Origin of the sequence: Lysobacter sp. Root667 (assembly GCF_001427715.1) — a bacterium.
In the GTDB taxonomy this organism is placed as follows: Bacteria; Pseudomonadota; Gammaproteobacteria; order Xanthomonadales; family Xanthomonadaceae; genus Lysobacter.
Window position 1 is genome coordinate 220,238 of record NZ_LMHF01000014.1, and the last position, 55,067, is coordinate 275,304.

General features: G+C 69.6%; 53 protein-coding genes (2 of these 53 running past the window's edge). 25 read left to right on the plus strand and 28 right to left on the minus strand.

What is annotated here, in order from left to right:
• A protein-coding gene (locus tag ASD78_RS16445; protein WP_055900946.1) for an SPFH domain-containing protein crosses the window boundary here: on the minus strand, window positions 1-470 show its 5' portion. It extends 397 nt beyond the left edge of the window; only the first 470 of its 867 coding nucleotides appear in the window; the start codon lies at window positions 468-470; its stop codon lies off the left edge, out of view.
• 283 nt (window positions 471-753) lie between these two features.
• Entirely contained in the window at window positions 754-1,671 is a 918-nt protein-coding gene (locus ASD78_RS16450) for a hypothetical protein (protein ID WP_056103388.1), read from the minus strand.
• Between the two features lie 106 nt (window positions 1,672-1,777).
• Here ASD78_RS16450 and purT point away from each other — a divergent pair, with 106 nt between their 5' ends.
• Window positions 1,778-2,977, plus strand: coding sequence for a formate-dependent phosphoribosylglycinamide formyltransferase (purT, locus tag ASD78_RS16455; RefSeq protein ID WP_055900940.1), 1,200 nt, complete (start codon window positions 1,778-1,780; stop codon window positions 2,975-2,977).
• A gap of 48 nt (window positions 2,978-3,025) precedes the next feature.
• On the plus strand, window positions 3,026-3,508 hold the full coding sequence (locus ASD78_RS16460) for a hypothetical protein (protein ID WP_056103391.1): 483 nt from the start codon (window positions 3,026-3,028) through the stop codon (window positions 3,506-3,508).
• Window positions 3,509-4,357: 849 nt separating this feature from the next.
• Here ASD78_RS16460 and ASD78_RS16465 read toward each other — a convergent pair.
• The 4 genes from ASD78_RS16465 to ASD78_RS16480 form a co-directional block, all read right to left on the minus strand.
• Window positions 4,358-5,578: an endonuclease/exonuclease/phosphatase family protein gene (locus tag ASD78_RS16465; RefSeq protein WP_082575697.1), complete on the minus strand. Its 1,221-nt coding sequence runs from the start codon at window positions 5,576-5,578 to the stop codon at window positions 4,358-4,360.
• Between the two features lie 192 nt (window positions 5,579-5,770).
• The gene (locus ASD78_RS20220) at window positions 5,771-6,208 is read right to left on the minus strand and encodes a hypothetical protein (RefSeq protein WP_082559562.1); all 438 of its coding nucleotides are present in this window, start codon (window positions 6,206-6,208) and stop codon (window positions 5,771-5,773) included.
• Between the two features lie 254 nt (window positions 6,209-6,462).
• Complete coding sequence (locus tag ASD78_RS16475; RefSeq protein ID WP_056306801.1) at window positions 6,463-6,792, minus strand: hypothetical protein; 330 nt, start codon at window positions 6,790-6,792, stop codon at window positions 6,463-6,465.
• A gap of 113 nt (window positions 6,793-6,905) precedes the next feature.
• A complete protein-coding gene (locus tag ASD78_RS16480; protein ID WP_055900930.1) occupies window positions 6,906-7,649 on the minus strand; it encodes an arginyltransferase in 744 nt (247 codons plus the stop codon).
• Between the two features lie 141 nt (window positions 7,650-7,790).
• Here ASD78_RS16480 and ASD78_RS16485 point away from each other — a divergent pair, with 141 nt between their 5' ends.
• Window positions 7,791-8,426, plus strand: coding sequence for an EF-hand domain-containing protein (locus ASD78_RS16485; RefSeq protein ID WP_056103394.1), 636 nt, complete (start codon window positions 7,791-7,793; stop codon window positions 8,424-8,426).
• Between the two features lie 149 nt (window positions 8,427-8,575).
• Here ASD78_RS16485 and ASD78_RS16490 read toward each other — a convergent pair whose 3' ends face one another.
• The 5 genes from ASD78_RS16490 to ASD78_RS16510 form a co-directional block, all read right to left on the minus strand.
• Window positions 8,576-9,733, minus strand: coding sequence for a sigma-70 family RNA polymerase sigma factor (locus ASD78_RS16490; RefSeq protein WP_056103397.1), 1,158 nt, complete (start codon window positions 9,731-9,733; stop codon window positions 8,576-8,578).
• Window positions 9,730-9,909: a hypothetical protein gene (locus ASD78_RS16495; protein ID WP_056103402.1), complete on the minus strand. Its 180-nt coding sequence runs from the start codon at window positions 9,907-9,909 to the stop codon at window positions 9,730-9,732. The genes ASD78_RS16490 and ASD78_RS16495 overlap by 4 nt, the downstream gene beginning before the upstream one ends.
• A 941-nt stretch (window positions 9,910-10,850) precedes the next feature.
• Window positions 10,851-11,687, minus strand: a complete 837-nt coding sequence (locus ASD78_RS16500; RefSeq protein WP_056103406.1) for a hypothetical protein — start codon at window positions 11,685-11,687, stop codon at window positions 10,851-10,853.
• 1 nt (window position 11,688) lies between these two features.
• Window positions 11,689-12,588, minus strand: coding sequence for an acyl-CoA thioesterase II (gene tesB / locus ASD78_RS16505; protein ID WP_056103412.1), 900 nt, complete (start codon window positions 12,586-12,588; stop codon window positions 11,689-11,691).
• A gap of 131 nt (window positions 12,589-12,719) precedes the next feature.
• Complete coding sequence (locus ASD78_RS16510; protein WP_056103416.1) at window positions 12,720-13,313, minus strand: N-acetylmuramoyl-L-alanine amidase; 594 nt, start codon at window positions 13,311-13,313, stop codon at window positions 12,720-12,722.
• A 41-nt stretch (window positions 13,314-13,354) separates the two neighbouring features.
• Here ASD78_RS16510 and ASD78_RS16515 point away from each other — a divergent pair, with 41 nt between their 5' ends.
• The 4 genes from ASD78_RS16515 (at window position 13,355) to ASD78_RS16530 (ending at window position 17,399) form a co-directional block, all read left to right on the plus strand.
• Window positions 13,355-13,855 carry an MOSC domain-containing protein gene (locus ASD78_RS16515; protein ID WP_055909430.1) on the plus strand — a complete coding sequence of 167 codons (501 nt, stop codon included), beginning with the start codon at window positions 13,355-13,357 and terminating at the stop codon, window positions 13,853-13,855.
• A 94-nt stretch (window positions 13,856-13,949) separates the two neighbouring features.
• The gene (locus ASD78_RS16520) at window positions 13,950-14,480 is read left to right on the plus strand and encodes an alpha/beta family hydrolase (protein WP_055909433.1); all 531 of its coding nucleotides are present in this window, start codon (window positions 13,950-13,952) and stop codon (window positions 14,478-14,480) included.
• A gap of 97 nt (window positions 14,481-14,577) precedes the next feature.
• Window positions 14,578-16,782 (plus strand): bifunctional 23S rRNA (guanine(2069)-N(7))-methyltransferase RlmK/23S rRNA (guanine(2445)-N(2))-methyltransferase RlmL, encoded by a 2,205-nt coding sequence (rlmKL, locus tag ASD78_RS16525; protein WP_056103418.1) that lies wholly within the window; start codon window positions 14,578-14,580, stop codon window positions 16,780-16,782.
• Window positions 16,783-16,790: 8 nt separating this feature from the next.
• On the plus strand, window positions 16,791-17,399 hold the full coding sequence (locus ASD78_RS16530) for a hypothetical protein (RefSeq protein ID WP_156087833.1): 609 nt from the start codon (window positions 16,791-16,793) through the stop codon (window positions 17,397-17,399).
• Here ASD78_RS16530 and ASD78_RS16535 read toward each other — a convergent pair.
• Complete coding sequence (locus ASD78_RS16535) at window positions 17,396-18,226, minus strand: AraC family transcriptional regulator (RefSeq protein WP_056103423.1); 831 nt, start codon at window positions 18,224-18,226, stop codon at window positions 17,396-17,398. The two genes, ASD78_RS16530 and ASD78_RS16535, sit on opposite strands and share 4 nt — an antisense overlap.
• A 114-nt stretch (window positions 18,227-18,340) precedes the next feature.
• Here ASD78_RS16535 and ASD78_RS16540 point away from each other — a divergent pair, with 114 nt between their 5' ends.
• The 3 genes from ASD78_RS16540 to ASD78_RS16550 all read left to right on the plus strand — a co-directional run bounded on the left by ASD78_RS16540 (window position 18,341) and on the right by ASD78_RS16550 (window position 20,909).
• Window positions 18,341-19,309, plus strand: a complete 969-nt coding sequence (locus ASD78_RS16540; RefSeq protein ID WP_056103426.1) for an alpha/beta hydrolase — start codon at window positions 18,341-18,343, stop codon at window positions 19,307-19,309.
• A gap of 222 nt (window positions 19,310-19,531) precedes the next feature.
• A complete protein-coding gene (locus tag ASD78_RS16545; protein ID WP_056103429.1) occupies window positions 19,532-20,401 on the plus strand; it encodes a pirin family protein in 870 nt (289 codons plus the stop codon).
• A 250-nt stretch (window positions 20,402-20,651) separates the two neighbouring features.
• Entirely contained in the window at window positions 20,652-20,909 is a 258-nt protein-coding gene (locus tag ASD78_RS16550; RefSeq protein WP_055909450.1) for a hypothetical protein, read from the plus strand.
• Between the two features lie 89 nt (window positions 20,910-20,998).
• Here ASD78_RS16550 and aqpZ read toward each other — a convergent pair whose 3' ends face one another.
• The 8 genes from aqpZ to mfd all read right to left on the minus strand — a co-directional run bounded on the left by aqpZ (window position 20,999) and on the right by mfd (window position 29,280).
• Complete coding sequence (gene aqpZ / locus ASD78_RS16555) at window positions 20,999-21,709, minus strand: aquaporin Z (protein ID WP_056103431.1); 711 nt, start codon at window positions 21,707-21,709, stop codon at window positions 20,999-21,001.
• Window positions 21,710-21,894: 185 nt separating this feature from the next.
• Window positions 21,895-22,332, minus strand: a complete 438-nt coding sequence (locus ASD78_RS16560) for a hypothetical protein (RefSeq protein WP_156087834.1) — start codon at window positions 22,330-22,332, stop codon at window positions 21,895-21,897.
• A 181-nt stretch (window positions 22,333-22,513) separates the two neighbouring features.
• Window positions 22,514-23,374, minus strand: a complete 861-nt coding sequence (locus ASD78_RS16565; protein WP_056103433.1) for a pirin family protein — start codon at window positions 23,372-23,374, stop codon at window positions 22,514-22,516.
• 130 nt (window positions 23,375-23,504) lie between these two features.
• On the minus strand, window positions 23,505-23,882 hold the full coding sequence (locus ASD78_RS16570; protein WP_056103436.1) for a hypothetical protein: 378 nt from the start codon (window positions 23,880-23,882) through the stop codon (window positions 23,505-23,507).
• Between the two features lie 133 nt (window positions 23,883-24,015).
• The gene (gene nfi / locus ASD78_RS16575) at window positions 24,016-24,690 is read right to left on the minus strand and encodes a deoxyribonuclease V (RefSeq protein ID WP_055909465.1); all 675 of its coding nucleotides are present in this window, start codon (window positions 24,688-24,690) and stop codon (window positions 24,016-24,018) included.
• Window positions 24,690-25,202 (minus strand): phosphoglycerate mutase family protein, encoded by a 513-nt coding sequence (locus ASD78_RS16580; RefSeq protein ID WP_055909468.1) that lies wholly within the window; start codon window positions 25,200-25,202, stop codon window positions 24,690-24,692. The genes nfi and ASD78_RS16580 overlap by 1 nt, the downstream gene beginning before the upstream one ends.
• A gap of 9 nt (window positions 25,203-25,211) precedes the next feature.
• A complete protein-coding gene (locus tag ASD78_RS16585; protein WP_056103440.1) occupies window positions 25,212-25,631 on the minus strand; it encodes a heme-binding protein in 420 nt (139 codons plus the stop codon).
• 184 nt (window positions 25,632-25,815) lie between these two features.
• Window positions 25,816-29,280: a transcription-repair coupling factor gene (gene mfd / locus ASD78_RS16590; RefSeq protein WP_056103859.1), complete on the minus strand. Its 3,465-nt coding sequence runs from the start codon at window positions 29,278-29,280 to the stop codon at window positions 25,816-25,818.
• A 510-nt stretch (window positions 29,281-29,790) separates the two neighbouring features.
• On the opposite strand from mfd, the gene ASD78_RS16595 reads away from it, so the two are divergent.
• Both ASD78_RS16595 and ASD78_RS16600 read left to right on the plus strand, forming a co-directional pair.
• Window positions 29,791-30,276: a MarR family transcriptional regulator gene (locus ASD78_RS16595; protein WP_056103442.1), complete on the plus strand. Its 486-nt coding sequence runs from the start codon at window positions 29,791-29,793 to the stop codon at window positions 30,274-30,276.
• Window positions 30,277-30,404: 128 nt separating this feature from the next.
• Window positions 30,405-30,830 carry an organic hydroperoxide resistance protein gene (locus ASD78_RS16600; RefSeq protein ID WP_056103445.1) on the plus strand — a complete coding sequence of 142 codons (426 nt, stop codon included), beginning with the start codon at window positions 30,405-30,407 and terminating at the stop codon, window positions 30,828-30,830.
• 78 nt (window positions 30,831-30,908) lie between these two features.
• Here ASD78_RS16600 and ASD78_RS16605 read toward each other — a convergent pair whose 3' ends face one another.
• The gene (locus ASD78_RS16605; RefSeq protein WP_056103449.1) at window positions 30,909-31,958 is read right to left on the minus strand and encodes a class I SAM-dependent methyltransferase; all 1,050 of its coding nucleotides are present in this window, start codon (window positions 31,956-31,958) and stop codon (window positions 30,909-30,911) included.
• Window positions 31,959-32,120: 162 nt separating this feature from the next.
• The gene (locus ASD78_RS16610) at window positions 32,121-32,675 is read right to left on the minus strand and encodes a GNAT family N-acetyltransferase (protein WP_055909481.1); all 555 of its coding nucleotides are present in this window, start codon (window positions 32,673-32,675) and stop codon (window positions 32,121-32,123) included.
• A gap of 50 nt (window positions 32,676-32,725) precedes the next feature.
• Here ASD78_RS16610 and ASD78_RS16615 point away from each other — a divergent pair, with 50 nt between their 5' ends.
• Both ASD78_RS16615 and ASD78_RS16620 read left to right on the plus strand, forming a co-directional pair.
• Window positions 32,726-33,076 (plus strand): MmcQ/YjbR family DNA-binding protein, encoded by a 351-nt coding sequence (locus ASD78_RS16615; RefSeq protein ID WP_055909484.1) that lies wholly within the window; start codon window positions 32,726-32,728, stop codon window positions 33,074-33,076.
• Between the two features lie 90 nt (window positions 33,077-33,166).
• Window positions 33,167-34,081 carry a cation diffusion facilitator family transporter gene (locus tag ASD78_RS16620; protein ID WP_055909487.1) on the plus strand — a complete coding sequence of 305 codons (915 nt, stop codon included), beginning with the start codon at window positions 33,167-33,169 and terminating at the stop codon, window positions 34,079-34,081.
• Between the two features lie 73 nt (window positions 34,082-34,154).
• Here the strand turns inward: ASD78_RS16620 and rlmJ are convergent, their stop codons facing one another.
• Window positions 34,155-35,018, minus strand: coding sequence for a 23S rRNA (adenine(2030)-N(6))-methyltransferase RlmJ (gene rlmJ / locus ASD78_RS16625; RefSeq protein WP_056103861.1), 864 nt, complete (start codon window positions 35,016-35,018; stop codon window positions 34,155-34,157).
• Between the two features lie 71 nt (window positions 35,019-35,089).
• Between rlmJ and creB the strand changes: the two genes are divergently transcribed.
• The 5 genes from creB (at window position 35,090) to ASD78_RS16650 (ending at window position 40,505) form a co-directional block, all read left to right on the plus strand.
• The gene (gene creB / locus ASD78_RS16630; protein ID WP_056103452.1) at window positions 35,090-35,767 is read left to right on the plus strand and encodes a two-component system response regulator CreB; all 678 of its coding nucleotides are present in this window, start codon (window positions 35,090-35,092) and stop codon (window positions 35,765-35,767) included.
• Window positions 35,768-35,804: 37 nt separating this feature from the next.
• Window positions 35,805-37,253, plus strand: coding sequence for a two-component system sensor histidine kinase CreC (creC, locus tag ASD78_RS16635; protein ID WP_056103455.1), 1,449 nt, complete (start codon window positions 35,805-35,807; stop codon window positions 37,251-37,253).
• Between the two features lie 241 nt (window positions 37,254-37,494).
• Entirely contained in the window at window positions 37,495-38,862 is a 1,368-nt protein-coding gene (gene creD, locus ASD78_RS16640; protein ID WP_056103459.1) for a cell envelope integrity protein CreD, read from the plus strand.
• 153 nt (window positions 38,863-39,015) lie between these two features.
• A complete protein-coding gene (locus ASD78_RS16645) occupies window positions 39,016-39,624 on the plus strand; it encodes a GNAT family N-acetyltransferase (RefSeq protein WP_056103462.1) in 609 nt (202 codons plus the stop codon).
• Window positions 39,621-40,505: a carbon-nitrogen hydrolase family protein gene (locus tag ASD78_RS16650; protein WP_055909505.1), complete on the plus strand. Its 885-nt coding sequence runs from the start codon at window positions 39,621-39,623 to the stop codon at window positions 40,503-40,505. The genes ASD78_RS16645 and ASD78_RS16650 overlap by 4 nt, the downstream gene beginning before the upstream one ends.
• 117 nt (window positions 40,506-40,622) lie before the next feature.
• Here ASD78_RS16650 and ASD78_RS16655 read toward each other — a convergent pair whose 3' ends face one another.
• Window positions 40,623-41,165, minus strand: coding sequence for a phosphatase PAP2 family protein (locus tag ASD78_RS16655; RefSeq protein WP_156087856.1), 543 nt, complete (start codon window positions 41,163-41,165; stop codon window positions 40,623-40,625).
• Window positions 41,166-41,170: 5 nt separating this feature from the next.
• Window positions 41,171-42,352, minus strand: coding sequence for a glycosyltransferase family 1 protein (locus tag ASD78_RS16660; RefSeq protein WP_056103467.1), 1,182 nt, complete (start codon window positions 42,350-42,352; stop codon window positions 41,171-41,173).
• A 194-nt stretch (window positions 42,353-42,546) separates the two neighbouring features.
• Between ASD78_RS16660 and ASD78_RS16665 the strand changes: the two genes are divergently transcribed.
• The 6 genes from ASD78_RS16665 (at window position 42,547) to mdoH (ending at window position 51,640) form a co-directional block, all read left to right on the plus strand.
• On the plus strand, window positions 42,547-42,957 hold the full coding sequence (locus ASD78_RS16665) for a GntR family transcriptional regulator (protein WP_055909513.1): 411 nt from the start codon (window positions 42,547-42,549) through the stop codon (window positions 42,955-42,957).
• A gap of 34 nt (window positions 42,958-42,991) precedes the next feature.
• Window positions 42,992-43,921 (plus strand): ABC transporter ATP-binding protein, encoded by a 930-nt coding sequence (locus tag ASD78_RS16670; RefSeq protein WP_055909517.1) that lies wholly within the window; start codon window positions 42,992-42,994, stop codon window positions 43,919-43,921.
• 28 nt (window positions 43,922-43,949) lie between these two features.
• Window positions 43,950-45,767 (plus strand): hypothetical protein, encoded by a 1,818-nt coding sequence (locus tag ASD78_RS16675; protein WP_056103470.1) that lies wholly within the window; start codon window positions 43,950-43,952, stop codon window positions 45,765-45,767.
• Window positions 45,768-45,835: 68 nt separating this feature from the next.
• Window positions 45,836-47,995 carry a prolyl oligopeptidase family serine peptidase gene (locus ASD78_RS16680; RefSeq protein WP_056103473.1) on the plus strand — a complete coding sequence of 720 codons (2,160 nt, stop codon included), beginning with the start codon at window positions 45,836-45,838 and terminating at the stop codon, window positions 47,993-47,995.
• Between the two features lie 217 nt (window positions 47,996-48,212).
• A complete protein-coding gene (locus tag ASD78_RS16685; RefSeq protein ID WP_082575675.1) occupies window positions 48,213-49,736 on the plus strand; it encodes a glucan biosynthesis protein in 1,524 nt (507 codons plus the stop codon).
• An 11-nt stretch (window positions 49,737-49,747) separates the two neighbouring features.
• Complete coding sequence (gene mdoH, locus ASD78_RS16690; RefSeq protein ID WP_235566523.1) at window positions 49,748-51,640, plus strand: glucans biosynthesis glucosyltransferase MdoH; 1,893 nt, start codon at window positions 49,748-49,750, stop codon at window positions 51,638-51,640.
• A 27-nt stretch (window positions 51,641-51,667) separates the two neighbouring features.
• Here the strand turns inward: mdoH and ASD78_RS16695 are convergent, their stop codons facing one another.
• From ASD78_RS16695 to ppk1, 3 genes are all read right to left on the minus strand, one after another.
• Window positions 51,668-52,039, minus strand: a complete 372-nt coding sequence (locus ASD78_RS16695; protein ID WP_056103479.1) for a biopolymer transporter ExbD — start codon at window positions 52,037-52,039, stop codon at window positions 51,668-51,670.
• 132 nt (window positions 52,040-52,171) lie between these two features.
• Complete coding sequence (gene ppx / locus ASD78_RS16700) at window positions 52,172-53,701, minus strand: exopolyphosphatase (protein WP_056103482.1); 1,530 nt, start codon at window positions 53,699-53,701, stop codon at window positions 52,172-52,174.
• Window positions 53,698-55,067, minus strand: partial view of a polyphosphate kinase 1 gene (gene ppk1 / locus ASD78_RS16705; RefSeq protein ID WP_056103484.1) — the 3' portion only. It continues 724 nt past the right edge of the window; the window shows 1,370 of its 2,094 coding nt (coding positions 725-2,094); the start codon falls outside the window, past its right edge — the gene reads right to left on this strand; the stop codon is at window positions 53,698-53,700. Before ppk1 ends, ppx begins: the two co-directional genes overlap by 4 nt.

The window sequence follows — 55,067 nt, forward strand, 5'->3', positions numbered from 1 at the left end:
GCCATCGCGCGCAGCGCCGACTCGGACTGGATGTGGACGAAGCTCTCGTAGTCGTCGACGTTGTAGACCGCCTCGGCCGAATCGACCACCTGCCAGACGATCACCGCGGCGATCTCGATCGGACTGCCGTCGAGCTCGTTGACCTTGAGCTTGCCGCTCTCGAAGTTGCGCACGCGCTGGCTGATCTTCTTCTGGGCGAAGAAGGGGTTGTTCCAGCGCAGGCCGTTGTCCTTGACCGTGCCGATGTACTTGCCGAACAGGCTCAGCACCGCGGCCTGGTTGGGCTCGACCTTGTACAGACCGGTCAGGCTGAAGAAGGCCAGGATGCCGATCAGGATCGCGGCGCCGATCTGCAGGTCGGACTTGGCCGCCAGGCCGCCGACGAACAGCCAGAACACGAAGGCGCCGACCAGCAGCAGGAGCAGCAGGATCGGAATACCGGGCAGGGAACGGGTCGGGTTCTCTTTCATGGCGCGTTCTCGGGTCCTGGTTGAGTTCGAAGTATTGATATCAAAGTGATATCAGTTATCGCAAGATATTTCGGACGGACGGTAGATCGTTCGCGGCGCGGCCTCTGGGGCTGGGACGCCGCGGACCTGCAGCGGCGGCGTATTTAGCGCGCCCCGGCGCTCTGCGCAGGCCAGGCAGCGGATTGGGGATCGCGGGTAGGTCAGATCGGGCCGAGCGTGCCGGCGCCTGAGTGCCGCGGTCGCGGCCTACGCCGCTCCTGGCCCAAGGCCGAACCGGCAGGGCTCAGGGCGTGATCCGGTACAGCGGTGCCGGGACGAACTCGCCGGTCGCGTACAGGCTGCGGCCGTCGGTGGCCCAGCCCAGGGCTTCGGCCTGCGGCAGCCAGGGCAGGGCGGTGATCTTGGGCGGCTCGGCGACCGCCGCGCCCCAGCTTTGGCCGCTGCGGCGCGGGTACAGCAGCAGGTAGCGGTAGGTCATCACCGCCAGGGTGCGGCCATCGGGCGAGACGTCGGCGGCGGTGACCTGGCTCTGCAGGCGCGCGGTGCGCGGCTTGCGCTTGAGCGCGTCCTCGCTGGGCTGCGGCACCCCGGCCAGGGCGCCGCTGCGGTGCGCGGTGAGCAGGCCGGTGTCGGCCGGGCGCAGCGGCAGGGTGAACAGTTCCGGCGGCTGGCGCTTCTTCGAGATCAGCAGGATGCGGCCGTTGGCGGCGTCGACCGCGACGGCCTCGCAGTCGCGTGCGCCGTCGGGCCAGCGGAACGCGATCGACCAGGCCGGGCGCAGTCGCGCGTTTTCGAGCGTGGCCGGTTCCTCGACCACATGCAGCTGCAGGCTGCGGCGCAGGCCGCCGTTGTCGCCGGTATCGGCGATCAGCAGATAGTTGCGGCCGTCCAGGCGGAACGCGGCGATGTCTTCCCAGTCGGTCTTGGTCACGCCCTCGATCCGGAACGTGGCCAGCCGCTCGCCGTCGTCGGAGACCGCGAACAGGCGCTCGGGGTTGCCGCCGTCGTCGATCATCCACAGCACGCCGGGGTGCCGGCGCGAGGCGGCCAGGCCGCTGATCTCGTCGAGCTGGCTGTCGATCAGCATGCCGCTGAGCTCGCTGCCGGGTTCGCCGGCTTCATGGCGCGCGCAAGCGCCCACCGCGGCTAGCGCGGCGGCAAGAACGACGGCGCGCAGCGGTAGCGGCACGGAACGCGGCATGCCCACAGCATCGCATGCAGCGCGCATGCCGACATAGGTCCGGACCCGCTGGGACGTGCGGAAAGTTAGACTAGCGTCAGCCTACGGCCTCACTCCAGGAACGCGCATGATCACGCTCGGTACGCCTTTGTCCCCGCACGCCTTCCGCGTGCTGCTGCTCGGTTCGGGCGAACTCGGCAAAGAGGTGGCGATCGAACTGCAGCGCTTCGGGGTGGAAGTGATCGCCGCCGATCGCTACGCCGACGCGCCGGCGATGCAGGTCGCGCATCGCAGCCACGTGCTCGACATGCTCGACGGCCAGGCCGTGCGCGCCCTGATCGCGGCCGAGCGGCCGCACCTGATCGTGCCGGAGATCGAGGCTATCCACACCCAGACCCTGGTCGAGCTGGAGCAGGAGTTCGCCGAGCGCGGCACCCACACCCGGGTGATACCGACCGCGCGCGCCGCGCGCCTGACCATGGATCGCGAGGGCATCCGCCGCCTGGCCGCGGAAACCCTGGGCCTGCCGACCTCGCCCTATCGTTTCGTCGACACGCTCGACGACTACCGCAGCGCCGTCGCCGCGATCGGCCTGCCGTGCGTGGTCAAGCCGGTGATGTCGTCCTCGGGCAAGGGCCAGAGCCTGGTGCGCAGCGCCGACGATGTCGACAAGGCCTGGGACTACGCCCAGACCGGCGGCCGCGCCGGCGCCGGCCGGGTCATCGTCGAGGGCTTCATCGACTTCGATTACGAGATCACCCTGCTGACGGTGCGTCACGTCGGCGGCACCACCTTCTGCGCACCGATCGGCCATCTGCAGCGCGACGGCGACTACCGCGAAAGCTGGCAGCCGCAGGCGATGTCGACCCGCGCCCTGGCGCGAGCGCAGGGCATCGCGCGCGGCATCACCGACGATCTCGGCGGCTGGGGCGTGTTCGGCGTCGAGCTGTTCGTGAAGGGCGACGAGGTCTGGTTCAGCGAAGTCTCGCCGCGCCCGCACGACACCGGCCTGGTGACCCTGGTCTCGCAGGACCTGAGCGAGTTCGCGCTGCACGCGCGCGCGATCCTCGGCCTGCCGATTCCGACGATACGCGAACACGGTCCGTCCGCGTCCTGCGCGGTGCTGGCGCAGGGCCACGGCGTGCCGGTGTTCAACGGCGTCGACGCCGCGCTGAGCCAGGCCGACACCCAGTTGCGCCTGTTCGGCAAACCGCGCGTGGAAGGCCAGCGCCGGGTCGCGGTGACCCTGGCCCTGGGCGAGGACATCGACGGCGCCCGCGAACAAGCGCGGCGCGCGGCGTCGGCACTGGACATCGAACTGCGCTGAGCGCATCCATCCTCAATCGAAACAAAGATCCTGACAGGGGGATCGGCAATGGAAGAATCCCGAGGCTACGCTGTATTCCTATTCCCGCAGGCGCTGGAAGCCCTGGGTGAGGCGATCCGACCCTATCTGCTGGACGGTCCGGCCGGGCCGCACGTGCTGTGCCGCGAAATCGACACGGCGGGAGCGCTGATCGAAATGACCCTGGAGATGCAGACCAGCGAAGGTCGGCCGGTGTCGCTGGAACTGATGGTGCCGACCAGCATGGTGCGCATGATCGTGTCGGCGCGCAGCGACGAGGCGTTCGGCTTCGGGCCGCGGACGGAGCATGCGCCGTATGCGGCGGCGGCGGCGGTGGTGCCGGTGGCGACGCCTGCACCCGCTGCGCCCGCGCCTGCACCCGCTACGCCCGCGCCGGTCGCTCCTGCAGAGGTGCCCACGCCGGCGCCGGCGCCTGCTGCTCCTGCGCCGATGGCGGCGCCAGTGCCTGCGGAGGCGGATGCTGGGGCGGCGAAGCCGAAGCCGGCGGGGTGATGCCGGCGCGGTGGGAGTTGCGAGGGTTGCGCTAGCGGATCAATCTGCGGCCCGCGCCGGCTTTGGGGTAGGAGCGGCGTAAGCCGCGACCGCGAACTCCGTCAGCTGACGGAGGTTCCGCTTCAGGTCGACCTCGATTTCGACCTCGGCTTCTGCCTCTGCCTTCTGTGGGAGCGGCGTAAGCCGCGATCGCGAACTCCGTTTGCTGCGTTGGTTTCGTTCTTAAGCAACAGCTTCCGCCCGCTGCGCGTGCGCGCCACTTTCTCTTGCTACTCGCCTTGGGGTAGGAGCGGCGTAAGCCGCGACCGCGACCTTCGGCTACCGCGCTGGCTTCGATTCGGATTGGCTTCGCTTTCTGTGGGAGCGGCGTAAGCCGCGATTGCGAATTCCGTTTGCTGCGTTGGTTTCGTGCTTAAGCAACAGCTTCCGCCCGCTGCGCGAGCGGGTCACTTTCTCTTGCTGGCCCAAGAGAAAGTAACCAAAGAGAAGGGCCTGCCTAGACAACCCTCCCGTGCGGGTTCGGAGCTGGCGCGGTGATTTTTCGAAGGAACATCCTGTTCCTCGAAAAACGGCGCGCGTCCTGCGCGCCGCCCTTCGGGTCTGAGTAGGGTTGGGCGAGTGCGGAGCATTGGATTTCAATGCCGCGGCAACGGCAACGGCAACGGCAACGGCCACTGCAACGGCCACTGCCACTGCCATAAGGCGCAACCACGACCGCGGCCGCGGCGACTCGCATGGTCTTAGTCGTCATCTGCTTGCAGGTGAGGATCCCGTTGCTTCAGCGAGATCCGCCGACCGAGCCGCTATTCCCGGCGCAAACGCTCACGCGCGTCGCAGTGCGCGCAAAAATCAACGCACGCCCAGATCGACCCAAACCAGATGATGATCGCTGCCGTCTGCGATCGCCGCATCGGCGCTTTCGCGCGCCGGCCAGAACACGCCGGAATCGTGTAGGCCCAGTCCGCGCGACGGCAGCACGTAATCCAATCGCAATGTCCCGGCCTTGGGTCCGAAGTCGCCGGTATGGGTGGCGGTATCGCCCTTGCGCGGTAGGCCGTAGTCGGTCGCGCGCTGCGGTGCGCCGTCGCTGCGCGGCACGTGGCTGGCATCGACGCGCGGGTGCTCCAGCAACTGTGCGATCGCGCCGCGCGCGCCATCGCCGTCGATGGGGTCGGCGTTCATGTCGCCCAGGATCACGAACGCGGCGTCGCTGGGCAGGCCGCCGCAGCGGCCGCGGTCGTCGCACAGCCAGGGCTTGTCGCCGGGCGACAGGTATTCGGCCCAGAGCCTGATCTCGTCATGGTTGCGCGCGCCGTTGCGGTCCTCGGGGCCGTCGAACACCGGTGGGGTCGGATGCGAGGCCAGTACATGGATCAGGCCCAGCGGCGTGCGCACCGGCACGTCCCAATGCGATTTCGACGACAGCCGCAGCTGCGACCAGATCGGCGCCGGGTACCAGGGCGAGCCGCTGGCGGGATCGCGCGGCTCGCGCGCGCCGGGCAACGCGCTCCACTTCAGCAATTGGAAGCTGCGCACCTGGGCACTGTCGATCGGATAGCGCGACAGCACCAGCATGCCGTACTGGCCCGGGTGCAGGCCGTAGCCCCACGCGTCGTTGCCGCGGGCGCGGCCGTCGTCGCCGATGCGGCCGTCGTGGTCCAGGTCCAGGCCGCTGGGCACGCCGGTGTTGACCGGCGCGAGGTAGCGGTAGGGGTAGCGCAAGGGTTCGCCGCCGTGCTGGGCGACTTCGAGATAGCGCTGCTGGAACAGGTCGGCGGCGCGGCCGTCGGCGTCGTAGTCGAATTCATTGAGCAGGACCAGGTCCGGGCGTGCGCGCTGCAGCACGGCGGCGATCTTGCGCGCGCCGGCGTCGTCGGCCTCGAGGCGGCGCACCAGGCCGCCGTCGGCGTCGTCGTAGAGCGAGGTGTTGTAGGTCGCGACGCGCAGCGCGGCGGTTGGGCTCATGGGTTCGGCCGCCTGGGGATCGCCGTGGACCTGGACGCGCACGCAGCCGGCGGCGAACGCGGCGAGCAGGACGAGGGAGATCAGAGCAGGGTGTCGGTTGCGCATGGCGCGCATGATGGCATGCGCGCGTGCGCGGGCGGTGACAGGCCGTTTGCTGCGCCTGGCCGATGGCCGGAGTCGGCCGCGCACGCGGCGGACGGCGACAAAGAATCGGCCGCAAAGAATCGGCCGCAAAGAATCGGCCGAAAAAAAACGCCCCGGCGAACCGGGGCGTCGGGTCGAGCGATGCAACTGGTCTTACAGGGTGCAGCCGAACGCGCTGAACTGGGTCTTGGACTGGGCCAGCGCGGTCGAGCAGGCCTGGGCCAGCGAAGCCTTGGAAGCCGGATTCGCGGCCGCCTGCTTCCACGCGGTGCGGCTGGAATCCAGGCCGGTCTGGAACATCGCACGCTGCTCGGCCGGCACCTTGTCGGCCAGGCAGGCGGAGACCTTGGTCAGGTAGTCGTCGCACTCGGGGATGCCGACGCTGTCGGCGGCGGCGACCGGAGCGGCGGCATCGGCAGCGGCCGGGGCGGCGGCAGTGTCAGCGGCGGGTGCTGCGGCCGGATCGGCGGCGGCCGGGGTTTCGGTGGTGGCCGCGGGTGCGGCGGTATCGGCCGGCTTGTCGGCCGGCTTGGTGCAGGCGGCCAGCGCCAGGGTGATGGCGGCGGCAAGAATCAGAGCGGTGTGCTTCATTAAAATATCCCCATAAGAGTGGTAGGCGGCGGCTCCATGCCAAACACAGTGCCGATTCGGTCGTGCGAAGACGACGGGCCACTAGGTACACGAGTCGGCAGGACTCTGTGTTAGCGACTCGTAAAGCCGCCATGCGCGACCGCCCGATGTCGAGGGGACAATCGGCATGTCGACCGCGAGCGCATACGGCTGTCGTGCGGACATCGGCGACCGACATTGATGCGTGATCGTGCTGCTCGCGCCGGCCGTCGCGATCACATCGCGCAGCCGTAGCGCGCGTATTCGTCCTTGGCCTGTTCCTGTGCGATCGCGCAGGCCTGCGGCAGCGCGGCGCGATGGGTCGGGTTGGCGGTCGCTTCCTTCCATGTCGCGTATTCGGCGGACACGTCGGTGCGCAGTTGCAGGCGCCGGGCTTCGGGGACTTTTTCGTTGATGCAGGTCGCGACTTTGGCCAGGTATTCGTCGCACTGCACGACGCCGATCGCGTCGTCGATTTTGCCGCCGCTGCCGCTGGCGGACGAGCAGGCGGCGATCAGCACAGTAGCGGCCGCGGTGGCGGCCAGGTTCCAGGGTCGGGCATTCATGGCGATGGCTCGCAGCAAGTCGAGGGGCGCGGGATCCGTCGCCGCGTCGCATCCGGCCGACGCCGCTGAGCGCGCGCCTATGCCGAATTCCATGCCTATGTAAAGGAACGCGGTTACAGCCTGATGAAGTCGTGCGCGTCCAGGTCGCGCCACTCGTGGCCGTCGAAGCCTTCCAGCGGGCGATAGCGGCGCTTGTAGTCCATCTTCGGGTGGCCGGCGATCCAGTAACCCAGGTACAGGTGTTCGCGGCGTTCGCGCTTGGCCCATTCGAGCTGGCGCAGGACCGCCAGCGTGCCCAGGCCGCGATCGGCCTCGTCGGGTTCGTAGAAGGTATAGACCGCCGACAGCGCGGTCTCGACCACGTCGGTGACCGCGACCGCGAGCAGGCGGCGATGCTCGCGCAGTTCCAGGAAGCGGCCTTCGCTCCAGCTGCCAATCAGGAATTGGTCGAACTCCGCCGCGCCGTGGCCGTCCATGCCGCCGCCGGCATGGCGCGCGGCCAGATAACGGCGGTACAGCGCCAGGTGTTCTTCGCTGCGTTCGGCGGGGCGCACGCGCATTTCGACGTCGGTGTTGCGTGCCAGGCAGCGGCGTTGGCTGCGGTCGGGCTGGAAACGGTCGACCGGGATGCGCACCGCCACGCAGGCGCGGCAACCGGCGCAGTGCGGGCGGTAGACGATGTCGCCGGAGCGGCGGAAACCCCAGCCCAGGGCGTGCGGGTACCAGTTGCGCAGGCGCGGATCGCGCGGGTCCAGCACCAGGTCGCGGGCGACGCGCTCCGGCCAATAGCCGCAGGCGTGCTCGCCGGTGTGGAACAGGCGCAGGTCCTCGCTTTCAGGCTGCGGTTGGGTGCCCATGGCGTGAGCATAGCGCCGTCGCGGGGCCGCCGCGCGTGGTCTTTTCGTTCATGTTCCGGTGCAGGTCGTGTCAACCGAGCGCGGGCCGGGGCGTTGACCACTGCATCGGCGCCGCCCGGCGCTCAAGCAGGAGCCACCGCAATGAAACGTTCTACCTTGCTGGTCGCCGCGCTGGCGGCCGCTGTCGCCGGCGCCGCGCTGGCTGCGCCGCAGGACCCGGGTACCGGCCGTCCGGCGCGCCCGTCGCTGGACAGCAACAAGGACGGCGCGATCGATCGCAGCGAAGCCGCCGCGATGCCGCGTCTGGCCGAGAAATTCGACGCCCTCGACAAGAACGGCGACGGCCGCCTCAGCGCCGACGAGCGCCCGTCCCGGCACGGCCATGGCGGTAAAGGCGGCGAGCGCGGCCACCGCGGCGGCATGGGCGGGCTGATCTCCGCCGATGTCGACGGCGACGGCCGCATCAGCAAGGCCGAGGCCGCCAAGCTGCCGATGATCGGCGACAAGTTCGCCCAGATCGACAGCAACCGCGACGGCTATGTGGTGCGCAGCGAACTGCGGGCCTTCCACGAGCGCGAGCGTCCGCAGCGCGAAGCCGAGCGCGCCAAGCGCTTCGACCAGCGCTTCGCCGAGGCCGACCTCAACCACGACGGCAAGCTGAGCAAGGTCGAGGTCGGCGAGAAGATGCCGTACCTGGCCAAGGCCTTCGCTTTCATGGACGAGGACCGCGACGGCTACCTGACCCGCGACGACCTGCGCCACGGCCCGCATCGCTGAAGCCTGGCCGTTCGCACCACCGTTTTGCGTTGCACCCGCGGTACCCAGCAGTAATGGAAGGTTTGCCCCTCCAGATTCCCGTGCCGCGTCCAGCGGCACGGGTTTTTTTTGTGCGGCGCCTCCATGCCGGCGACCGTGGTGGCGTGGCCTCAGAGCCGGCCGGATTCGATCAGGCCGAAGATCAATCCGCCCAGGCCGCAGCCTATGCCGACCACCACGCCGATCCAGGACTGGATGCGCTCGCATCGCCGCCGCCGCATCGCCGCGGCCGGATCGCGCTGCGCTTCCTGCGCGTGCCGACGGCGCAGGATGCGCGGCTGCACGACCGCGGTCTGCCATAGGACCACGGTCATGAAGACCAGGGTCGCCACGGTCGGCCCGAGCCAGCCGCGGGTGTAGTGGCTCGCCAGCAGCAGCGCCACGACGAAGCCGATCGAGACCAGCGCGCAGATCACCGCGCTGCGGATCAGGGCGGTGCGCTCGGCGTCGTCGATCGCGCCCTTGAGCTGCTTGCGCAGGCTCAGGTAGATGCCGGCGAACGCGGCCACCATCGCGAAGGCGATGCTGCCGGCCGCGCCCAACACGACCTGGCCCAGGGTCTTGGCGCCAGCGGCCGCGCCGGCGCCGAGCAGGCCGGCCGCGGCGGCCGGCGGGCTGGCGATCGCCAGCGCGGTCGCGACCATGCTGGTGAACGCGACCGAGGGCGCGCTGTCGAGGGCGAAGCGGCCGAACCGCGCCAGCAGCTCCGCGCGTACCGTGGCGCGCGCGCGCGACAGGCGCTTGCGCACCGCCGCGTCGCTGAGCCCGAGCAGGGTCGCGACCTGTTGCGAGCTCTGGCCTTCGCGGTAGTACAGCAACAGCACTTCGCGGCTGTCGTCGGGCAGGGCCGAGATCAGTTCCACGGCCATGGTCTGGCGTTCGTCGTCGAGCAGTTGCTCGCAGGGGTTGGGATGCGGATCGGCCGCGGCTTCGATCGCGGCTTCGACGTCGTCCACGCCGCGCGGCGCGCGGCGCTGGCTGCGCAGATGGTCGCGGGCGAGGTTGCGGGTGATCTGGCGCAACCAGGGCAGGAAGCTGGACGGGCTCTGCAGCCGGCGCAGGTTCTGCCAGGCGCTGAGAAAGGCCTCCTGCGCGATGTCCTCGCTGGCCGGCACGTCGCGCACGATCGCCAGGGCGATCGCCGTGACCGAGTTCTGGCAGGACGCGACGATGCGTGAATACGCGGCACGGTCGCCCGCGGCCGCGGCGTGCAGGTCGGCGTCGATGTTGGCGATCAGGGCGTCGGCGGTGGGCAGGGTGGCGTTCAATGCAGGCAGCTCAGGCAGGCGTGCAGGTCGGCGACGGTCGGGCGGCCGTCGAGCGCACCCAGGATAGCGAGTGCGGCGGCGATCGCGGCGGCGCTCAGCGGGCCGAGGGCGTCGAGGACGGCGGAGAGGGCGGAGAGGGCGAGGCAGGCGCAGGCGAAAGGGGACGGGGTCGTCATGGTGGGTCCGGGTGGGGTGCCTGGACTGGGACGTGCGGGGGCGGTGGATGTGACCGAGGGTGGCGCTGGCGCTCCGGGCCTCGGCTTTTGGGTAGGAGCGGCGTGAGCCGCGACCGCGAACTCCGTCTGCTGGCGGGTTTCGCTCCGGGTCTGCTTCCTGTGGGAGCGGCGTAAGCCGCGATTGCGAATTCCGTTTGCTGCGTTGGCTTCGTTCTTAAGCAACAGCTTCCGCCTGCTGCGCATGCGGGTCACTTTCTTTTGCCACCCGCCTTGGGGTAGGAGCGGCGTGAGCCGCGACCGCGAACTCCGTCTGCTGGCGGGTTTCGCTCCGGGTCTGCCTCCTGTGGGAGCGGCGTAAGCCGCGATTGCGAATTCCGTTTGCTGCGTTGGTTTCGTGCTTAAGCAACAGCTTCCGCCTGCTGCGCATGCGGGTCACTTTCTCTTGCTAGCCCAAGAGAAAGTAACCAAAGAGAAGGGCTTGCCTAGACAACCCTCCCNCTTAAGCAACAGCTTCCGCCTGCTGCGCATGCGGGTCACTTTCTCTTGCTAGCCCAAGAGAAAGTAACCAAAGAGAAGGGCTTGCCTAGACAACCCTCCCGTGCGGGTTCGGAGCTGGCGCGGGGATTTTTCGAAGGAACATCCTGTTCCTCGAAAAACGGTGCGCGTCCTGCGCGCCGCCCTTCGGGTCTACGGTTGCTCGTCGTCGTGCGGCTCAATGGATTCCAATGCCGCGGCAACGGCAACGGCAACGGCAACGGCAACGGCAACTGCAACTGCACGCGGGATCGGGTGAGCGGAGGCGAACCGCGCCATCGCATCGGCGCGGTTGTCGCCGCGCCCTGTGACACGCGCGGCTTGGCTCGCCCATTCGACGGGTTCAGCATGGGGCTGGAGAGCTTGGCTAGCTTGAGCGGCACAGCAAAGCCGCACCCGCAGTCGGCTTACATCGCCACGTGCTTGATCGTCCGCACCACTTGCCAACGCCCGTCCACCGACTTCACTTCCAGCGTCTTGTACGACGCCGACATGCGGTGGTGGTACGCCTCGTACTCGATCTGCCCGGACTCGCGCGTCTGCGGTCGGAACGCCTTGACGTCGACCAGCAGCGCCGCATGCCCGGAGGCGCGGTGCACGCTGCCCTGGGCGTCGTCGGCGATGCGCACGCATTCCGACAGCGGCACCACGCGGCGGCCGCGCAGCTGCGCCTGCATCGCGTCGATCATGGCCTTGGACACGTCCTTGCCGTCGATCGACAGGCACAGGGTGTCGATCGGGGCGGCCTTGCGCAGTTCCTGCGTGAACACCGCCGCCGCCAGCGGTTGCGGGATCGCCGCGACCGAGCCGTCGAGCGGGTGCTTGGCCAATGCGGTCTCGGCCGGGTCCTCGCTGAGCGAACGAACGATCGCCATCGCCAGCACCACCACGATCACGCCGATCAGGCCGAGCTTGATCCGGAACGCGCGCCGCTGCGCCGGAGTGCGGCCGGGCGCGGCCTGCTCGGGCGCGCGGAAACTGATCGCCGAATAACCTTCGCCGCCGCGGGTGGAGTCGATCAGGCCGGCGGCGCGCAGGATTTCGCGCGCGCGCACCTGGTCCTCGGACTTGACCACCCATACCGCAGGCTTGGGCGAGTCGTTGTCGCTGTAGCTGAAACCGCTGCGGCGATTGCCTTTGTAGGAACGGTTGTGGGTGACCCGTACTTCGATATCGGCATCGCGCAGCATCTGCGCGACCGACTCGACGTTTTCCAGACGGGCGCTGGAGAAGACCTGTCTCATCTCAGTCCTTCGACGGCACGTGCGCGGCCGCCGCGGCGTCCTGCACTACACGGATCAGGCCTTCCTGCGCGGTGCTCGCGACCAGGCGGCCGTTGCGGTCGAAGATCTGCCCGCGCGCCAGGCCGCGCCCGCCCTGGGCGCTGGGGCTGTCGATCGAATACAGCAGCCAGTCGTCGGCGCGGAACGGGCGGTGGAACCACAGCGCATGATCCAGCGAGGCCATCTGCACGTTGGGCTGGTAGTAGCTGATCCCGTGCGGGAAGGTCGCGGTGCCGAGCAGGTGGAAGTCCGAGGCGTAGGCCAGCAGGGCGCGGTGCAGTTCCGGCGCGTCGCCGACCGGTTCGCTCAGGCGGAACCAGACCTGTTGGTAGGGCGGGCGCTTGGGCGGGTTGAGCTCGTCGCGCGGATAGACGTGGCGGAACTCGAACGGCCCCTGCCGCGACAACCAGCGCTGGATCTTGGTCGGCAGCGTCGCCATCACCTCCGGCGGCACCGCCGGTGCGGGGGCGATGTCTTCGGGCTTGGGCACTTCCGGCATCGACAGCTGATGCTCGCCGCCGTCCTCGTCCTTCTGGAACGAGGCGGCGAGGAAGAAGATCGGCTGGCCGTGCTGGATCGCGGTGACCCGGCGCACCGAGAAACTGCCGCCGTCGCGGGTACGGTCGGCCTGGTAGACGATCGGGGCCTCGATGTCGCCGGCCTTGAGGAAATAGGCGTGCAGCGAATGCGCGCTGCGCGGCGCTTCCAGGGTGGCCTGCGCCGCCGACAGCGCCTGCCCCAGCACCTGGCCGCCGAACACGTATTTGGTGCCGATATCGCGGCTCTGGCCGCGGAACAGGTTGTCCTCCAGCCGCTCCAGCGACAGCAGTTCGATCAGTTCGGAGACGGACGATGAGGTCATGGGGCGCGGTTTCGGCCGGTCGGTACGGCCTGGAAGTATACGGCCCGGTCGTTGCGGGCCCGCGCAGGCGGTCGCTGCGGGAACGGCGCCGGCCGCAATTGTGCGGCCCCGACGCCGTGGTCCGCCGGACGCTAGGCCGCGCCGGCCTCGGAGCCCGATTGCGCCGGCAGCCGTTCCAGCCCGCAGGCATCCAGTACCCGCGCCCACGGGAACTGCGGCCCCGGATCGCGCTTGCGCTGCACCAATACCGCCGGGTCGTCGCTGGCTTCGACCCGGCTCGTGTCCAGGTCTTCGTGGCCGGCGATCCAGCGCAGTGCGGGCAGTTGCGCGCGCAGATCGGCCAGCAGGGCGATCAGGGCGTCGATCTGGGCCGGGGTATAGGCCTCGTCCATGGCCTGATGGCGCGAGTCCAGCCAGTTCGGGTAGCGGCCGGTGTTGACCAGTTCGATCCCGACCGAGCGCAGGTTGTAGCCGCGGGTGTGGTGGGCGCTGCGCAGCGGCTCGACGTAGCGGTGCACGCTGCCGTCGCGGTCGAGGTAATAGTGGCCGCTATTGCCGGTGCCGGAGGCCGGGTAGAGCACCCGTTCGCCGTATTCGCGGGCGGTCGCCAGGTCCGGCAGTTCGGTGCAGTGGATCACCACCAAGTCCACCGTTTCTACGCCACGCGCCTCCAGCAGGGCCTCGTAGGGCAGCGGTTCCACGCGCAGGGTCGGAAGGGGCGGCATGGGGGCGGATGCTAACATTCGCCTTCGCACCGGAGCCCGTCATGTCCCTGCCGCCCGCCGACTCCGCACTCGGCCGCCTGATGGCCAACCTGCCGCGCCCCGGCCGGGTGGAGTGGATCGGGCTGCGTCCCAAGCGCGACGTGCCGATGCAGGCGGTCGAGGAAGCGCTGGCGCAGACCGGCATCGGCCTGGTCGGCGACCGCTACGCCGGCGGCAGCGGCAAGCGCGGGCTGACCCTGATCCAGGCCGAGCACCTGCCCGCGATCGCGGCGCTGGCCGGACGCGATTCGCTGGACCCGGCGCTGCTGCGCCGTAACGTGGTGGTGTCCGGGCTGCCGCTGGTGGCGCTCAAGGGCCGCCGCTTCCGTCTCGGCGAGGCGGTGCTGGAAGGCACCGAAGACTGCGATCCCTGCTCGCGCATGGAAGACGCGCTCGGCCCGGGCGGTTACAACGCCATGCGCAATCACGGCGGCCTGTGCGCGCGCATCCTCGAAGGCGGCCGGATCCGCCGCGGCGACCAGCTGGTCGTGTTGGCCGATTGATAGGCAGATCGACGGGCCAGTCGACCGGCCGACCGCTCGCCGCACCGTTTCTCCACACCGTTCCCCCACGACGCGACACCTACCCCGGACACGCATGAGCACGCGCGGACACTGCATTCTTTCCCATGGCTTCGAGAGCGGCCCCGATGCGACCAAGGTCACCGCCCTGGCCGAGGCTGCGCAGCGCCTGGGCTGGAGCCACGAGCGTCCGGACTACACCGACCTGGACGCACGCCGCCAGGTCAGCGAACTCGGCGACGTGCCGCAGCGGTTGCAGCGCCTGCTCGCGCTCGCCCAGGCCGCCGCGCAGCGCGGACCGGTGGTGTTGGCCGGTTCCAGCCTCGGCGCCTACATCTCCGGCCTGGTGTCGCTGCAGGTGCCGGTCGCCGGCCTGTTCCTGATGGCGCCGCCGGTGCGGATGGGGCCGGCGCCGCGCCTGGAAGCCGCGCCGGTGCCGATCTCGATCCTGCACGGCTGGGACGACGAGCTGATCCCGGCCCAGGAGGTCGTCGACTGGGCCTATCCGCGCCGCGCGCGCGTGCTGCTGGTCGACGACAGCCATCGCCTGTCGGCGCACGTCGAAGCCAGCGCCGAGGCGTTCGCTCAATTGTTGCAAGGCTTGTGACGGCCGCGCCGCCACACGCGTCCTTGACCGGCAGCGCGGATACTGCGCGTAGACCGGCATTGTTTTTTTCGTTCCTCTCGTCATTCAGGAAATCTTCGTGAAGTTCTACGTCAGCTGCGGCAAGGGTCTGGAATATCTGCTGGCCGACGAACTGGTCGCGCTCGGCTGCGCGCGCGCGACCGCCGCGCTGGCCGGCGCCAACGCCGAAGGCGAGTTGCGCGACGCCCAGCGCGCGGTGCTGTGGTCGCGCCTGGCCAGCCGCGTGCTGTGGCCGATCGCCGAATTCGACTGCCCGGACGAGCACGCGCTCTACGCCGGTGTCGCCGCGATCGACTGGCCGCAGCATCTGGACGCGACCCATACGCTGGCCGTCGACGCGCATGTCTCGGGCACCGCGATCACCCACGCGCGTTACGCCGCGCAGCGGGTCAAGGACGCGGTAGTCGACGTGATGCGCGCGCGCACCGGCGCCCGCCCAGACGTGGACGTGGACGCGCCCGACCTGCGCCTGAACCTGGTGATCCGCAAGAACCGCGCGATCGTCTCGATCGACCTCGGCGGCGGCTCGCTGCATCGCCGCGGCTGGCGCCTGAAGCAGGGCGAAGCGCCGCTGAAGGAAAACCTCGCCGCCGCGGTGCTGCTGCGCGGCGGCTGGCCGCGCGTGTATGCCGAAGGCGGCGCGCTGCTCGATCCGATGTGCGGCAGCGGCACGCTGCTGATCGAAGGCGCGCTGATGGCGGCCGACGTCGCCCCGGGCCTGCTGCGCCACGACGGCCTGGCGCCGACGCGCTGGCGCGGCTTCGACCGCAGCGCCTGGCAGGAGTTGTGCGCGCAAGCGCAGGAGCGCGAAGAAGTGGGCCGGGCGGCGCTGCGGCCGGTCTTCCACGGCAGCGATCTCGACCCGCACGCGATCCGCGCCGCACGCGACAACGAAGTCATGGCCGGCCTGGCCGGCGTGATCCGCTGGCAGGTTTCGCCGGTCGAACAACTGCAGGACCTGCCCGTTGCGGCGCCGAGCACGGCCGAAGCGGGAGAAGCGGGCGAGGGTGGCGCCGCAGCCGCCGCCACCGGTCTGGTCGTCTGCAACCCGCCCTACGACGCGCGTCTGGCGGCCGATCCCGCGCTGTACCGCGGCCTGGGCAAGACCCTCAAGCGCCTGGTGCCGGAATGGCGCGCCAGCCTGCTGTGCGGCGACGCCGAACTGGCCCAGGCCACGGGCCTGCGCGCGAACAAGAAATACCAGCTGTTCAACGGCGCGATCGAATGCACCCTGATCGTGTGCGACCCGATCGCGCCGCGCGCGCGCGCCGATGCCGGCGAGGACGCCGCGCCGCAGGCGCTGTCCGACGGCGCGCAGATGGTCGCCAACCGCCTGCGCAAGAACCTGCACAAACTCAAGCGCTGGCGCGAGCGCGAACAGGTCGGCTGCTACCGCGCCTACGACGCCGACCTGCCCGAGTACGCGGCCGCGATCGACGTCTATACCAGCGACGAACCCGAACCGCAGCTGCACCTGCACGTGCAGGAATACGCCGCGCCCGCCACCATTCCCGAAGCCGACCAGCGCCGCCGCCTCAACGAACTGCTGGCGGCCGCGCGCGACGCCTTGGCGGTGCCGCGCGAGCGCATCGCCCTCAAGACCCGCGCACGCGGCAAGGGCGGCAGCAAGTACGGCCGTTTCGATCAGCGCGGCGAATTCCTGGTGGTGCGCGAAGGCGCGGCCAGGCTGCGCGTGAACCTGCACGACTACCTCGATACCGGCCTGTTCCTGGACCACCGGCCGATGCGCCTGCGCATCGCCGAAGAAGCGCGCGGCCGCCGCTTCCTTAACCTGTTCGGCTACACCGGCGCGGCCAGCGTGCACGCCGCGGTCGGCGGGGCCGTGCAGACCACCACCGTCGACCTGTCGGCGACCTACCTGCAGTGGTGCGCCGACAACCTGCGCGAGAACGGCATCGGCGGCGCCGATCACCGCCTGGTCCAGGCCGACGCGGTGGCCTGGCTGGAAGCCGACCGCGGCCGTTACGACCTGATCTTCTGCGACCCGCCGACCTTCTCCAATTCCGCGCGCGCCGACGACTTCGACATCCAGCGCGAACACGTGCGCCTGCTGCGCGCCGCGGTCGCGCGCCTGGCCGACAACGGCGTGCTGTACTTCTCCAACAACTTCCGCCGCTTCCGCCTCGACCAGGACGCTGTCGCCGAGTTCGCCGACTGCCGCGAGATCAGCGCCGAGACCATTCCGCCCGATTTCGCCCGCGACGCCCGCATCCACCGCTGCTGGCGGCTGCAGCCGCTTTGAACGACGCCATGAAACCACGCAAGCTCGGTACCTGGACCTTCTTCCGCCAATGGCTGAAGAACCCGCTGCGCACCGCCGCGGTCGCGCCGTCCAGCCCGGAACTGGCCGCGGCGATGATCGCCGAGCTGCCCGACGACGCGCGCCGCGTGATCGAACTCGGCGGCGGCACCGGCGCGATCACCCGCGCCCTGCTCGCGGCCGGCATCGCCGACCACGACCTGCTGGTGCTGGAACTCAACGAGGAACTGCACGCGCATCTGCATCTGCGTTTCCCGCAGGTACGGGTGCTGCTGGGCGATGCCGGTTCGCTGCCGGAGCTGGCGCGCGCCAACGGCTATCTCGACGAGGGCCCTGCCGACGCGATCGTGTCCGGCCTGGGGCTGCTGACCATGCCGCAGCCGCTGCAGCTCAGTCTGCTGACGGCCGCGTTCGAATGCCTGCGCGCGGACGGCGTGTTCGTGCAGTTCACCTACGGCCCGGCCGCGCCGGTGGCCGACTCGGTGATGCGCGAGCTGGACCTGCACGTGCACCGCGGCGAATTCGTGCTGCGCAACGTGCCGCCGGCGACGGTGTACGTGTACACGCGCAAGCCGCAGCGGACGGCCAAGGCCGTCTAGGCGCGCTGCCGGTTCTGCTTCCATTCCCGCGGCGATAGTCCGCACTGGGCCTTGAAGGCGCGCGACAGCGTCGATTCGCTGCCGTAGCCGACCTCGTCGGCGATGCGCTTCAGCGAGCGTCCCTGCACCAGCGCGCGCTGCACCAGCGCGACCCGCCATTGCTGCAGATAGGCGCCCGGCGTGCAGCCGACGGCATCGCGGAACGCATTGGCGAACGCGCTGCGCGACATGCCGGCCTGGGCCGCGAGCGCCTCCAGGCTCCAGTCCTGGGCAGGTGCCTCGTGCATGGCGACGATGGCCAGGCGCAGTCGCGGATCGGCCAGTCCCGCCAGCATGCCGACGCGGGTCTGGCCGTTGTCCATGAGATGACGCAGGACCTGGATCAGCACCACTTCGAATAAGCGATCCAGCATCGCCCTGCGCCCGCAGCGCTGCTCGAAGGCTTCTTCGAACAGCAGCGCCAGGCTGTGGTCGAGACCGGAGATGGTGTCCAGCGGCAGGCACACGAACGCAGGCAGGGCGGCCGCCACCGGGTTGGCGCTGCCGCCGTCGAAGCGCAGATGGGCGCAGGTCAGTTCGGCCCCGGCCGCGTCGTCGATCACGAAGCGGTGCGGCAGCGGCCGCGGATACAGGAGCAGGCTGGGTGTGGCGACGCGCGCGGCGATCGCGCCGCCGTGGCTCACCGCGACTTCGCCGCGCCGGATCAGGTGCAGCTGACCGCTGTCGCCGTCGGGCGTGAGGTCGTTGATGCCGCACAGCGTTCCGGCCTGGAAGGTCTGCGCCCGGACCGAAAAGCGGTGGAGCAGGGCGTCGAGTCGGTCGGCCATCGATACTCCAGGCAATGTTTTAAGGATTATATGCCGCAAATAGTATCGGCTGGGCGCGCAAAGTACGTCCTGCCGACAGGCAATGCCTTTCCCACTTTCGCTTAGGAGCACCGCATGAACGTCCTGCATCGTACCGCCCTTGGTCTGGCCGTCCTGGCCGCGTCCGCCGTCTCGACCGAGGCCGCCGCCGCCCAGGCGACCCCGGCCCAGACCGGCCCCTCCGTCGTCGCCGCCCACGACATCGACCGCAGCGCCGGCTACATCACGACCCGCGACGGCGTGCGCCTCTACTACAAGGACTGGGGCCCGAAGAACGGCCCGGTCGTCACCTTCAGCCACGGCTGGCCCTTGAACTCGGACAGCTGGGAATCGCAGATGCTGTTCCTGGCCGATCACGGCTATCGCGTGGTCGCGCACGACCGCCGCGGCCATGGCCGCTCCAGCCAGCCCTGGGACGGCAACGACATGGACCATTACGCCGACGACCTGGCCACGGTGATCGAAACCCTGGACCTGAAGGACGCGACCCTGGTCGGTTTCTCCACCGGCGGCGGCGAAGTGGCGCGCTACATCGGCCGCCACGGCACCTCCCGGGTCAAGAAGGCGGTGCTGGTGAGCGCGGTGCCGCCGCTGATGCTGCAGACCGCCGACAACCCGGGCGGCCTGCCGATCGCGGTGTTCGACGGCCTGCGCAAGGCCTCGCTGGAGAACCGTTCGCAGCTGTACCTGGACATCGCGTCGGGCCCCTTCTTCGGCTACAACCGTCCCGGCGCCAAGCCCTCGCAGGGCCTGATCCAGTCGTTCTGGGTGCAGGGCATGCAGGCCGGCCACAAGAACACCTACGACTCGATCGCGGCGTTCTCGGCCACCGACTTCCGCGCCGACCTCAAGCGCATCGACGTGCCGACCCTGGTGATCCATGGCAGCGATGACCAGATCGTGCCCATCGACAGCTCGGGCAAGGCTTCGGCCGCGCTGATCAAGAACGCGCGCCTGATCGTCTATCCGGGTGCCCCGCACGGCCTGACCGATACCCACAAGGACCGGCTCAATCAGGACCTGCTGGCCTTCCTGCGCCAGTGAACCCACCGATCCGGCCCCGCAGCCGCGGGGGCCGGATCGCCCCGGCCGGCACGGAACGCTCCCGACATCGGGAGCGTTCCGCGTCCTGCGTACCTGCGCTTGCAGGGGTGACTATCGTTCCAAATATGTAAATGATGTTCCTGATTATGGCTATATCGTTCCGATAATGCGGTGGCATTCTGTGCCCAGCGCCGAACCGGCGACCCATTCCAGGAGAGGGCCATGACCACCGCCACCCACGACGTTTCCCTTCGCTACGCCCGCGTCGGCCGCAAGCTGCGCGGTCAGCCGACCTCCGACGGCGCCGGCGTGCGCCTGACCCGGGTGATCGGCGGGGCCGAATTGCCCGATCTGGATCCGTTCCTGTTGCTGGACGAATTCGGCACCGACCGCGCCGAGGACTACATCGCCGGTTTCCCGGAGCATCCGCACCGCGGTTTCGAGACGGTGACCTACATGCTCGACGGCCGCATGCGCCACAAGGACAACCACGGCAACGAGGGTGTGCTGGTGCCCGGCAGCGTGCAGTGGATGACCGCCGGCCGCGGCCTGGTGCATTCGGAGATGCCCGAGCAACACGAAGGCCGCATGCGCGGTTTCCAGCTGTGGGTGAACCTGCCGGCGCGCGACAAGATGACCGATCCGCGCTATCAGGAATTCGCGCCCGAGCGCATTCCGCTGCTGCAGCCGGCCGACGGCGTGGCGGTGAAAGTGATCGCCGGCCGCGTCGACGGCACCGACGGCCCGATCGCGCAGCCGGCGACCGATCCGGTGTACCTGGATATCGCCCTGGACGCGGGTGCGCAGTGGCAATACGCCTTGCCCGAAGGCCACAACGCCTTCGTCTACGTCTACGAGGGCGCGGCCGCGATCGGCGACGGCGTCGATGCGCGCGAGGTCGAGGCGCAGGAGCTGGCGGTGCTCGCCGGCGGCGAGGTGCTGAAGCTGCGCGCAGGCGCCGCCGACACCCGCGCGATCCTGGTCGCGGGCCGGCCGCTGCGCGAGCCGGTCGCGCGTTACGGTCCGTTCGTGATGAACACCAAGCAGGAAGTGATGCAGGCGTTCGTGGACTTCCAGGAAGGCAAGTTCTAAGCCAGCGGTCCGGCCTCGCCGATCGCCGCAAGACTTACCGGGCCGCGCATCGCGCGGCCTTTTTTTGCGCACCGTTGCTATGCGGTGGAAACGCTGAAGCGCGAGGTTCTGGCCGCTATCCGCGGCTGGCGGCGTTAGCTGCTATCGGCGCAGGCTCTCATCGGTTCGTCCCATTGGACGTACCGGCCGATGAGAAACGCGCCGGCGCTGCCGTCCGGCCGCGCCGTCTCCATGCGAAGGAGTGCAGCTCATGCCCGGGATCGATCCCAACAAGTTCGTCATCGTCGCCAGTTTCGTCTCGCCCGGCGTCAGCCAGGGCGCCGGCGGTTTCGCCATCGTCGGCGGCAAGGTCGTCAAGATTCCGCCGCGCGGCATCAAGCTGGCGATGGCTGCGTACCAGATGCTCGACGCCGCCGACAGCGCCAGCAACCGCAAGCTCGCTGCGCAGCTGCAGCAGGCCGCGCTGGACGCGGCCGAGGACGCGGTGAAACAGAAAGCGGCGCGCTGACCGCGCAAACGAAAAGGCCGCGCCCCACGCTCGACGTGGCGTGGGACGCGGCCTTTCGTGCTGCGCGCTGCGTTTGTGGCGGCGCCCGCTCAGTCCTTGTCGAACCAGCGGTAGATCACGCCGCCGAGCAGGCCGCCGAGGATCGGCGCCAGCCAGAACAGCCATAGTTGCGAAATCGCCTGCGAGCCCGCGAACAAGCCGACGCCGGTCGAGCGCGCCGGGTTCACGGAAGTGTTGGTGACCGGGATGCTGATCAGGTGGATCAAGGTCAGGGCCAGGCCGATCGCGATCGGAGCGAAGCCGGCCGGCGCGCGTTTGTGGGTCGCGCCCAGGATCACGATCAGGAACATCGCCGTCATCACCACTTCGCACAGGAACGCCGCCGCGACCGAATAGCCGCCCGGCGAATGCGAGCCGTAGCCGTTGCTGGCGAAGGCGCCGGCCGCGTTCGGGTCGACCGAGAACTCGGGGTTGCCCGATGCGATCTGCCACAGCACGAAACCGGCGAGCAGGCCGCCCAGCACCTGCGCGACGATGTAGGGCAGCAGGTCCTTGCCGGCGAAGCGTCCGCCCGCCCACAAGCCGAAACTCACCGCCGGATTGAAGTGCCCGCCGGAGATATGGCCCAGCGCGTAGGCGCCGGTCAGCACGGTCAGGCCGAAGGCCAGCGCCACGCCCAGGAAGCCGATGCCGAGCGGATTGCCGGCGCCGCCGAAATTGGCCGCCAATACCGCGCTGCCGCAACCGCCGAGCACCAGCCAAAACGTACCGATGAATTCGGCGCCGAGTCGTTTGATCATGATCTTCCTCCTGGATGACGGATCGGGAACTTCCGTTGTGCGATAACTTCCGGTGTGCGATGGCCACGGGCGTGCCAGCGCCTGCGCACACGGTACGCCGCGCGCGGGCCCGCGCAAAGCCTGGGAGGAAGATCGAACGCAGCGATGGCGGCGCGACGGTCGGAAACCGCCGCGCCGTCACCGGATTACTTGCTGCTCAGTCGGGCCGAAGGAAATCGCAGCCCCTGGGTCAGGCCCAGCACTTCGCCGAGCTTGTCGGGCGTAGCGGCCTGCAGCCAGATGTGGGCGATCCGGCCGTCGTCGAGATTGAGCAGGGTTTCGCGCACCTGCATCTCGGGCTTGCCGGCGAGTTCGCCGCGGTACCAAAACACGGATTTGCCGTCGATGCTACCGGCTTCGGCGCGGTCACCGCGCTTGGGCGTGAACGGCGATTTGTTGGAAATGTACATGCCGAACGCTTCGCTGCCGTCGTTGCGCAGGGCCCGGCAGAAATCCGAACCGGCGTTGGCTTTGTGTTCCCAGGTCAGTTGCGAAGAAGGCGGCAACTGCGGGCATCCATCCTGGTCTTGAGCCTGTGCGCTTCCTGCGTACAGGAGCCCGACGAGCACGGGCAGGATCGACATGCTGCATGCCGGCATTTTCACGACTACATCCCCCTTGAGGTCGTTGGACGATAAAACGTGACCTGCGTCAGAACATAAGGCAGTTCGAGGGGATTGACAAATCCTGTGGTTTCAGATGCAACTGAATGGGCGCGGTGCCGGGCTGGACCCTGCCTAGAGGCGGTCCAGCCGCCGCGGCGGCTCAGCGCTCGGGCAGGGGGATGAACTCGTCGTCGCCCGGGACCTGGCCGAAGCGGCCGTCCAGCCAGTCCTGCTTGGCCTGCTCGATGCGCTCCTTGGAACTGGAGACGAAGTTCCACCACAGGTGGCGCGGGCCGTCCAAGGGCTCGCCGCCCAGCAGCATGGCCTTGAGCGGGGTCTTGGCGCGCAGCACCGGGCGCGTGCCCGGGTCGAGCACGATCAGATGTTTTTCCGGGATATCGGCGCCGTCGAGCTGGGCCTTGCCCTCGAGCAGGTAGATCGCGCGTTCGGCGTGGCTGTCCTCGATCGCGAGTTCGGCGTCGGCGTCCAGATCGACGGCGACGTAGAGGGTGTCGCTGAACACCTGCACCGGCGATTCCTCGCCGTAGCCGCGGCCGGCGACCACGCGCAGCCAGGCGCCGTCGCGACGCAGTTGCGGCAGCGTCGCCGCGCCGTGGTGATGGAAGGCCGGTGCGGTCTCTTCGAAGGATTTGGGCAGGGCCACCCAGGTCTGCATGCCGTGCAGCGGATGCTCGCCCGCGCGCAGCGCCTGCGGGGTGCGTTCGGAATGGGCGATGCCGCGGCCGGCGGTCATCCAGTTGACGTCGCCGGGGTTGATGTCCTGGACGCTGCCCAGGGTGTCGCGGTGGCCGATGCTGCCCGACCACAGGAAGGTGACCGTGGCCAGGCCGATGTGCGGATGCGGACGCACGTCGATGCCGCGGCCGGGCTCGAACAGCGCCGGCCCCATGTGATCGACGAACACGAACGGCCCGACCGAGCGCGCCTGGATCGAAGGCACGGCGCGGCGCACCTGGAAGCCGCCGAGGTCGTGGACGCGGGGGGCGATGATCGTGCTCATGGCGTGGCTCTCTGGCTGCGCGGAATCGATGCCCGCAAGCTTGTCACGGCTGCCGCCACGGCGCAGCGCGGGCGCGCGCAACGGCCTGTTGCGCGCGCGGCGCTTGGCGGTCTCGATCAGGGTGTCGCGCTCAGGGTGTCGCGGCGATCCTGACCGTGGCCGCCGGAGCGTCGCCCTGGGCCAGCGCGGTCAGTTCGATGGTCCAGCGGCCGGCGCTGAGCGTGCGTGCGTTTTCGGTGTTGAACGCCAGCGGCTGCGCCGCGCCGTCGACGGGGGCGAATTCGAAGGCGACATCGGCGTCGCCGGCGCGGATGCACTGCACGTTCGGCGGGCAGCGCGAATCGGCGGTCACGCCGATGTAGCGCAGCTGCGAGCGGTCGGCCAGGGCGATGCGCTCGCCGGGTTTCAGGGTCGCGCTGCCGTCGCTGCCGAGGGCGCCGGGACCGCCGCCGCTGGCGCAGGCGGACAGGGCGGTGAGCGAGAGCAGGGCGGCGAACAAACGGGTCATCACGGGCTCCGTGCGCGAGCGATGCGGAAGGCCAGGATCGTACCCGATGCCGCCGCGTGCGCCGCGACGCGGCCTTCACCGCTGGAAGGCCGAGGATCGGGATGGATGATGCGTCGGCCGGTGCCGCCCGGCTTCAACGCCGGTCGCGACGCGAGGCCAGGCGATCGGCGAGCCGGGTCGGCTCGGGCAGGCGATAGCCGCGCAGGCAGCCCAGGGTCAGGGTCAGCGCGCTCGCCATCGACACCCGGTGTCCGGGCGAGACGATCAGCGGCAGGCAGCGCGGCTTGCTGCGCAGGACCTGGCCGATCGGCCGGCCGCGATGCAGCAATGGCGCGTGGTCGCCGCTGTGCGGACCGACCTCGTCGTGCCGACCGACCAGGACCTTCTTGGCCACGCCGATGCTGGGCAGGCCGGTGGCGACGCCGAAATGCGCGGCGATGCCGAGCCCGCGCGGATGGGCGATGCCGTGGCCGTCGACGAAGACCAGATCCGGCACTTCATCTAGCAGCGCCAGCGCGGCCAGCAGCGCCGGTAGTTCGCGGAAGCTCAGCAGGCCGGGGATGTAGGGCATCCGGGTCGGGATGCGCGCGACCTGCTGCTGCACGGGCTGCAGGGTTTCGGCGTCGAGCAGCACCGCGGCCGCGCGCGTGGTCGCGCCTTCGTCTTCGAAACCGACGTCGAAGCCGGCGATGCGGCGCAGCGGCGTCGGGTAGTCGTCGTGCAGTACGACTTCGCGCGCCAGCGTTTCCTGCAAGGCGCGCGCAGCCGCGACATCGCCGTCCCAGGCCGGCAGCGTGGCCTGGCGCATCAGTAGCGGGTCTCGCTCAAGTGCGGCCGGCCCTGGACGTCGAAGTCGACGACGATGCGGCGGTCGAATTCGGTGTCCGCCATCGGCGCGACCGCGCAGCCGCACAGGGCCGCGGCGATTTCCGGCACGGTGTTGCTGTGGCCGACCACCAGCACCTTGCCCAGCGGATGCCGGCGGCGCAGCTGCGCGGCGAATTCCGCGGCCGGCAGCTTGGCGTCGTACACGGTCACCGCCATCGCGTGGGCGCTGGCGGTCGGCGCGGCGGTGTCGCGGGTGCGCTTGTAGCCGGTGGCGTAGACGGCGAAGACCTCGCTGCCGGCGAAGCTCTCGGCCAGGCGCTGCGCGCGTGCGCGGCCGGCATCGCTGAGATTGGGGTCGCGCGGATCGTCGTCGCTCTTCTCGGCATGGCGCACCAGCACGAACTCCAGCGGCACCGGCGTCGCCGGACGGCTCGCGCAGGCGGCGAGGACGCACAGCAGCAGGCTCAGTGCCAGGGGCTTGATCGGCGTCATGCGCGTACTTTACAGCGCGTCCAGAAGTTCGGCGCCGGCGCGCGCGATCTCGCCGTCCTGGGCCGAGGGCGCGCCGGCCACGCCGATCGCGCCCAGGCTCTGGCCCTGCGCCTGCAAGCGCACGCCGCCTTCGATCGGCAGGCTATGCGGCAGGCCCAGCACCACATGGTGGCCCTGGCTCAGCAGCTCCTGATGGAACACGGTATCGCGGCGGTAGTTGGCGGCGTGCTCGGCCTTGCGGATCGCGACTTCGACGCTGGAGTTGGGCGAGCCGTCCATGCGTTGGAAGTGCAGCAGGCGGCCGGCGTCGTCGACGATCGCGATCGAGACGTTCAAGCCGTCGGCGATGGCGCGCGCCTCTGCGGTCTGGGCGATGCGCCTGGCCGCCGCCAGGCTGAGCGTGGTACGGGTCGACAGCAGTTCCTTCATGGGCGATACCGTGGCGATGGCGTGAGAGGGAAGCACCGCATCCTATGCCGGAGGGCGTGGGCCTGGATCGGGAGGCGACGACGCGTCCGCTGCGATCCGGTGCTGCGCAGTGGTGCGGTTCGCCTGTGGCTCACCGCACCCTACGGTTCTCGTAGGGTGCGGTGGCAACCGCAGCGGCGCGCGACTACGCGGCTTGCCGCAGCACGGTCAGCAGACCCTTGGCCGCGGCCAGGCGCGCCGGCGCATCCGGCAGGTCGAGCTTGATCTTGAGTTTGTCGGCGCCGTCCATCTGGTAGAGCTTGGACTGGGTCTGGATCAGGCGGATCACCGCCATCGGGTCGACGTTGGGTTTCTCGATGAACTGCACGCGGCCGCCCTTCTCGCCCAGGTCGAGCTTGCGGATGCCCAGTTCGGTCGCGGCCAGTTTCAATTCGGCCACCGCGAACAGGTGCTTGGCCGCGTCCGGCAGCAGGCCGAAGCGGTCGATCATCTCGACCTGCAGTTCGCGCAGGGCGTCGACGTCGCGCGCGCCGCTGACGCGCTTGTACAGGGTCAGGCGCGTGTGCACGTCGGGCAGGTAGTCGTCGGGAATCAGCGCCGGAATGTGCAGTTCGACCTCGGCGCCGCGCGCTTCGACCGAATCCACGTCGGGAAGCTTGCCCTGGCGGATCGAACGCACCGCGCGTTCCAGCAGTTCGGTGTAGAGGCTGAAACCGACTTCGGCCATCTGCCCGCTCTGGTCCTCGCCCAGCAACTCGCCGGCGCCGCGGATTTCCAGGTCGTGGGTGGCCAGGGTGAAGCCGGCGCCGAGTTCGTCCATGGCCGCGATCGCGTCCAGGCGCTTGCGCGCGTCGGGCGTGATCGAGCGCTTGTCCGGCACCACCAGGTAGGCGTAGGCGCGATGGTGGGAACGGCCGACGCGGCCGCGCAGCTGGTGCATCTGGGCCAGGCCGAACTTGTCGGCGCGGTTCATGATGATGGTGTTGGCGTTGGGGATGTCGATGCCCGATTCGATGATCGTGGTCGCCAGCAGCACGTTGAAGCGTTGCTTGTGGAAGTCGAGCATCACCCGTTCGAGTTCGCGCTCGGCCATCTGGCCGTGGGCGACGCCGATGCGCGCCTCCGGCACCAGCTCCTGCAGCTGGCGCTGCATGCGGCCGATGCTTTCGACGTCGTTGTGCAGGAAGTAGACCTGGCCGCCGCGCGCGAGCTCGCGCTGGAAGGCCTCGCGCAACTGGGCGTCGTCCCAGGGCACGACGAAGGTCTGCACCGCCAGGCGATGCGCGGGCGGGGTGGCGATGATCGACAGGTCACGCAGGCCGGCCATGGCCATGTTGAGCGTGCGCGGGATCGGGGTCGCGGTCAGGGTCAGCAGGTGCACGTTGGCGCGCAGCGCCTTCAGCGCTTCCTTCTGGCGCACGCCGAAGCGTTGCTCTTCGTCGACGATCACCAGGCCCAGGTCGGGGAAACGCACGTCGGGCTGCAGCAGGCGATGGGTGCCGACGATCACGTCGATCTTGCCCTCGGCGAGCTTCTCCAGTTCGGCCTTGATCTCCTTGGCCGTTTTGAAGCGCGACAGCACTTCCACCCGCAGCGGCCAGTCGGCGAAGCGGTCGCGGAAATTGCGGTAGTGCTGTTCGGCCAGCAGGGTGGTCGGCACCAGCACCGCGACCTGCTTACCGGCGGCGGCGGCGACGAAGGCCGCGCGCACCGCGACCTCGGTCTTGCCGAAGCCGACGTCGCCGCAGACCACGCGGTCCATCGGCTGGCTGCTGCCGAGGTCGCGGATCACCGATTCGATCGCGGCGTGCTGGTCCGGGGTTTCCTCGAACGGGAACGCGGCCGCGAACGGTTCGTACATGACGCGGTCCACGTCCAGGGCCAGGCCGGCGCGGGCCTGGCGCTTGGCCTGGATCTCGAGCAGTTCGGCGGCGACGTCGCGGACCTTCTCGGCGGCTTTCTTCTTGGCCTTGGTCCACTGCTCGCCGCCCAGCGAATGCAGCGGCGCGGTTTCGACCGATGCGCCGGAGTAGCGGCTGATCAGGTGCAACTGCGCGACCGGCACGTACAGGCGGTCGCCCTTGGCGTATTCGATCTCGAGGTATTCACCGGGTTGTCCGCCGGCTTCCAGCACGATCAGGCCGCGATAACGGCCGACGCCATGGTCTTCGTGCACGATCGGCGCGCCTTCGGACAGCTCGCCCAGGTCGCGGATGATCGCTTCGGGCTCGCGTCCGACGCGCTTGCGCCGGCGCGGTTGCGAGGCGCGGTCGGGGAACAGCTGGCGTTCGGTCAGCGTCGCCAGGGCCGGTTCGGTCAGGGCGAAGCCGTCGTCCAGCGGCGCCACCGCGATCGCGAAGCGGCTGTCGCCGGTCGCGAACGCGCTCCAGTCGCCCAGCACCTGCGGGCGCAGTTCGGCGGCCAGCAGCAATTCCAGCAGCGCCTCGCGGCGGCCGGCGCTGTCGGCGGCGATCAGCACGCGGCCGCGGTAGCTGCCCAGGAAGGATTTCAGCGCCTGCGCGGGCGCCGCGTCCTTGGCCGCGACCGGCAGCGCCGGCGCCGGCTGGTCGCCGAGCGCGAGCGCGCGTTCGCGTTGCGGATGGCCGTCGCCGCAGACCTCGACCCGGTCGCCGCGGTTGAGGCGTTCGCGCAGCGCGTCCGGCGACAGATACAGCGCGTCGGGCGGCAGCAGCGGGCGTTCGAGGTCGTGGCGGCGCTGTTCGTAGCGCTCGCCGGTGTGGGTCCAGAATTGCTCGGCGGCCTCGAACGCGCCGTCGCCGATCACCGGCAATACGTTCGCGGCCAGGTAGTCGGACAGGGTCGCGGTCTCGCTGAAGAACAGCGGCAGGTAGTACTCGATGCCCGACGGCGCCAGGCCGGCCTTGAGGTCCTGATAGAGGCCGCTGCGGCGGGTGTCGAGATCGAAACGGTCGCGCAGCGCGTCGAGTGCGCGCTTGAGCGATGCCTCGTCCAAGGGCACTTCGCGGCCGGGCAGCAGGCGCACCGCTTCGATCTTGTCCAGCGAGCGTTGCGATTCGGGATCGAAGGCGCGGATGGTGTCGATCTCGTCGTCGAGCAGCTCGACCCGGAACGGCGAGTCGGCGCCCATCGGGTACACGTCGAGCAGACCGCCGCGGACCGCGAAGTCGCCCGGGTCCAGCACCTGCGGCACGTTGCGGTAGCCGGCCGATTCGAGCCGGCGCTTCTCCGCGTCCAGGTCCAGGCGCTGGCCGACGCGCACATCGAAACTGCCGCCGACCACGTGCTTGAGCGGCGCCAGGCGTTGCAGCACGGTCTGCACCGGGACCACCACGATGCCGCGTTGCAGGCTCGGCAGGCGGTGCAGCGCGGACAGGCGCTGCGAGACGATGTCCGGGTGCGGGCTGAACTGGTCGTAGGGCAGGGTTTCCCAATCCGGGAACGGCAGCACCGGGATCGTGTCGTCGTCGCCTAGCAGGGTGCGCAGGTCGGATTCCAACTGGTGCGCGGCGTGGTTGTCGCGCGCGATCGCGAGCACCGGACCGGCATGTGCGGCCGCGGCGGCGGCGAGGTGGAAGGCCAGCGCGGACGGCGAGGCCGGCGCGCGCCACCAGGCGCGCTGTTGGCCGGGTTTGGGCAGCGGCGGGGCGGGAAACGGAAACTTGGGCATCGAAGCGGCGGTCATCGGCAAAAACGAATGCGGCGCCGGCGGCCGTTCGCCACCCGCGCGTAGGGACTTCGGCCTTGCGCGAGCGCGGCCCAAGCATGTGCAGGCGGATCGCGCAGCGACGGAAGGCGCTGGCGGGACTGCCCGGTCGAACAGGGCGCCGAGTGTACGCGAGCGCGGTGAGCGGCTCGTGCGCAGTCGGACGGGGTTCGATATACGCGGTCGCTGTCGCAGGGGTTGAGACGGATGCGGCTGGTGGGAGGTCGAGGCGATACCGCTACCGTCGGATGCCTCCCCCTGTGGGAGCGGCGTGAGCCGCGATTGCGTGGTGCCTCGGGGCGCGCGTCACCGTTCGGGTTGGCGCGATCGCGGCTTACGCCGCTCCTGCAGAAAGCGGAGGGCTCCCGCAGAAGGCTGACCTTCCCCACAAAAACGATTGTCGGCGCGAATGCTTTGCCTTCGTTCATAAAAATAGCTTGCAATTAAATAGCGTGCTATGTAAATTGCGACCCCATGAAGCCGCACACCCCCAAACCGACCCCCGAGCCCTTGACCGCTGCCGCCCCGCAGCCCTCGCTGAAACTCGACGACCAGCTCTGCTTCGCCCTGTATTCGACCGGGCTGGCCTTGAACAAGGTCTACCGCAAATTGCTGGCGGGCCTGGGCCTGACCTATCCGCAGTACCTGGTGATGATGGTGCTGTGGGAGCGCGACCAGGTCACGGTGTCGGAGATCGGCGAACGCCTGTTCCTGGACTCGGCCACGCTGACCCCTTTGCTCAAGCGCCTGCAAAGCGCGGGCCTGATCAGCCGCACCCGCGCCCAGGCCGACGAACGCCAGGTGATCATCGCCCTCACCGAGACCGGCCGCGCGCTGGAACGGCCGGCGCGTGCGGTGCCGATGGGCATCTTCGGCGCTGCCGGCTGCGCGCCCGAGCAGCTCGGATCGATGAAGTCGCAGCTGGAATCGCTGCGCACCAACCTGATGCGGCACGCCTGAGCGCGGCGCCAGACACGCGACGTTCCGGACCGTCCCGGATTGATCGACCGATCACGAACCACGAATCGCGAAACCGGCGACGGTTTCGCCAACCACGAACCGACCCAACCCCACCCAGGAGCCATCTCATGTCCCTCGACCAAGTCCTCTACACCGCCCACGCCATCGCCACCGGCGGCCGCGACGGTCGCGCCGTTTCCTCCGACAACGTCCTCGACGTCAAGCTGACCACCCCACGCGAACTCGGCGGCGCCGGCGGCGACGGCACCAATCCCGAGCAGCTGTTCGCGGCCGGCTATTCGGCCTGCTTCATCGGCGCGCTGAAGTTCGTCGCCGGCAAGGAAAAGATCGCGCTGCCGGCCGATACCTCGATCGAAGGCGCCGTCGGCATCGGCCCGATCCCGGCCGGCTTCGGCATCCAGGTCGAGCTCAAGATCTCGCTGCCGGGCCTGCCGCGCGAACAGGCCGAAGCGCTGGTCGAGAAGGCGCACCAGGTGTGTCCGTACTCGAACGCGACCCGCGGCAACATCGACGTCACCCTGACCATCGTCTGATCGCGGTCGAAGCAGGCAATACCGGATCCCGGCGCGGCGACGCGCCGGGATTTTTCGTGTGTGACTCCTGGGTGCGGGCTAGGGCCGCGCTTCCAGCACCAGGTTGAACGGTGTCTGGGTGGCGCGGCGGAAACGGCTGAAGCCGCCTTCGCTCATGACTTGCTGCAGCCGCGCTTCGCCGGCTTGCGCACCCAGCGCCGGACCGTTGCGCGCCAGCGACACCGGCACGCAGATCTGCGAGGACGCGCCGTAGTACACGCGTCCGACCGGATTGAGGTTGTCCTCGACGCGGTCGCCGGCGAAGGGTTCGACCAGCAGGCAATGGCCGTCGGGCTTGAGCGCCTGGCGCGCGTGGCGCGCGGCGCCGACCGGGTCGCCCATGTCGTGCAGGCAATCGAAGAAAGCGATCAGGTCGAAGTTGCGGCCGGTGTAGCTGCTGGCGTCGGCGACTTCGAAATAGGCGTTGTCGATGCCGGCGTCTTGGGCGCGGCGGCGCGCGGTCTCGATCGAGGCGGCGTGGTAGTCGTAGCCGATGAAGCTGGTGTTGGGGAAGGCCTTGGCCATCAGCGTGGTGCTGGCGCCGTGGCCGCAACCGACATCGGCGACCTTGGCGCCCTGGCGCAGTTTGTCGAGCACGCCGTCCAGCGCCGGCAGCCATTCGTTCAGCAGGTGCGCGTTGTAGCCGGCGCGGAAGAAGCGCTCGGTGCCCTGGAACAGGCAGGGGTGGTGTTCGCCCCATTCCATGCCGGCGCCGGTGCGGAAATTGTCCTTGGTGCGTTCCAGGGCATGGAACGCGGCCTCGACGATGGAATAGGCGCCGGGCAGATCGACCGGTCCGCCGGGGTCGGCCAGGCACAGCGCCTGTTCCTCGCTGAGCGAGTAGCGGCCGTTGCCGGCGTCGTACTCCACGTAGCCGCCGGCGGCCTGGTTGCCCAGCCACTCGCGCACGTAGCGCTCGTTGGTGCCGGTGCGCGAGGCCAGTTCGGCCGGACTCAGGGCTTCCTTCGCCAGCGCCCGGTAGTAGCCGAGCTGATCGCCGACCAGCATCAGCGTGGCGCTGATCGAGGCGCCCAGGTCGCCCACGGCGCGGCCCAGGAATTCGTTGAGGCGTGCTTCGTCGATGCTCATGTCCGCGTCCTGAACGGTCCGTCCCTGGACGCGCGGCAAGCCCTGCCGCAGGCCCCTGTGTGCATGAGAGCCAACGTGGCGGGCGCGTGGCGGCGGACAGCCGTCGGTCGGAGTTGGCGGGAGAGCGCAGCAGGCGAGGGCAGCGGGCGTGCCCGCCGCCGCTCAGGCCGGGTCGGGCTTGCGCAGGTCCAGGGTGACCCGGATCAGGCCGGGCGCGTCCTGCTGGAACTCGCGTTCGAAGCCCAGCGACTGGGCCAGCGCCAGCATGGCGTGGTTGTGTTCGAACACGTCGCCGTAGATGCGCTCGACCTTCTTGCCGCGCGCCCACTTCACCAGCCGGGTCATCAGGTAGCGGCCCAGGCCCATGTTGGCGATGTAGCGGCTGACCAGGATCGCGAACTCGGCATCGCGGCCGTTGTCGTCGATGGCCACGCGCGCGACTGCGCCGACCAGGGCTTCGCCGGGCGGCAGCGGTTCGGCGGCGACCAGGGCGAATTCGGTCTTGGGATTGACCCGGGTGAAGCGCTCGGCCATCTCCGGGGTGAGTTCTTTCACCGCGTAGAGGAAACGCTGGCGGACTTCGTCGGGTTGCAGCAGGCCGAAGCCGGCGCGCAGGGGATCGGCGTCCTCCGGTCGGATCGGACGGATGAGCACTTCGCGTCCGTTGGGGAGACGCTGGCGCTCGTGCCAGGGCGGGAGTCTTTCGCGCGCGGCCATATCGGGATATTGGCACACTGGAGGCGGTTGCGGCTTCATTCTGGACTCACATGGACGAAAAATCGCTACGCGCCTGGGTCGGCGGCTGGCCCGGGGTGGTCGAGGACCTGAAGTGGAAGGAGGTAACGGTCTTCAGCGTAGGCGGACGCATGTTCTGTGCCTGCCGGCTGCAGGGGCCGGACCCCGGCGGGATCAGTTTCCGGGTCGAGGACGAGCGTTTCCTGGAGCTGACCGAACGCCCCGGCTTCCGTCCGGCGCCGTTCCTGGCGCGCGCGCACTGGGTCAACGTGCTGCGTCCCGACGCGCTGCCGGTCGCGGAACTGCGTGCTTTGCTGCGCCGCAGCTACGAACTGATCCGGGCCCGGCTGAGCAAGAAGCTGCAGCGCGAACTGGCCGACTGACCGCCCCATCGCAAGGCTCGCGCGCGCCGTCGGAGCGGTCGCGCGCGGATGCTAGACTCCCGCGCTTCCGATCCCAGGAGCACGTTTCCCATGGCAGGTGGTGGTGATTCGACCCGCGCGATCCTGTTCGCGCTGGGCGCCAATTTCGCGATCGCCGTGTCCAAGGGCGTGGCCGCGTACTTCACCGGTTCCAGCGCCATGCTGGCCGAAACCGTGCACTCGCTGGCCGACTGCGGCAACCAGCTGCTGCTGTTGCTGGGCATGCGCCAGGCCAAGCGGCCGCCGTCGCCGGACTACCCGCTGGGCTACGGCAAGGCGATCTACTTCTGGTCGTTCCTGGTCGCGGTGATGTTGTTCACCGTCGGCGGCATGTTCTCGCTGTACGAGGGCATCCACAAACTGCAGCACCCCGAACCGCTGAAGCAGTGGTGGTGGGCGGCCGGCGTGCTCACCTTCGGCATCGCCGCCGAGGCGGTGTCGATGCGCGCCTGCCTGGTCGAGGTCAACAAGGCGCGCGGCAAGCGCAGCCTGTGGCAGTGGTTCCGCGAGAGCCGCCAGGCCGAACTGGTGGTGATCTTCGGCGAGGACCTGGCGGCGCTGTTCGGCCTGGTGTTCGCGCTGGCCGCGGTGATGACGGCCGTGGTCACCGGCAACCCGATCTGGGACGCGGTCGGTACCATCGCCATCGGCGCGCTGCTGATCGTGGTCGCGGTGTTCGTCGCGATCGAGGTCAAGGCGATGTTGATCGGCCAGAGCGTCGACCCGGCCCGCCAGCAGCAGATCCGCGACTTCCTCGACACCCGTCCGGAGATCGCCCAGGTCATCAGCCTGATCACCCTGCAGCTGGGCAACGAGGTGATGGTCTCGGTGCAGGCGCGCATGCGCGAGGAGCAGAGCGTCGCTGCGCTGACCGACCAGATCAACGCGGTCGAGCGGGCGATGAAGCAGGCCTTCCCGGAAGTGCGCTGGAGCTTCTTCGAGCCGGACACCAAGGCCGGGCTCTGAGGCGCACGCACATACGAAAAAGCCCGGCTCCGGCCGGGCTTTTTCGTTGAGCGCCGCACCGTGTCGGAGACGATCAGGCGTCGGGCCGGACCAGCCACTGCAGGTGCGAGCTGGCCGCCGGCGTTTCGCCCAGGGCCTGGGCCAGCAGCGGCAGCACCGCCGCCAGGGTCTGGTCCAGCTGCCAGGGCGGATTGACCAGGAGCAGGCCGCTGCCGTTCATGCGCAGCGGCGAATCGTCGGCGCGCACCAGCAGTTCGGCGGCCAGCACCGACTTGGCCGGCAGCGCGGCGGCGCGGCGGTAGAACGGCTGCAGCGAGCGCCGCAGCTTGATCGGGTACCACAGCGCATAGCTGCCCTGCGGCCAGCGCCCCAGCGACTCGCGCAGGGCGCCGATGGCGGTGTCGAACTCTTCCAGCTGGGCTTCGTAGGGCGGGTCGATCAGGACCAGGCCGCGGTTGTAGCGGGTCGCGCCGATCTTCGGCGGCAGCAGCGCCTTGAGCCCGGTGTAGCCGTCGCGCGCATGCACGGCCACGCGCGCGTCGCGGGCGAAGTTGCTCTTGAGCTGCGCGGCTTCCTCCGGCTGCAGCTCACAGGCGGCGATGCGGTCGTCGGCGCGCAGGGCGTGCGCCAGCAGCCAGGGCGAGCCGGGGTAGACGGAGGCGCCATGCTCGGCGCGGCAGGCCTTGACCGCGGCCAGGTAGCGCGCAATCGCCGGATGCTTGGGCGCCTCGGCCTGGAGCCGGGCGATGCCGCCCTCGGCCTCGCCGGTGCGCAGCGCCGAGTTGCCGTCCAGCGGATACAGCCCGCGTCCGGCATGGGTATCCACCGCGAACAGCGGTGCCGGCTTGACCGTGAGAGCGTCGCAGAGCGCGAGCAGGGCGACGTGCTTGAGCACGTCGGCATGGTTTCCGGCGTGGAAGGCGTGACGATAGTTCATGCGCATAGGGTACCCGTCCACGCCGGCGCTTGTTCTATGCTTGCCGCGCCTCAACCCCTCGAACGCGCCCCATGCCCCGTATCCTGCTGGTCGACGACGAACCCGCGATCGCCGCCACCGTGCTCTACGCGCTGCGCGCCGAGGGTTTCGAGGCCGAGCACTGCCTGACCGGCGGCGAGGCCCTCCGCGAGGCCCAGCGCCGGGCCTACGACCTGGCGGTGCTCGACGTCGGCCTGCCCGATATCGGCGGTTTCGCCCTGTGCCGCGAGCTGCGCCGCGAGCGCGACCTGCCGGTGATCTTCCTGACGGCCCACGACGCCGAAGCCGATCGCATCCTCGGCCTGGAGATCGGCGCCGACGACTACGTGACCAAACCGTTCTCGCCGCGCGAACTGGTCGCGCGCGTGCGCGTGGTGCTGCGCCGCGGGCGCGCGCCGGCCGCAGCGCCTGCCGCGGCCGAGACCGCGTTCCGCCACGACCCGGAAGGCAAGCGCATCCGTTACCGCGGCCAGGCCCTGGACCTGACCCGCTACGAGTACGGCCTGCTGGCCGCGCTGCTGCAGCGCCCCGGCGCCGTGCTGTCGCGCGCCCAGCTGATGGACCGGGTCTGGGGCGATGCCCTCGACAGCGGCGACCGCACCGTCGACACCCACATCAAGACCCTGCGCGCCAAGCTGCGCGAGGTCGACGGCGAATCCGATCCGATCCGCACCCACCGCGGTCTGGGCTATTCCCTGGATGTGGGCTGAGATCGATCCATGAAGATCAATCCATGAAAGTCCGCCCATGAAGATCGGCCTGCGCATCTTCCTCGGCTATTTCGTCATCGTCGCGCTGGCGGCGCTGCTGCTGACCCGGGTGTTCCTGGCCGAGGTCAAGCCGGGCGTGCGCCAGGCCATGGAAGACACCCTGGTCGACACCGCCAACGTGTTGGCCGAGCTGGCCACCGACGACTTCCTGGCCGGGCGCATCAACGACGGAAACTTCGCCCGGCGCGTACGCGAACTGCGCGGCCGCGATTTCGGCGCCGCGATCTGGGGCTTCGGCAAGCGCGCCTCGAACTACCGCGTCTACATCACCGACGCGCGTGGCACGGTGGTGTTCGACAGCACCGGCCAGGCCCTGGGCCGCGACTACTCGCGCTGGAACGACGTCTATCTCACCTTGCGCGGCCGCTATGGCGCGCGTTCGACGGCGGCCCGGTACGACGACCCGAACTCCACCGTGATGCACGTGGCCGCGCCGATCCGCGATCCGGCCGGACGCATCATCGGCTCGCTGACCGTAGCCAAGCCCAACAGCACCATCGCGCCCTTCATCGAGCGCAGCCAGCGCGTCGTGCTGCGTTGGGGCGGGGTGCTGATGGGCGCGGCGTTGCTGATCGGCTTGATCGCGACCTGGTGGCTGTCGCGTCAGCTCAACGGGCTGCGCCGCTACGCGCACGAGGTCAGCGCCGGCCGCCGCGCCGAGCTGCCCGCGGCCGCCGGCGAGTTCGGCGAACTCGGCCGCGCCTTGGAGAGCATGCGCACCCAGCTCGAAGGCAAACAGTACGTCGAGCAGTACGTGCACACCCTGACCCACGAGATGAAGAGCCCGCTGGCGGCGATCCGTGGCAGCGCCGAGCTGCTGGAGACGCGGCCCGGCGAAGCGCCGATGGCCGAGGAGGACCGTGCCCGTTTCGCCGCCAGCATCCGCCGCCAAAGCGACCGCCTGGCGCAGATGATCGACAAGTTGCTGGCTCTGGCCGCGGTCGAGCACCGCCAGCGGCTGGAGAAACCCGAACCGGTCGATCTGGCGGCGATCGCGCGCGAAGCCGCCGAGCAGTGCGCGCCGCGCCTGGCCCAGGGCGGGCTGCGGTTGACGCTGGACCTGGCCGAAGACCTGCCCCTGCTGGACGGCGATCCCTTCCTGTTACGTCAGGCCCTGGTCAACCTGATCGACAACGCCGCCGATTTCTCGCCCGCGCAGGGCGAGATCGCGCTGCGTCTGTACCGCGACGGCGACGCCCAGCGCGTCGATGTCGGCGACCGCGGCACCGGCGTGCCCGATTTCGCGCTGCCGCGCGTGTTCGAGCGCTTCTACTCGCTGTCGCGCCCGGCCGGCGGCAGCCGCAGCAGCGGCCTGGGGCTTTGTTTCGTCGCCGAAGTCGCGGCGCTGCACGGCGGCCACGCCGCGCTCAGCAACCGCGACGGCGGTGGCGCGCTGGCCAGCCTGGTGCTGTCGCGTGGACTGTGAGGCGCCGCTGGCGAGCAAGGAACTAGCGACCAAGGAACTAGTAACTAGGAACTAGCAACTAGTAAAAGCCTCGCTTTTCACTAGTTCCTCGTTCCTGTTTTTCTTAGTTCCTAGTTCCTAGTTCCTAGCTCCTAGCTCCTAGTTCCTAGCTCCTAGCACTTCACCGACGCTTCACCGTTCCCCCATCGTCCCCACCCAGGGCCTGTCGATCCTGCCGTCACCGCAACGACAGGAGAGCGACATGCGACTTTGGCTGAAAATATTTCTGGTGCTGGGGATGACCCTGGCGATCTTGATTCCGCTGCTGATGATCCGCGGCGTGATCACCGATCGTCAGGCCTACCGCACCCAGGCGGTCGCATCGATCGCGCGCAGCTACGCCGGCGCCCAGGCCTTCACCGGTCCGGTGCTGGTGGTGCCCTATACCGACACCGTCACGACCGAGGAAAAGGACGAGAAGGGCTTCGTGCGCAAGGTCGTGCATGAACTGCCCGGCCGCTGGACCTATTTCCCGAGCACCCTGGACGTGCGCGGCCCGCTCAAGCCCAGCACGCGCCGGCTCGGCCTGCACGAGGTGCGGGTGTACGAATGGCAGGCCCAGGCCAAGGCCGAGTTCCGCGCCGAGGTGCCCAAGACCGCGCCGCCGCTGGGCCACACCCGCAAGATCGGCCAGCCCTGGCTGAGCTACGGCTTCGCCGACGTGCGCGGCCTGCTGTCCACGCCGGTGCTGCGCATCGACGGCAAGGCGGTCGAGGTCGAGGAGGGCATGGGCAGCCGCGACGGCGGCGGCGTGCACGCGCGGCTGGCGGTGCCGGAGCCGGGTCAGCTGCTGAATCTGCGCGCCGAGCTGGACTTCAACCTCGGCGGCACCGAATCGCTGGCGCTGGTGCCGCTGGCCAAGAGCAACCGTTTCGCGATCCAGTCGAGCTGGCAGCACCCGCGCTTCGGCGGCAGCTTCCTGCCGCGCACCCGCGACATCGGCGCCCAGGGCTTCAACGCCGACTGGCAGGTGTCGTCGCTGGCGACCAGCGCACAGCGCCAGTTCCTGGACGGCAAGACCATGCCCAGCGTGGAAGGCGGCGAGGACAGCGGCAGCGACACCGTCGCCACCGGCGGCATCGACGCGGTGGCGGTGGCCCTGGTCGATCCGGTCAACGTCTATTCGCAGGCCGATCGCGCCAGCAAGTACGGCCTGCTGTTCGTGCTGCTGACCTTCGTCGGCTTCTTCATCTTCGAGCTGATCAAGCAACTGCCGATCCACCCGATCCAGTACGGCCTGGTCGGCCTGGCCCTGGCGATCTTCTTCCTGCTGCTGGTCAGCCTCAGCGAGCACATCGCCTTTTCCTGGGCCTATCTGGCGGCGAGCGTGGCCTGTATCGGGCTGCTCGGCTTCTACCTGAGCGCGGTGTTGCGCAGCGTCGGCCGCGGCCTGGGCTTCGCGGCCATGCTGGCGACGCTGTACGGCGCGCTCTACGGCCTGCTGGTTTCGGAAGACAACGCGCTGGTGATGGGCGCGGGCCTGCTGTTCCTGATCCTGGCCGCGGTCATGGTGATCACGCGCAAGGTCGATTGGTACCAGCTCGCCGGTTCGCGTCCGCTGGCACGTTGATCTGGAGTGGTGGTGCGACCGCGGGCAGGACGCCCGCGGTCGCTTTTTGCGTTTTCATGGAGGCCGGCGATGAACGCTTACCGCCAATCGGACTGCTGCTGCGCCGGTCGGTTACCGGCGCTCGCGCCCGCGCATTGGCCTAAACTGCAGGCCATGAACGCGTCCATGATCGAAGTGCGCCGCTACTCGGGTGAGGCGATCGCTCCCTATCTGGACGACCTCGCGCGGCTGCGCATCGCGGTATTCCGCGAATGGCCCTACCTCTACGAAGGCGACCTCGCTTACGAGGCGGAGTATCTGCAGACGTACCTGCGTTCCTGGCGCAGCATCGCGGTGCTGGCCTTCGACGGCGCGCAGGTGGTCGGCGCCTCCACGGGATTGCCCTTGAGCGACGAATCCGACGCTTTCCTGACGCCGTTCGCCGACAGTGCGGTGGATTCCCAAAAGGTGTTCTATTGCGGCGAGTCGGTGCTGTTGCCGGCGTACCGCGGCCGCGGTCTGGGTCATCGCTTCTTCGATGAGCGCGAGGCGCATGCGCGTTCGCTCGGCGGTTTCGACTGGACCGGTTTCTGCGCGGTCGAACGCGCCGCCGACGATCAGCGGCGGCCGCCGTTCCAGCGCAGCAACGACGAGTTCTGGGGCAAGCGCGGCTATCGCCAGCGTCCGGAGCTGCGTGCCAGCCTGCCGTGGCGCGAGATCGGCCGCGGCGAAGTCGCGCACAGCCTGGCGTTCTGGCTGCGGCCGCTGGAGCGGCAGCGTTGAGGGTCGCGGTCGCCAAGTACGCGATCGATGCGCCGCGCAGCTTCGCCGAATTCGCCGACAAGCAGGCGCGCTGGCTGGGCGAGGCCAAGCGCGCGGGCGCTCAGCTGGCGGTGCTGCCTGAGTACCTGGCCCTGGAGCTGGGCGCGACCTTCGGTGCCGCGACTCAGGGCGATCTGCACGCCTCGCTGGTGGCCATCCAGGCCTATCACGGCGCCTGGCTCGAACTTTACGGCCTGCTCGCGCGCGAGCTGCGCATGCATGTGGTCGCCGGCAGCTTCCTGCTCGACAACGGCCGCGGGCGCTACCGCAATCGCAGCTACGCCTTCGCTCCCGACGGCGGCGTGCTGTGGCAGGACAAACTGCAACTGACGGGTTTCGAGAAGCGCGCCGCGGTGATCGAAGCCGGCGACGCGCTGCGCGTGTTCGCGCTCGAGGCTACGCGCGTGGGCATCGCGGTCTGCTACGACATCGAGTTCCCGCTGCCGGTGCGCGCGCAGTGCGAGGCCGGCGCGCGCCTGCTCGTAGCGCCCAGCTGCACCGACACCGAGGCCGGCGCCACCCGCGTGCGCGTGGGCTGCCTGGCGCGCGCCCTGGAGAACCGCTGCTTCGTCGCCCAGGCGGTGACCGCGGGCGACGCGGCCTGGAGCCCGGCGCTGGACGTCAACACCGGCGAGGCCGCGATCTACGCGCCGATGGACGTGGGCCTGCCCGCCGACGGCATCGTCGCGGTCACCCGCGGCGATCAGCGCTGGGCGGTGGCGGATCTGGATTTCAACGCGTTGGACGCCAGTCGCGATCGTGCGCAGGTCGCCAACGATCGCGATTGGCGGGGGCAGCAGGCGCCGGCGATCGAGCGTGCGGCGTTTGCGGAGTGGGGGTGAGTCTTCGATCGCCCGGCTCGTGGAGACCCTCACCCCAACCTCTCTCCCGCGGGCGGGAGAGGGGCTAAGTGCAGGTTGTGGCTAGCGCAGCGAACTGCAGGATCGCGACGACGGGACTCAAGCGAACAGCGACACCCCGGGCACCAGCCACAGCGACAAGCCCGCCAGCGCGCTGCCGATTGCCGTCGCGGCCAGTACGTCGCTGGGGTAGTGCAGGCCGAGCACGACCCGGGACAGCGCGACGCTGGCGGTGAAGGGCACCAGCAGCCAGGCCAGCAGCGGGTAGTGCGCCATCGCCACCAGGCTGAAGGCGACCGCATGCAGGGTGTGGCCGGACGGGAAGCTGAATTCGTCCAGCGGCGCGACCCAGGCGTGGATGCGCGCGTCGGAGGCGAATGGCCGCGGGCGTCGGGTCCAGCGCTTGAGCAGCTTGTACAAGGTCAGCGCGATCACGCCGGTCGCGGCCAGATGGGCCGAGGCGAGCAGGCCGTCGTAGCCGTCGGCCACGATCAGCGCGCCCATCAGCATGTACCAGAACACGCCGTCGCCTAGGCGGCTGATCGCGGCGAAGTACACGCGCGACCCGCTGCGCTCGCAGACCCGGTTCGCGCGCAGGCACCAGCCGGAATCGCCGGCGTTGAAACGTTTGCGCAGCGGCATGCGATTCATACGACCTCCCGTTCGTCTTGCACAGACAGGGCCGCGCCGTGCCGCGGCGGGCGGCGCGGTGCGGTTTCGGCCAGCCCCGACAGCAGGGCATCGAAGTCGGCGGCGACCTGCTCCGGGCGCAGGCCGGAGATCGCGGCGCGGCCGGCGCGCGACATCGCGCCGCGCAGCGCGTCGTCGCCGCCGATGCGGACCGCGGCGGCGACGAAACCGGCGTCGTCGGTGTCGGCGACCGCGGCGCCGTGCTCGCCGTCGCGCAGGTGTTCGTGGGCGGCGCCGTAGTCGAAGGCGACCGTGGGCACGCCGCTGGCCATGGCTTCCAGGGTCACGTTGCCGAAGGTTTCGCTGCGGCTGGGGAACAGGAACAGGTCGCCGCTGGCGAAGTGTTCGGCCAGCGCGGCGCCGCGCTGCACGCCGCAGAACACGAAGTCCGGATGCTCGCGCTGCAGTCTGGCGCGGGCCGGGCCGTCGCCGACCCAGACGAAGCGCGCCTGCGGGCGTTGCTGCTGCAGGGCGCGGAAGGCGCGCACGGCTAGGTCGAGATTTTTCTCCGGAGCGATCCGGCCGACGTAGATCGCGACCGGGTCGGCCGCGTCGGCGCCCCAGGCCTGGCGCAGGGTTTCGCTGCGGCGGCTCGGATCGAACAGCGCGGTGTCGACCGCGCGCGGCAGCCGGACCACGTCGGAGAAGCCTTGCGTGCGCAGGAACTCGGCCAGTTCGCGGGTCGGCACCAGGGTGGCGTCCGCGCCGTTGTGGAAGCGGCGCATCCAGCGCAGCGCGGTGCCGACCAGGAACGGCGCGCCGTAGTCGCGCATGTATTCGTCGAAGCGGGTGTGGAAGCCGGTCGCGACCGGCACGCCCAGGCGCCGCGCCGCACGCAGCGCCGACCAGCCCAGCGGGCCTTCGGTGGCGACATAGATCGCATCCGGCGGTTGCGCGCGCCAGGCTTCGGTCAGGCGTCGCGTCGCCGGCAGGCCCACGCGCAGACCGGGGTAGCGCGGCAGCGGCAGGCTGCGCACCAGCAGCTCGTGGGCGGCGCTGCTGCGTTCGTGCAACTGGCGCGGGCGCACCAGGGCGACCTGGTGGCCGCGCGCGCGCAGACCCTGCTCCAGACCTTGCACGGTCAGAGCGACGCCGTTGATTTCCGGCGGGTAGGTCTCGGTGACGATCGCGTAGCGCATGCGCGGCTCCCGGTTTGGGCAAGCCTGTTCGCAAGTCGTTAAGCGGCTATGTCAGGGCCATGACCGCGGCGTGACGCGCGATGGCCGGGCTTTGCGACGAAACCCTGGATACGGCGACGAACCGGATTGACAGGAAAGGCCGTTTCGACTGTACTAGTTACAACAGTACAGTTAGTACAGTCCAGGACGCCCTGATGGCCCGTACCAGCCCCCTGATGATCCAGATCGCGACCGGCGATCCGCGCCCGATCGGCAAGCAGATCGCCGACGGGGTGCGCATGAAGATCGCCACCGCCGAACTCGTTGCCGGCGACAAGCTGCCCAGCGTGCGCGGCCTGGCCCAGCAGCTGGCGATCAATCCGAACACGGTCGCCAAGGCCTACGCCGAGCTGACCGCGGAAGGCTGGCTGGAGTCGCGCCAGGGCCTGGGCCTGTACGTGGCGCCGGTGCGCCAGCGCCTGAGCGAGTCCGAGCGCGAGCGCCGCCTCGAGGACGCCGTGCAGCGCTTCATGCAGGACGTGATCGCGCTGGGCTACGCGTCGGAGGAGCTGCAGGCGCGCCTGCAGCGAGAGTTTCTCGCGCTGGTTCCACGCAAGACCGCCTGAACCCTGACGTCCGCTCCCACCCAGGCCCGCCGCCATGTCCGACAGCCACGACTACGTGATCCAGACCCAGGCGCTGAGCAAGCGCTACGGCCGCAAGCTCGCGCTGGACCGCCTCGACCTGCGCATTCCGCGCGGCGGCATCCACGCGATCGTCGGCGCCAACGGCGCCGGCAAATCGACCCTGTTCCGGATCCTGCTCGGCTTCCTGCCGCCGAGCGCGGGCACGGCCGCCATCCTGGGCCGCGACAGCCAGCGGCTCACGCCTGGCGACCGCGAGCGCATCGGCTTCGTCAACGAGGAGCACACCCTGCCGGGCTGGATGCGGGTCGCTGCGGTGGTCGACATGCACCGGCGCCAGTACCGGCGTTGGAACGAAGCCGCGTTTCGCGGCGTGCTCGACCACTACCACGTGCTGCCGGAACAGAAGGTCGGCCAGCTCTCTCGCGGCGAACGCGCCGGCCTGAACCTGGCGATCGCGCTGGCGCAGGGGCCGGAACTGCTGGTGCTGGACGAGCCGACTCTGGGCCTGGACGTGGTCGCCAAGCGCGCGTTCCTGGAGTCGCTGATGTACAGCAACAGCGGCGACGACTGCACCGTGGTGTATTGCTCGCATCAGATGGAGGAGATCGAGCGCGTCGCCGACAACCTCATCATCCTTGAGCGCGGCCAGCTCAAGAACATGTCGGCGCCGGAGGATTTCTGCGCGCGCGTGCGGCATTGGATCGCCGATATCCCGTTCAAGGGGCCCGATCCGCGGACCGTGCCCGGTCTGTTGCAGGCGCAGCGCCTGGACGGCCTGCATCACTACCTGGTGCTGGACCAGGACGAGGACTTCGCCCAGTTCCTGCGCGCCAACGGCGCACGCTCGGTGCAAAGCATGCCTGTCGGCCTGGACCGCGCGGTCAACGGCTTCCTGGCCAAGAACCACGCCGCACCGCCCGCCGCCATGGACGCGGCGGGCTGACACGGCTCGCTCATTCGGGGAATTCGCCATGTGGGATTTGTTCAAGGCCGAACTGCTGCGCTTCCGCGCCTGGGCCATCGCCTACGCCAGCCTGCAGCTCATCGTGCTGGGTTTCATGGGCCGTGTTCTCGACATGGCGCAGCAGTCGTACGTGGTCTATCAGGCTATCGGCACCGCCTATGCGGTCAGCGGCCTGTTGCTGGGCCTGTACCAGATGGGCGGCTACCGGCGTCCGAACGCCTGGTTGAACCTGCTGCACCGGCCCTTGCCGCATTGGCGCGTCGCGTCGGCGCTGTTCGGCGCCGGGGCGGTCCTGCTGACGGTCGCGGTGCTGCTGCCGCTGTTGCTGGCCGCGGCCTGGCAGGAGTTCATGACCGCGCGCGTACTCGACCTGCGTCATCTGTGGCTGGCCTGTTCGGGCCTGCTGGTCGCGCTGTGCGCCTACCTGGCGGGCAGCTACGCGATGCTGGCGGACAAGCGCTACGGCTGGTCGGCGCTGGTGCTGTTGCTGGGCCTGTTGGTCGCGCGCGCCACCGGGCTGGGCGCGATCGCCTTGCAGTCGTACCTGCTGATCTTGCTGGCGGCGATGCTGCTGGTCGCGTTCAAGCCCGACCTGAGTGCGCCGCCACGCACCGCCGCCGGCACCCTGCTCATCGCGATACCGCTGCAGTTCGCGATGTGGTTCGCGCTGGTGGTGGTGGGCTTCGGGGTCGAGTTCGTCTGGATCGCGCAGGGCTCGCACCCCAACAACATCGCCGTCGCGCCGCCTGGCGGCGAGAAGGAGGCCGAGTTCTCCGAGGGCAAGGACCTGATACGCAAGGGCCTGGAACGCAGCCGCGATCCGCAGGCCGTGCTGTGGCGCGAGCAGGCGCAGATATCCGAGATCTTCGGCGCCGGTCCCGGCCTGCGCGGCTTGCCGCAGCGCAACCAGCTGGGCAACGCCGTGCCGATGGAATTCGACGACGCGGAGCGTCGGGTGCGCTGGGTGTTCAGTCACGACAGCATGCGCTTGCAGGGCTACAGTCTGGTCGACAGGCGCGCGGTCGGCAGTCTCGGCGTCGACGGCCAGGCCGCCTTCCCGGAGCCGGTGCAGCCCGGCCCCGAAGGTCTGCTGGTCGGCCGCAGCGCGGTCTATCAATACGACAGCGACGAGCAGCGCGTGCTGCTGCGCGCACGTCTGCCGCAAGGCGAAGTCCTGACCGGGATCGACAAGATGGGCGACAACGCCGCCCTGCTCAGCAATCGTGCGCTGTACTTCTACGACCTGGCCGAACTGGACAGCGCCGACGGCGTGCTCACGCCGCGCCAGCGCGTGCCGCTGCCGGGCCGCTCCGGCGACCTGGTGCGCGTCGATCTGATGGAACTGCTGGACGGCTATTTGATCTCGTTCCTGTTCACGCATTCCTCGTACAACGCCGAGGGCGCCTTGCCGTATCAGGTCTTGATGCGCGTGGACGCCGCCGGCCGGGTGGCTACGGTGGCGCGCCGCGATCTGGCCATGGACTATCCGGTCGCCTGGCGTTATCAGAACTGGTACACCTCGCCGTTGCTGTACCAAGTGCAGAAGGCGGCGCGGGGCTGGTACTCGGGCTACCTGCCGTCGCTCGACATGGCGACGCCACCGGTGCCGCGCGAGGCCAAGTTCATCGCCGGCGCACTGCTGCTGTTGTCCGTGCTCGGCGCGCTGTGGCGTTTGCCGCGCACCACGCTGTCGCTGCCCGCCAGGATCGCCTGGGTTGCGGCCTGTGCGGTGGTCGGCCTGCCGGCGCTGATGAGTCTGTGGTTGATGTGCCGGCCGCGCGAAATCCTTGACGAAGGACCGCTGGCGCTGGCGGCGCCTGCCTGAGCTGCTCCGAATCAATCCGCACATCCATGGCCGACCCGCCGCGCTGCGGGTCCAGCAGGAGAGGCTCCATGAACAAGTTCCCGATCGCCGCCAAGGCGCGGATGCTGTCGGCTGCGCGTTGCGTTATAGGTGCGCGCAAAGGGTGGCGGGCCGCGATGGTCGCGACGCTGCTGTGCGCGTTCGCGACCGCGCAGGCCGACGATGCTTCCGACTTGCGCGCCGCGGTCGCCGTCGAGCGTACGCGCGCACCGGCGCCGCAGTTCGGACGCGCCCGGTTCCTGGCCCGGGCCGCGCTGCTCGGCGCCTGGCTGTCGCCGGACGGCCGCAACGTCGCCTATCTGCTTCAGGGCGAACGCAACCGCGGCGTCTGGTTGCTGCCGACCGCGGGCGGCGCGCCGAAGCGGCTGCTCGCGCATACCGAGGCGAATGCGTTGAACTGGTCGCACGACGGCCGCTGGCTGTTCCTGCCTTCGTCCGGGCAGCTGTACGCCCTTGCCGCGGCGGGGCAGGCCGGCTCGGGCGCGATCGCCAAGCTCGGCGGCCGCTGGGAGCGCAGCTTCGAGGCCGTAGACCCGGTGCGGCCGGCCGCAGCGATCATATTGGAGAGCCCGCCGTCGGTGTCGCGCCTGCCCAGGCGCTGGCGGCTCTATCGCATCGACCTGCACGGCCGCCAGACCCTGCTGCACGAATCGGCCAAGGAGATCGTCGACAGCGCTTACGCGCCTGACGGACAACTGAGCCATCTGACCCTGGTCGAAGGCGAGGGCTACACGATCTATCGCAAGGACGGTGCGCGCATGCGCGTGGCGATGCGCTGCGAGCGACTGCAGCGGTGCTCGATCCTCGCCGACGACGGTGACGGCCTGTGGTTGAGCAGCGATGCCGGTCACGGATACCTGCGCCTGGCGCGGCTGGGCGAGGACGGCGGTCTGCGCACCGCCCATGCCGACCCGCGGGCCGAAGCGGACCTGGACCAGGTGGTACTGGACCCCGCGACCCGACAGCCGCTGATCGCCAGCTACCGCAGCACGGTGGCCGCCAACTACGGCCTTACGCCGCAGGCGCAGCGCCATGTCGCCGCGATCGAACGCCGCTACCCCGGCCGCAGCTTGCGCATCGAAGTCGGCGGCGGTGCGGGAGCGCGCTGGCTGGTGCACGAGCGTGCCGGCTCGCAGAAGGGCGAGCGCCTGCATCTGTACGACCCGGCCGGCGGCGATTTCCGCGAGATCCTCGCCGATGCCGGTTTCCGTCACGGCCGCGTCCCGGTGGAGCGGATTCCTGAATCGGCCCTGGCGCGCAAGATCGCTTTCGCCTACCGCGCCTCCGACGGCATGCGCCTGCACGGTTTCGTGTCCGTGCCGCCGGGCGTGGATGCCGCACGCGCGCCGTTGGTGGCCAACGTGCATGGCGGTCCCTTCAATCTGACCCGGCCGGAATTCAGCGCCCAGACGCAGTTGCTGGCCAATCGCGGTTACGTGGTGTTCGAACCCAATTTCCGCGGCTCCACCGGCCACGGCCGCGATTACATGACCGCCGGACGGGGCGATTTCGGCAACGGCCGCGTGCAACAGGACATCGTCGACGGCGTGCGTCACCTGCTGGCGCAGGGCGTCGGCGATGGCGAGCGCGTGGGCATCGTCGGTGCCTCCTTCGGCGGTTACTCCGCCTTGCAGGGCGTGACCTTCCAGCCGGAGTTGTTCAAGGTCGCGGTAGCCGCGGTGCCGCCGGCCGACTTCGGTTGGGTGCTGCGCTCGTACGCGCGCAGCCAGGATCAACTCGCGCGTGGCATTCCACTGTCGGTGACGATGCGCCTGCTCGCGCTGGATCCGGCCGACGCCGCGATCGCCGAGAGGCTGCGCGCGCAATCGCCGGTGACCAATGCGCAGCGCCTGCGCCGTCCTGTGCTGCTTCTGGCCGGTGGCGACGACGAGCGCGTGCCGATCCGCAGTGTGCTCCATTACGCTGCTACGCTGCGCGCCCTGGACAAGGACGTGAGTCTGTTCGTGGACGCCGAAGGCGGCCATCAACTGGTCGATCCGCGCACCCGCGAGGCCTATCTCTACCTGCTCGAACGTCTGTTGCATCGTCGCCTCGGCGGCGCCGCGCCGCACGCCCCGGATGCCGAACTGCGCGCGCATCTGCGCAAGAACCTGCGCTTGGCCGGTCGCGACCTGGCCGAACTGCGCGCACCGTCCAGCGCGTCAACCGCCGCCACCCGCGTGCGTTGACGCCCGGTCACCGATTTTCGAACCGACGCGCGATCGTCTTGGTTCGTCCCCCAGACCCCGGCGCAAGCCGGGGTTTTTTTCTTGCGCGCGGATGCCGGCCTGTAAACGATTACTTGCAATCGAGGGCACATTCGGAAGCTGGACCAGGCCGCAAATCGCGGCTTCCTTAACAACTCAGTCCCTACAATCGCGCCCAGACGTAGTGAAAGGAGCGCGCATGCGCCGAAGAGAAGTGATCCTGGCCGGACTGTCGTGGCCCTTGCTGGGCCTGTGCGGCGCGGATGCGCATGCGGAGAAGGCCGCTGCTGCGCCCGCGTCCACCGCGTTCGGCGAGGACACCGTGCCGGCGCTCGCCCGCGCCCTGGCCGCGCAGCCGTTCAAGCCGCAGTCCAAGCAATTGCCCGCCTCGCTGGAGAAGATCGGCTACGACCAGTACCGCGGCATTCGCTACAACCCGGATCAGGCCTTGTGGCGCGGCCTGGGCCTGCCGTTCCAGGCGCAATTCTTCCATCGCGGCTTCTTCTTCCGCGACCGCGTCGATGTCTACGACGTCAGCGGCGGCCGCGCCCAGCCGGTGACCTATCGACCTTCGCAGTTCAGCTTCGCCGGCACCACTGCGCCGACCGAGAACGACCTCGGCTACGCCGGCTTCCGCCTGCATGCGCCGCTCAACCGGCCCGAGTATTTCGACGAGGTCTGCGCCTTCCTCGGCGCGAGCTACTTCCGTGCCGTCGCCAAGGGCCAGGCCTACGGTTTGTCCGCGCGCGGCCTGGCGATCAAGACCGCCGACCCGGCCGGCGAGGAGTTCCCGGTATTCCGCGCGTTCTGGCTGGAGCGTCCGGCGCGCGATGCGCGGCGCGCGATCGTGCACGCGCTGATGGACAGCCCCAGCGCCGCGGCCGCGTTCCGTTTCGCGATCGCCCCGGGCGCGGAAACCGTATTCGACGTGAGCATGCGCCTGTACCCGCGCGTGGAGCTGGACCGCGCCGGCATCGCGCCGCTGACCAGCATGTACCAGTTCGACGCCAGCGATCGCAACGGCATCGACGACTACCGCCCCGCGGTCCACGACTCCGAGGGCCTGGCCCTGTTCAACGGCCGCGGCGAGCAGATCTGGCGCCCGCTGCACAACCCGTCGGTGCTGCAGGAGAGCGCGTTCGAGGACCTCAAGCCGCGCGGCTTCGGCCTGATGCAGCGCAAGCGCGAGTTCGCCGACTACGCCGACAGCGAAGCCCACTACGAGAAGCGGCCGAGCCTGTGGGTCGAGCCGGTCGGAGACTGGGGCGCGGGCGGCGTGCGCCTGATCGAGATTCCGACCGCCGACGAATTCCACGACAACATCGTCGCCTATTGGCGGCCGGCGCAGCCGCTCGCGGCCGGGCGCGAACACCGCTACGACTATCGCCTGCATTGGTGCGACCGCCACGAATGGCTGCCGAACCTGGCGGCCGTGTCGGGCACGCGCATCGGCGCCGCCGGCAAGGGCGCGCGCCGGGTGGTGATCGATCTCGCCGGCGGCGCGCTGGCCGCGTTGCCGGCCGGCAGCGAGCCGCGCGCCGCGGTGACCGCGTCCAAGGGCACAGTCGCCAACGTGGTCGCGCATGCGATGCCGGCGCCCGGCACGTGGCGGGTCGCGTTCGAGCTCGACCCCGGCCAGGAGCGCAGCATCGAGCTGCGCATGCGCCTGGAAGACGCGCGCGGGCCGTTGTCCGAAACCTGGCTCTATCGTTGGACCGCATGAGCACGGCGGCCATGAGCGCGACCGCCAGCGCCGAACCCGTGCCGGCACTTCCGGCGGAAACGCCGCTGGAGATGCCGATCCAGACCTTGGGCGAGGGCGCCTTGACCAATGCCTCGCTGCCGACCACGCCGCACGGCATGGCCTGGCGCCGCGCCTACATTCTGGGCGGCTCCGCGTTATTGACGTTCGTGGCGGCCTACCAGATCTGGTGGGTGCTGCGCGGCAACGGCCTCAACGTACTCGAGGCGCTGCTGCTGGTGCTGTTTGTGGCCCTGTTCGCCTGGATCGCGCTGGCCTTCTTCAGTGCGCTGGCCGGTTTCGTGCAGATCGTTTCGCGCCGGCGCGCGCGCCTGGGCCTGGACGCCGTCGGCCCCTTGCCCGAGCCCGGCGTGCGCACCGCCCTGCTGATGCCGACCTACAACGAGGACCCGCAACGGCTGATGGCCGGCCTGCAGGCGATCTACGAGTCGGTGGCGGCCACCGGCCATCTGGACCGCTTCGATTTCTTCGTCCTCAGCGACACCACGCGCGAACCGATCGCACAGGCCGAACGCGAGGCGTTCGCCGCCCTGCGCGAACGCACCGGCGGCCATGCGCGCCTGTACTACCGCCGGCGCGACGACAATGCCGAACGCAAGGCCGGCAACATCGCCGAATGGGTGCGCCGCTTCGGCGGCGCCTATCCGCAGATGCTGATCCTGGACGCCGACAGCCTGATGACCGGCGAGGTGATCGTGCGCCTGGCCGTGGCGATGCAGCGCCATCCCGACGTAGCCCTGATCCAGACCCTGCCGATGATCGTCAACGGCAACACCCTGTTCGCGCGCATGCAGCAGTTCGCCGGGCGCGTGTACGGGCCGGTGATCGCGCACGGCGTGGCCTGGTGGCACGGCGCCGAGAGCAACTACTGGGGCCACAACGCGATCATCCGCACCGCCGCGTTCGCCGCGCATGCGGGCCTGCCCGAACTGCGCGGCTATCGCCCGTTCGGCGGCACCGTGCTCAGCCACGATTTCGTCGAGGCCGCGCTGCTGCGTCGCGGGGGCTGGGCCTTGCACATGGTGCCGGGCCTGGCCGGCAGCTACGAAGAAGGCCCACCCTCGCTGACCGACATGCTGGTGCGCGACCGGCGCTGGTGCCAGGGCAACCTGCAGCACACGGCGGTGTTGCCGGCCAAGGGCCTGCACTGGGTCAGCCGCTGGCATCTGCTGATCGGCATCGGCCATTACTTCACCGCGCCGATGTGGGCGATGCTGATGCTGATCGGCCTGGCGATACCGCTGGAGCGCGCCGGCTTCGTCTGGGGGCAGATCTCGCTGCCGGGCTTCTCGCCGACCCAGTACTGGCGCGAGCAGGACCCGGAGCGCTTCACCTGGGTGTTCGTGGCGACCATGGCGGTGCTGCTAGCGCCCAAGCTCATGGGCTACGTCGCCTCCATGACCGACAGCGCGACCCGGCGCGGCTGCGGCGGCGCATTGCGCGCGCTGCTGAGCATGCTGCTGGAAACCCTGCTGGCGGCGCTGATGGCGCCGGTGACCATGTACGTGCAGTCGCGCGGCATCGCCGAAGTGCTGGCGGGCAAGGACTCGGGCTGGGAATCGCAGCGCCGCGACGACGGCACCTTGCCGCTGTCGGGGTTGGTGCGCAGTTACGGCGGCTCGACCCTGCTGGGGCTGTTGGCGCTGTTCATGGCCTATGCGGTGTCGCCGTCGCTGGCGGCGTGGATGTCGCCGGTGATCATCGGTCTGCTGCTGGCGATGCCGATCGTGGCCTTGACTTCGGCGCGCGCGCCGGGGCGCTGGCTGCGCCGGATCGGCATCTTCCGCACGCCCGAAGAGATCGCGCCGCCGGAAGTGTTGCGGCGCGCGGCGGAGCTGCGGCGCGGCCTGCAGACACCGCAGTGAAGCGGCGTCCGCGCCGGGCGAGCGCGCTCAGCCGCAGTGGCCGCCGCCGCCCTTGAGGGTGATGCGTTCGTAGCCTGCGGCCTTGAGCGTGCGCAGGGCGAAGGCGATGTAGCGGTAGTCGAGGTCGGCCTTGCAGCCCTGCAGGATCACTTCGGTGGTCGCAGGAGGGCCCAGCGCGCGGATCGCCAGCGGCAGTTCGACCGGACCCTGCGGGCTGTACACACGGCCGTCGTCGAGCAGGTACAGCGTCCGGCTGGCCGTCGCCCCGACCGCGGCCGGCGCGGTGGTCTTGGGCAGTTCGACGTCGACCGTGTGCCCGGCATCGCAGGCGCCCAGCACCGAGGCGGCCAACAACAGCGAGCCCCAGACCAGGGCAGGGCGTAGACGGGACAGGGGCATGGGCGGTTCCGATGGCGCAGACGGTCGGCATGATCGGCCAGCGCCGCGGCGCGCGCAATCGTACGGCTCAGCAGCTTTCATCGCCCGCGGCGGCCCGTCCTGGCTGCCGGCATGGCCGCCGCCTTCGGGTTCTCAGGCCGCCAGTAGTTTCAGCGCGATGCCCAAGCCTGCCACGTCCTGCGGCTCGCCTTCGAGGTCGGCGCGCACCAGCGGACGCGAGTCCAGCCAGCGCTTGGACACGGTCAGGGTCAGGGTGTTGCCGTCGGCGTGCGCGTCCAGCTGCGGGATCGGGTCGGCCTCGTGGGCGCGGTGCAGCAGCACTGCCAGGCGCAGCAGCGCGGCGCTGCGACGTACGGTCGCGAGCAGGCGGTCGGGCAGTGCGTCGAACGCGCTCTTGGGAATGCTGCGGCGGTGGGTGCGCAGCAGCGCGGACAGGAACTGCTGCTGCTGGCGCGAGAAGCCGGAAATGTCCGAATGCTCGACCACGTAGGCGCCGTGCACGTGGTACTGGCTGTGCGCGATCGCCAGGCCGAGCTCGTGCAGGCGCGCGGCGCGGCTCAGCATCAGGCGGTCGTCGGGGTCCAGCGCCCAGGCGCCGGCGACCTGGTCGAACAGGCGCAGCATGGTCGCCTCCACGCGCGCGGCCTGGCCTTCGTCGATGCCGTAGCGCTGCATCAGCGCGGCCACCGACGCGTCGCGCGGATCGTCCGCGCCGCCGCGGCCGAGCATGTCGTAGAGCACGCCTTCGCGCATCGCGGCCTTGCTCACCGCCATCCGGTTCAGGCCGAGCGCGTTGAACGCGGCCTCCAGCACCAGGATGCCGCCGGCGATCACCGGGCGACGATCGGCGGACAGGCCGGGCAGGTCGATCAGGTCGATGCGCTCGGCCTGGAGCAGGCGCTCGCGCACGATCGGCAGCGCTTCGGCGGTGACCGCGCCCTTGGTCAGCTTCATCGCCGCGCAGATCTCGCCGATCGCCTTGTTGGTGCCCGACGAGCCCAGCGCTTCCTGCCAGCCCAGCGCGCGGTAGGTGCCCGCGAATTGCTGGAACTCGGCGGTGACTTCGGTCAGGGCGTCGCGCCATTTCTTCTTCGACAGCTTGCCGTTTTCGAAGAAGCGGCGGGTGGTGGCGATGCAACCCAGCTGCAGGCTTTCGCGTTCGATCGCTTCGAAGCCGCTGCCGATGATGCATTCGGTCGAGCCGCCGCCGATGTCGATCACCAGGCGCAGGTCGCCGGGCTTGGACGGCTGCGCATGGGCGACGCCGAGGTAGATCAGGCGCGCCTCTTCGCGGCCGGCGACCACTTCGATGGCGTGGCCGAGCGCGGTTTCGGCCGGCATCAGGAAACTTTGCGGCGCCGCCAGGCGGCGCACGGTATTGGTGGCGATCGCGCGCACCCGCTGCGGCGGCACGTCGCGGATGCGCTGGCCGAAGCGCGACAGGCATTCCAGCGCGCGCTGGCGCACTTCCGGGGCGAGTCCGCCCTTGCGGTCCAGGCCCTCGGCCATGCGCACGGTCTCGCGCAGACGGTCGACGGTGCGCAGTTGGCCCAGCACGTAACGCGCGACCACCATGTGGAAACTGTTCGACCCCAGGTCGACGGCGGCGAGCAGGTCGCCGTCTTCGAGCGGCAGGGCGGTGGTCGGGTAGGCGTCGTTCATCCGCAGATTTTCGCCAATAAAGCACCCTGAGCGGAATGGGGGGCGGCATCGCCCTGCGGTACCACGCGTTCGTAGGCGCCGTCCGCGCTCAATGCCCAGGCGCTGGTGTTGTCGGCGAGGTAGTTGCTCAGGGCCTCGTCGTAGACGCGTTCGGCCAGGCCGGGGTCGAGGATCGGGAAGCCGGTCTCGACCCGGCGCAGCAGGTTGCGTTCCAGCCAGTCGGCGCTGGAGCAGAACAGGTCGGGCTCGCCGTCGTTGTCGAACCAGTAGACGCGATGGTGTTCGAGGAAGCGGCCGACGATCGAGCGCACGCGGATGTTCTCGGACACGCCGGGCACGCCGGGACGCAGGGTGCAGGCGCCGCGCACGATCAGGTCGATCTGCACGCCGGCCTGCGAGGCCAGGTACAGCGCGCGGATGACCTGCGGCTCGTTGAGGGCGTTCATCTTGGCGACGATGCGCGCGGGCTTGCCTGCGCGCGCGTGCCTGGTCTCGCGATCGATGCGCTTGAGCACGCCGGCGTGCAGGGTGAACGGCGATTGCAGCAGGCGCTTGAGCTTCAGCGACGGCGCCAGGCCGGACAACTGCTGGAAGATCAGGTGCACGTCGTTGCCGATGTCCGCGTCGGCGGTGATCAGGCCGAAGTCGGTGTAGGCGCGCGCGGTGCCGCTGTGGTAGTTGCCGGTGCCCAGATGCACGTAGCGCTTCAGCTTGCGGCCTTCGCGGCGCACGATCAGCAGCATCTTGGCGTGGGTCTTGTAGCCGACCACGCCGTACACCACTTGCACGCCGGCTTCCTGCAGGCGGTCGGCGAGGCCGAGGTTGGCCTCTTCGTCGAAGCGCGCGCGCAGTTCGACCACCACGGTCACGTCCTTGCCGTTGCGCGCGGCCTGGACCAGTTGTTCGACGATCGGCGAGTCCTTGCCGGCGCGGTACAGGGTCTGCTTGATCGCCAGCACGTTCGGGTCTTCGGCCGCCTGGCGGATCAGTTCCAGTACCGGCGTGAACGCTTCGAAGGGGTGGTGCAGCAGCACGTCGCCGGCGGCGACCTTGTCGAACATGTTCTCGATGCCCGGCAGCTGGCGTTGCTGGTAGGGCGGGAACTTGAGGTCGGGGCGCTGGACCAGGTCGTAGACCTGGATCACGCGATTGAGGTTGACCGGGCCGTTGATGCGGTAGACCGCGTTCTCGGGCAGATCGAAGTTCTCGAGCAGGCTGCGCACGATCGGCTTCGGGCACTGCTCGGCGATCTCCAGCCGCACCGCGCGCAGGTAGCCGCGCCCGATCAGTTCGTCGCGCAGGGCCAGGGCGATGTTGTCGACTTCTTCTTCGTCGACCAGCAGCTCGGAGTTGCGGGTCACGCGGA

Coding starts and splice junctions, on each gene's coding strand:
- ASD78_RS16480 (WP_055900930.1), bottom strand. CDS start 7,649: ATGGGCACCCAACCGCAGCCTGAAAGCGAGGACCTGCGCCTGTTCCAC.
- ASD78_RS16545 (WP_056103429.1), top strand. CDS start 19,532: ATGACCACCGCCACCCACGACGTTTCCCTTCGCTACGCCCGCGTCGGC.
- creD (WP_056103459.1), top strand. CDS start 37,495: ATGCGACTTTGGCTGAAAATATTTCTGGTGCTGGGGATGACCCTGGCG.
- ASD78_RS16535 (WP_056103423.1), bottom strand. CDS start 18,226: ATGGCCGACCGACTCGACGCCCTGCTCCACCGCTTTTCGGTCCGGGCG.
- ASD78_RS16670 (WP_055909517.1), top strand. CDS start 42,992: ATGTCCGACAGCCACGACTACGTGATCCAGACCCAGGCGCTGAGCAAG.
- ASD78_RS16685 (WP_082575675.1), top strand. CDS start 48,213: ATGCGCCGAAGAGAAGTGATCCTGGCCGGACTGTCGTGGCCCTTGCTG.
- purT (WP_055900940.1), top strand. CDS start 1,778: ATGATCACGCTCGGTACGCCTTTGTCCCCGCACGCCTTCCGCGTGCTG.
- nfi (WP_055909465.1), bottom strand. CDS start 24,690: ATGCGCCAGGCCACGCTGCCGGCCTGGGACGGCGATGTCGCGGCTGCG.
- ASD78_RS16585 (WP_056103440.1), bottom strand. CDS start 25,631: ATGAAGGAACTGCTGTCGACCCGTACCACGCTCAGCCTGGCGGCGGCC.
- rlmJ (WP_056103861.1), bottom strand. CDS start 35,018: ATGAACTATCGTCACGCCTTCCACGCCGGAAACCATGCCGACGTGCTC.
- ASD78_RS16565 (WP_056103433.1), bottom strand. CDS start 23,374: ATGAGCACGATCATCGCCCCCCGCGTCCACGACCTCGGCGGCTTCCAG.
- ASD78_RS16605 (WP_056103449.1), bottom strand. CDS start 31,958: ATGAGCATCGACGAAGCACGCCTCAACGAATTCCTGGGCCGCGCCGTG.
- ASD78_RS16675 (WP_056103470.1), top strand. CDS start 43,950: ATGTGGGATTTGTTCAAGGCCGAACTGCTGCGCTTCCGCGCCTGGGCC.
- ASD78_RS16660 (WP_056103467.1), bottom strand. CDS start 42,352: ATGCGCTACGCGATCGTCACCGAGACCTACCCGCCGGAAATCAACGGC.
- ASD78_RS16645 (WP_056103462.1), top strand. CDS start 39,016: ATGAACGCGTCCATGATCGAAGTGCGCCGCTACTCGGGTGAGGCGATC.
- ASD78_RS16495 (WP_056103402.1), bottom strand. CDS start 9,909: ATGACGACCCCGTCCCCTTTCGCCTGCGCCTGCCTCGCCCTCTCCGCC.
- ASD78_RS16615 (WP_055909484.1), top strand. CDS start 32,726: ATGGACGAAAAATCGCTACGCGCCTGGGTCGGCGGCTGGCCCGGGGTG.
- ppx (WP_056103482.1), bottom strand. CDS start 53,701: ATGAACGACGCCTACCCGACCACCGCCCTGCCGCTCGAAGACGGCGAC.
- ASD78_RS16510 (WP_056103416.1), bottom strand. CDS start 13,313: ATGCCGCCCCTTCCGACCCTGCGCGTGGAACCGCTGCCCTACGAGGCC.
- ASD78_RS16695 (WP_056103479.1), bottom strand. CDS start 52,039: ATGCCCCTGTCCCGTCTACGCCCTGCCCTGGTCTGGGGCTCGCTGTTG.
- ASD78_RS16485 (WP_056103394.1), top strand. CDS start 7,791: ATGAAACGTTCTACCTTGCTGGTCGCCGCGCTGGCGGCCGCTGTCGCC.
- ASD78_RS16460 (WP_056103391.1), top strand. CDS start 3,026: ATGGAAGAATCCCGAGGCTACGCTGTATTCCTATTCCCGCAGGCGCTG.
- ASD78_RS16520 (WP_055909433.1), top strand. CDS start 13,950: ATGAGCACGCGCGGACACTGCATTCTTTCCCATGGCTTCGAGAGCGGC.
- ASD78_RS20220 (WP_082559562.1), bottom strand. CDS start 6,208: ATGAAGCACACCGCTCTGATTCTTGCCGCCGCCATCACCCTGGCGCTG.
- ASD78_RS16655 (WP_156087856.1), bottom strand. CDS start 41,165: ATGCCGCTGCGCAAACGTTTCAACGCCGGCGATTCCGGCTGGTGCCTG.
- ASD78_RS16600 (WP_056103445.1), top strand. CDS start 30,405: ATGTCCCTCGACCAAGTCCTCTACACCGCCCACGCCATCGCCACCGGC.
- mfd (WP_056103859.1), bottom strand. CDS start 29,280: ATGCCCAAGTTTCCGTTTCCCGCCCCGCCGCTGCCCAAACCCGGCCAA.
- ASD78_RS16550 (WP_055909450.1), top strand. CDS start 20,652: ATGCCCGGGATCGATCCCAACAAGTTCGTCATCGTCGCCAGTTTCGTC.
- ASD78_RS16540 (WP_056103426.1), top strand. CDS start 18,341: ATGAACGTCCTGCATCGTACCGCCCTTGGTCTGGCCGTCCTGGCCGCG.
- creB (WP_056103452.1), top strand. CDS start 35,090: ATGCCCCGTATCCTGCTGGTCGACGACGAACCCGCGATCGCCGCCACC.
- ASD78_RS16665 (WP_055909513.1), top strand. CDS start 42,547: ATGGCCCGTACCAGCCCCCTGATGATCCAGATCGCGACCGGCGATCCG.
- ASD78_RS16570 (WP_056103436.1), bottom strand. CDS start 23,882: ATGACCCGTTTGTTCGCCGCCCTGCTCTCGCTCACCGCCCTGTCCGCC.
- tesB (WP_056103412.1), bottom strand. CDS start 12,588: ATGACCTCATCGTCCGTCTCCGAACTGATCGAACTGCTGTCGCTGGAG.
- ASD78_RS16620 (WP_055909487.1), top strand. CDS start 33,167: ATGGCAGGTGGTGGTGATTCGACCCGCGCGATCCTGTTCGCGCTGGGC.
- ASD78_RS16595 (WP_056103442.1), top strand. CDS start 29,791: ATGAAGCCGCACACCCCCAAACCGACCCCCGAGCCCTTGACCGCTGCC.
- aqpZ (WP_056103431.1), bottom strand. CDS start 21,709: ATGATCAAACGACTCGGCGCCGAATTCATCGGTACGTTTTGGCTGGTG.
- ASD78_RS16580 (WP_055909468.1), bottom strand. CDS start 25,202: ATGACGCCGATCAAGCCCCTGGCACTGAGCCTGCTGCTGTGCGTCCTC.
- ASD78_RS16450 (WP_056103388.1), bottom strand. CDS start 1,671: ATGCCGCGTTCCGTGCCGCTACCGCTGCGCGCCGTCGTTCTTGCCGCC.
- ASD78_RS16515 (WP_055909430.1), top strand. CDS start 13,355: ATGTCCCTGCCGCCCGCCGACTCCGCACTCGGCCGCCTGATGGCCAAC.
- ASD78_RS16475 (WP_056306801.1), bottom strand. CDS start 6,792: ATGAATGCCCGACCCTGGAACCTGGCCGCCACCGCGGCCGCTACTGTG.
- ASD78_RS16560 (WP_156087834.1), bottom strand. CDS start 22,332: ATGTCGATCCTGCCCGTGCTCGTCGGGCTCCTGTACGCAGGAAGCGCA.
- ASD78_RS16530 (WP_156087833.1), top strand. CDS start 16,791: ATGAAACCACGCAAGCTCGGTACCTGGACCTTCTTCCGCCAATGGCTG.
- ASD78_RS16680 (WP_056103473.1), top strand. CDS start 45,836: ATGAACAAGTTCCCGATCGCCGCCAAGGCGCGGATGCTGTCGGCTGCG.
- creC (WP_056103455.1), top strand. CDS start 35,805: ATGAAGATCGGCCTGCGCATCTTCCTCGGCTATTTCGTCATCGTCGCG.
- ASD78_RS16500 (WP_056103406.1), bottom strand. CDS start 11,687: ATGAGACAGGTCTTCTCCAGCGCCCGTCTGGAAAACGTCGAGTCGGTC.
- mdoH (WP_235566523.1), top strand. CDS start 49,748: ATGAGCGCGACCGCCAGCGCCGAACCCGTGCCGGCACTTCCGGCGGAA.
- ASD78_RS16610 (WP_055909481.1), bottom strand. CDS start 32,675: ATGGCCGCGCGCGAAAGACTCCCGCCCTGGCACGAGCGCCAGCGTCTC.
- ASD78_RS16465 (WP_082575697.1), bottom strand. CDS start 5,578: ATGCGCAACCGACACCCTGCTCTGATCTCCCTCGTCCTGCTCGCCGCG.